58 protein-coding genes (1 of these 58 only partly in view) are annotated in these 55,821 nt (G+C 66.1%); 28 read left to right on the forward strand and 30 right to left on the reverse strand.

The genetic code is table 11. The features are described from left to right. The 4 genes from A5791_RS21730 to A5791_RS21745 form a co-directional block, all read left to right on the forward strand. Positions 1-957, forward strand: a 957-nt coding sequence (locus A5791_RS21730; protein WP_082967066.1) for an APA family fibronectin-binding glycoprotein, incomplete at its 5' end; no start/stop codon positions are given. A 137-nt stretch (positions 958-1,094) separates the two neighbouring features. Beyond that, a complete protein-coding gene (locus A5791_RS21735) occupies positions 1,095-1,373 on the forward strand; it encodes a GlsB/YeaQ/YmgE family stress response membrane protein (protein WP_067241436.1) in 279 nt (92 codons plus the stop codon). Between the two features lie 119 nt (positions 1,374-1,492). Continuing rightward, on the forward strand, positions 1,493-1,792 hold the full coding sequence (locus tag A5791_RS21740) for a GlsB/YeaQ/YmgE family stress response membrane protein (RefSeq protein WP_067241282.1): 300 nt from the start codon (positions 1,493-1,495) through the stop codon (positions 1,790-1,792). Between the two features lie 73 nt (positions 1,793-1,865). Continuing rightward, positions 1,866-2,894 carry a zinc-binding alcohol dehydrogenase family protein gene (locus tag A5791_RS21745; protein ID WP_067241284.1) on the forward strand — a complete coding sequence of 343 codons (1,029 nt, stop codon included), beginning with the start codon at positions 1,866-1,868 and terminating at the stop codon, positions 2,892-2,894. 12 nt (positions 2,895-2,906) lie between these two features. On the opposite strand, the gene A5791_RS21750 is transcribed toward A5791_RS21745, so the two are convergent. The 4 genes from A5791_RS21750 to A5791_RS21765 all read right to left on the reverse strand — a co-directional run bounded on the left by A5791_RS21750 (position 2,907) and on the right by A5791_RS21765 (position 7,886). Next, the gene (locus tag A5791_RS21750; protein ID WP_067241286.1) at positions 2,907-3,668 is read right to left on the reverse strand and encodes a CPBP family intramembrane glutamic endopeptidase; all 762 of its coding nucleotides are present in this window, start codon (positions 3,666-3,668) and stop codon (positions 2,907-2,909) included. Between the two features lie 22 nt (positions 3,669-3,690). Further along, on the reverse strand, positions 3,691-4,356 hold the full coding sequence (locus tag A5791_RS21755; protein WP_067241438.1) for an MOSC domain-containing protein: 666 nt from the start codon (positions 4,354-4,356) through the stop codon (positions 3,691-3,693). A gap of 242 nt (positions 4,357-4,598) precedes the next feature. Further along, positions 4,599-6,992 (reverse strand): phosphoketolase, encoded by a 2,394-nt coding sequence (locus A5791_RS21760; RefSeq protein ID WP_067241288.1) that lies wholly within the window; start codon positions 6,990-6,992, stop codon positions 4,599-4,601. Between the two features lie 45 nt (positions 6,993-7,037). After that, on the reverse strand, positions 7,038-7,886 hold the full coding sequence (locus tag A5791_RS21765) for an SDR family oxidoreductase (protein WP_067241291.1): 849 nt from the start codon (positions 7,884-7,886) through the stop codon (positions 7,038-7,040). Between the two features lie 193 nt (positions 7,887-8,079). Here A5791_RS21765 and A5791_RS21770 point away from each other — a divergent pair, with 193 nt between their 5' ends. Together A5791_RS21770 and A5791_RS21775 are read left to right on the forward strand one after the other, a co-directional pair. Continuing rightward, positions 8,080-9,561 (forward strand): acetyl-CoA acetyltransferase, encoded by a 1,482-nt coding sequence (locus tag A5791_RS21770; protein ID WP_067241293.1) that lies wholly within the window; start codon positions 8,080-8,082, stop codon positions 9,559-9,561. Positions 9,562-9,703: 142 nt separating this feature from the next. After that, a complete protein-coding gene (locus tag A5791_RS21775; RefSeq protein ID WP_067241296.1) occupies positions 9,704-11,809 on the forward strand; it encodes an NAD-dependent epimerase/dehydratase family protein in 2,106 nt (701 codons plus the stop codon). Between the two features lie 3 nt (positions 11,810-11,812). Here the strand turns inward: A5791_RS21775 and A5791_RS21780 are convergent, their stop codons facing one another. From A5791_RS21780 to A5791_RS21805, 6 genes are all read right to left on the reverse strand, one after another. Then, the gene (locus A5791_RS21780) at positions 11,813-13,045 is read right to left on the reverse strand and encodes an NAD(P)/FAD-dependent oxidoreductase (protein WP_067241298.1); all 1,233 of its coding nucleotides are present in this window, start codon (positions 13,043-13,045) and stop codon (positions 11,813-11,815) included. A gap of 49 nt (positions 13,046-13,094) precedes the next feature. Next, the gene (locus A5791_RS21785) at positions 13,095-13,820 is read right to left on the reverse strand and encodes a DUF72 domain-containing protein (RefSeq protein WP_067241300.1); all 726 of its coding nucleotides are present in this window, start codon (positions 13,818-13,820) and stop codon (positions 13,095-13,097) included. Between the two features lie 245 nt (positions 13,821-14,065). Beyond that, entirely contained in the window at positions 14,066-14,398 is a 333-nt protein-coding gene (locus A5791_RS21790) for a TfoX/Sxy family protein (RefSeq protein ID WP_067241303.1), read from the reverse strand. Next, positions 14,398-14,811 carry a nitroreductase family deazaflavin-dependent oxidoreductase gene (locus A5791_RS21795; protein ID WP_369828118.1) on the reverse strand — a complete coding sequence of 138 codons (414 nt, stop codon included), beginning with the start codon at positions 14,809-14,811 and terminating at the stop codon, positions 14,398-14,400. The genes A5791_RS21790 and A5791_RS21795 overlap by 1 nt, the downstream gene beginning before the upstream one ends. Continuing rightward, entirely contained in the window at positions 14,804-17,137 is a 2,334-nt protein-coding gene (gene lon, locus A5791_RS21800; protein ID WP_067241307.1) for an endopeptidase La, read from the reverse strand. The genes A5791_RS21795 and lon overlap by 8 nt, the downstream gene beginning before the upstream one ends. Positions 17,138-17,300: 163 nt before the next feature. Next, positions 17,301-17,849, reverse strand: coding sequence for an ABATE domain-containing protein (locus A5791_RS21805; RefSeq protein WP_067241440.1), 549 nt, complete (start codon positions 17,847-17,849; stop codon positions 17,301-17,303). A 310-nt stretch (positions 17,850-18,159) separates the two neighbouring features. Here A5791_RS21805 and A5791_RS21810 point away from each other — a divergent pair, with 310 nt between their 5' ends. After that, the gene (locus A5791_RS21810; RefSeq protein ID WP_197504754.1) at positions 18,160-18,882 is read left to right on the forward strand and encodes a hypothetical protein; all 723 of its coding nucleotides are present in this window, start codon (positions 18,160-18,162) and stop codon (positions 18,880-18,882) included. Between the two features lie 38 nt (positions 18,883-18,920). Here A5791_RS21810 and A5791_RS21815 read toward each other — a convergent pair whose 3' ends face one another. Beyond that, entirely contained in the window at positions 18,921-20,141 is a 1,221-nt protein-coding gene (locus A5791_RS21815) for an alpha-hydroxy acid oxidase (RefSeq protein ID WP_067241441.1), read from the reverse strand. Positions 20,142-20,160: 19 nt separating this feature from the next. Here A5791_RS21815 and A5791_RS21820 point away from each other — a divergent pair, with 19 nt between their 5' ends. Next, on the forward strand, positions 20,161-20,598 hold the full coding sequence (locus A5791_RS21820; RefSeq protein ID WP_067241312.1) for a DUF1810 domain-containing protein: 438 nt from the start codon (positions 20,161-20,163) through the stop codon (positions 20,596-20,598). 4 nt (positions 20,599-20,602) lie between these two features. Here A5791_RS21820 and A5791_RS21825 read toward each other — a convergent pair whose 3' ends face one another. Then, the gene (locus A5791_RS21825) at positions 20,603-21,907 is read right to left on the reverse strand and encodes an alpha-amylase family protein (RefSeq protein WP_067241314.1); all 1,305 of its coding nucleotides are present in this window, start codon (positions 21,905-21,907) and stop codon (positions 20,603-20,605) included. Positions 21,908-21,947: 40 nt separating this feature from the next. Between A5791_RS21825 and A5791_RS21830 the strand changes: the two genes are divergently transcribed. From A5791_RS21830 to A5791_RS21840, 3 genes are read left to right on the forward strand one after another with little or no spacing between them, the layout of a single operon-like run. Further along, positions 21,948-22,649 carry a hypothetical protein gene (locus tag A5791_RS21830; RefSeq protein WP_067241316.1) on the forward strand — a complete coding sequence of 234 codons (702 nt, stop codon included), beginning with the start codon at positions 21,948-21,950 and terminating at the stop codon, positions 22,647-22,649. Positions 22,650-22,658: 9 nt separating this feature from the next. Then, positions 22,659-23,102: a PPOX class F420-dependent oxidoreductase gene (locus A5791_RS21835; RefSeq protein WP_067241318.1), complete on the forward strand. Its 444-nt coding sequence runs from the start codon at positions 22,659-22,661 to the stop codon at positions 23,100-23,102. A 39-nt stretch (positions 23,103-23,141) separates the two neighbouring features. Next, entirely contained in the window at positions 23,142-23,894 is a 753-nt protein-coding gene (locus tag A5791_RS21840) for an enoyl-CoA hydratase/isomerase family protein (RefSeq protein WP_067241320.1), read from the forward strand. 10 nt (positions 23,895-23,904) lie between these two features. Here the strand turns inward: A5791_RS21840 and A5791_RS21845 are convergent, their stop codons facing one another. Beyond that, positions 23,905-24,084 carry a bacterioferritin-associated ferredoxin gene (locus A5791_RS21845; protein WP_067241322.1) on the reverse strand — a complete coding sequence of 60 codons (180 nt, stop codon included), beginning with the start codon at positions 24,082-24,084 and terminating at the stop codon, positions 23,905-23,907. Between the two features lie 276 nt (positions 24,085-24,360). On the opposite strand from A5791_RS21845, the gene bfrA reads away from it, so the two are divergent. The 7 genes from bfrA (at position 24,361) to A5791_RS21880 (ending at position 31,309) form a co-directional block, all read left to right on the forward strand. Then, entirely contained in the window at positions 24,361-24,840 is a 480-nt protein-coding gene (gene bfrA / locus A5791_RS21850) for a bacterioferritin BfrA (RefSeq protein ID WP_067241443.1), read from the forward strand. A 73-nt stretch (positions 24,841-24,913) separates the two neighbouring features. Beyond that, complete coding sequence (locus A5791_RS21855) at positions 24,914-27,043, forward strand: MDR family MFS transporter (protein ID WP_067241324.1); 2,130 nt, start codon at positions 24,914-24,916, stop codon at positions 27,041-27,043. Further along, a complete protein-coding gene (locus A5791_RS21860; protein WP_067241326.1) occupies positions 27,018-27,512 on the forward strand; it encodes a carboxymuconolactone decarboxylase family protein in 495 nt (164 codons plus the stop codon). Before A5791_RS21855 ends, A5791_RS21860 begins: the two co-directional genes overlap by 26 nt. A gap of 40 nt (positions 27,513-27,552) precedes the next feature. Further along, positions 27,553-28,917, forward strand: a complete 1,365-nt coding sequence (locus A5791_RS21865) for a glutamine synthetase family protein (protein ID WP_067241328.1) — start codon at positions 27,553-27,555, stop codon at positions 28,915-28,917. Beyond that, complete coding sequence (locus tag A5791_RS21870) at positions 28,914-30,011, forward strand: amidohydrolase family protein (protein WP_231995981.1); 1,098 nt, start codon at positions 28,914-28,916, stop codon at positions 30,009-30,011. The genes A5791_RS21865 and A5791_RS21870 overlap by 4 nt, the downstream gene beginning before the upstream one ends. 30 nt (positions 30,012-30,041) lie before the next feature. Further along, positions 30,042-30,875 (forward strand): lysophospholipid acyltransferase family protein, encoded by an 834-nt coding sequence (locus tag A5791_RS21875; protein ID WP_067241446.1) that lies wholly within the window; start codon positions 30,042-30,044, stop codon positions 30,873-30,875. Then, positions 30,875-31,309: an SRPBCC family protein gene (locus tag A5791_RS21880; RefSeq protein ID WP_067241333.1), complete on the forward strand. Its 435-nt coding sequence runs from the start codon at positions 30,875-30,877 to the stop codon at positions 31,307-31,309. Before A5791_RS21875 ends, A5791_RS21880 begins: the two co-directional genes overlap by 1 nt. Before the next feature lie 102 nt (positions 31,310-31,411). Here A5791_RS21880 and A5791_RS21885 read toward each other — a convergent pair whose 3' ends face one another. The 7 genes from A5791_RS21885 to rpfC form a co-directional block, all read right to left on the reverse strand. Further along, positions 31,412-32,797 (reverse strand): phenylacetate--CoA ligase family protein, encoded by a 1,386-nt coding sequence (locus tag A5791_RS21885; RefSeq protein WP_156661541.1) that lies wholly within the window; start codon positions 32,795-32,797, stop codon positions 31,412-31,414. Between the two features lie 25 nt (positions 32,798-32,822). Then, positions 32,823-33,284, reverse strand: a complete 462-nt coding sequence (locus A5791_RS21890; protein ID WP_067241338.1) for a limonene-1,2-epoxide hydrolase family protein — start codon at positions 33,282-33,284, stop codon at positions 32,823-32,825. A gap of 204 nt (positions 33,285-33,488) precedes the next feature. Further along, a complete protein-coding gene (locus A5791_RS21895; protein WP_067241341.1) occupies positions 33,489-34,814 on the reverse strand; it encodes a cytochrome P450 in 1,326 nt (441 codons plus the stop codon). Positions 34,815-34,886: 72 nt separating this feature from the next. Then, on the reverse strand, positions 34,887-35,309 hold the full coding sequence (locus A5791_RS21900) for a lipoprotein LpqH (protein ID WP_067241343.1): 423 nt from the start codon (positions 35,307-35,309) through the stop codon (positions 34,887-34,889). 42 nt (positions 35,310-35,351) lie between these two features. Next, positions 35,352-36,191, reverse strand: coding sequence for an SDR family oxidoreductase (locus tag A5791_RS21905; RefSeq protein ID WP_067241345.1), 840 nt, complete (start codon positions 36,189-36,191; stop codon positions 35,352-35,354). A gap of 37 nt (positions 36,192-36,228) precedes the next feature. After that, positions 36,229-36,702, reverse strand: a complete 474-nt coding sequence (locus A5791_RS21910) for an SRPBCC family protein (RefSeq protein WP_197504756.1) — start codon at positions 36,700-36,702, stop codon at positions 36,229-36,231. Between the two features lie 45 nt (positions 36,703-36,747). Continuing rightward, complete coding sequence (gene rpfC, locus A5791_RS21915) at positions 36,748-37,161, reverse strand: resuscitation-promoting factor RpfC (RefSeq protein ID WP_067241349.1); 414 nt, start codon at positions 37,159-37,161, stop codon at positions 36,748-36,750. A 287-nt stretch (positions 37,162-37,448) separates the two neighbouring features. Here rpfC and A5791_RS21920 point away from each other — a divergent pair, with 287 nt between their 5' ends. Then, positions 37,449-38,033: a hypothetical protein gene (locus tag A5791_RS21920; RefSeq protein WP_067241351.1), complete on the forward strand. Its 585-nt coding sequence runs from the start codon at positions 37,449-37,451 to the stop codon at positions 38,031-38,033. Between the two features lie 101 nt (positions 38,034-38,134). Here A5791_RS21920 and ag85B read toward each other — a convergent pair whose 3' ends face one another. After that, positions 38,135-39,115 carry a diacylglycerol acyltransferase/mycolyltransferase Ag85B gene (gene ag85B, locus A5791_RS21925; RefSeq protein ID WP_067241353.1) on the reverse strand — a complete coding sequence of 327 codons (981 nt, stop codon included), beginning with the start codon at positions 39,113-39,115 and terminating at the stop codon, positions 38,135-38,137. 588 nt (positions 39,116-39,703) lie between these two features. On the opposite strand from ag85B, the gene A5791_RS21930 reads away from it, so the two are divergent. Continuing rightward, positions 39,704-40,801, forward strand: coding sequence for a hypothetical protein (locus A5791_RS21930; RefSeq protein WP_067241448.1), 1,098 nt, complete (start codon positions 39,704-39,706; stop codon positions 40,799-40,801). 44 nt (positions 40,802-40,845) lie between these two features. On the opposite strand, the gene A5791_RS21935 is transcribed toward A5791_RS21930, so the two are convergent. Genes A5791_RS21935 through A5791_RS21945 form a run of 3 tightly spaced genes read right to left on the reverse strand, consistent with a single transcriptional unit; the run spans position 40,846 to position 43,701 of the window. Beyond that, on the reverse strand, positions 40,846-41,397 hold the full coding sequence (locus tag A5791_RS21935; RefSeq protein ID WP_067241356.1) for a YceI family protein: 552 nt from the start codon (positions 41,395-41,397) through the stop codon (positions 40,846-40,848). Further along, complete coding sequence (locus A5791_RS21940) at positions 41,394-42,407, reverse strand: alcohol dehydrogenase catalytic domain-containing protein (protein WP_067241358.1); 1,014 nt, start codon at positions 42,405-42,407, stop codon at positions 41,394-41,396. The genes A5791_RS21935 and A5791_RS21940 overlap by 4 nt, the downstream gene beginning before the upstream one ends. Before the next feature lie 19 nt (positions 42,408-42,426). Further along, entirely contained in the window at positions 42,427-43,701 is a 1,275-nt protein-coding gene (locus A5791_RS21945) for a cytochrome P450 (RefSeq protein WP_067241360.1), read from the reverse strand. 347 nt (positions 43,702-44,048) lie between these two features. Here A5791_RS21945 and A5791_RS21950 point away from each other — a divergent pair, with 347 nt between their 5' ends. Genes A5791_RS21950 through A5791_RS21960 form a run of 3 tightly spaced genes read left to right on the forward strand, consistent with a single transcriptional unit; the run spans position 44,049 to position 45,017 of the window. Further along, entirely contained in the window at positions 44,049-44,456 is a 408-nt protein-coding gene (locus A5791_RS21950; protein WP_067241362.1) for a hypothetical protein, read from the forward strand. Next, positions 44,453-44,740: a hypothetical protein gene (locus A5791_RS21955; RefSeq protein WP_067241364.1), complete on the forward strand. Its 288-nt coding sequence runs from the start codon at positions 44,453-44,455 to the stop codon at positions 44,738-44,740. Before A5791_RS21950 ends, A5791_RS21955 begins: the two co-directional genes overlap by 4 nt. Positions 44,741-44,786: 46 nt before the next feature. Continuing rightward, positions 44,787-45,017, forward strand: coding sequence for a hypothetical protein (locus A5791_RS21960; protein WP_067241366.1), 231 nt, complete (start codon positions 44,787-44,789; stop codon positions 45,015-45,017). 36 nt (positions 45,018-45,053) lie between these two features. Here A5791_RS21960 and A5791_RS21965 read toward each other — a convergent pair whose 3' ends face one another. Then, a complete protein-coding gene (locus A5791_RS21965; RefSeq protein WP_067241368.1) occupies positions 45,054-46,184 on the reverse strand; it encodes a nitronate monooxygenase in 1,131 nt (376 codons plus the stop codon). Positions 46,185-46,298: 114 nt separating this feature from the next. Continuing rightward, positions 46,299-46,763: a hypothetical protein gene (locus A5791_RS21970; protein WP_067241450.1), complete on the reverse strand. Its 465-nt coding sequence runs from the start codon at positions 46,761-46,763 to the stop codon at positions 46,299-46,301. 122 nt (positions 46,764-46,885) lie between these two features. On the opposite strand from A5791_RS21970, the gene A5791_RS21975 reads away from it, so the two are divergent. From A5791_RS21975 to A5791_RS21990, 4 genes are all read left to right on the forward strand, one after another. Next, positions 46,886-47,947: an NAD(P)-dependent oxidoreductase gene (locus A5791_RS21975; RefSeq protein WP_067241369.1), complete on the forward strand. Its 1,062-nt coding sequence runs from the start codon at positions 46,886-46,888 to the stop codon at positions 47,945-47,947. Between the two features lie 103 nt (positions 47,948-48,050). Then, positions 48,051-49,424 (forward strand): HNH endonuclease signature motif containing protein, encoded by a 1,374-nt coding sequence (locus A5791_RS21980; RefSeq protein WP_067241372.1) that lies wholly within the window; start codon positions 48,051-48,053, stop codon positions 49,422-49,424. Between the two features lie 104 nt (positions 49,425-49,528). After that, a complete protein-coding gene (locus A5791_RS21985) occupies positions 49,529-51,469 on the forward strand; it encodes an NAD(P)/FAD-dependent oxidoreductase (protein WP_067241374.1) in 1,941 nt (646 codons plus the stop codon). 10 nt (positions 51,470-51,479) lie between these two features. After that, the gene (locus tag A5791_RS21990) at positions 51,480-52,505 is read left to right on the forward strand and encodes an alcohol dehydrogenase family protein (RefSeq protein ID WP_067241377.1); all 1,026 of its coding nucleotides are present in this window, start codon (positions 51,480-51,482) and stop codon (positions 52,503-52,505) included. A 13-nt stretch (positions 52,506-52,518) separates the two neighbouring features. On the opposite strand, the gene A5791_RS21995 is transcribed toward A5791_RS21990, so the two are convergent. Together A5791_RS21995 and dtd are read right to left on the reverse strand one after the other, a co-directional pair. Then, positions 52,519-53,427: a class I SAM-dependent methyltransferase gene (locus A5791_RS21995; protein WP_067241379.1), complete on the reverse strand. Its 909-nt coding sequence runs from the start codon at positions 53,425-53,427 to the stop codon at positions 52,519-52,521. Between the two features lie 51 nt (positions 53,428-53,478). Beyond that, a complete protein-coding gene (gene dtd, locus A5791_RS22000; RefSeq protein ID WP_067241382.1) occupies positions 53,479-53,910 on the reverse strand; it encodes a D-aminoacyl-tRNA deacylase in 432 nt (143 codons plus the stop codon). Between the two features lie 57 nt (positions 53,911-53,967). Here dtd and A5791_RS22005 point away from each other — a divergent pair, with 57 nt between their 5' ends. Further along, positions 53,968-54,264 carry an MTH1187 family thiamine-binding protein gene (locus tag A5791_RS22005; protein ID WP_067241384.1) on the forward strand — a complete coding sequence of 99 codons (297 nt, stop codon included), beginning with the start codon at positions 53,968-53,970 and terminating at the stop codon, positions 54,262-54,264. A 76-nt stretch (positions 54,265-54,340) separates the two neighbouring features. Here A5791_RS22005 and A5791_RS22010 read toward each other — a convergent pair whose 3' ends face one another. Then, a complete protein-coding gene (locus tag A5791_RS22010; RefSeq protein ID WP_067241452.1) occupies positions 54,341-54,832 on the reverse strand; it encodes a macro domain-containing protein in 492 nt (163 codons plus the stop codon). A gap of 43 nt (positions 54,833-54,875) precedes the next feature. Next, positions 54,876-55,821, reverse strand: partial view of an adenylate/guanylate cyclase domain-containing protein gene (locus A5791_RS22015; RefSeq protein WP_067241387.1) — the 3' portion only. The gene runs 440 nt beyond the window's last position; 946 of the gene's 1,386 nt are visible here — the last part of the coding sequence; the start codon falls outside the window, past its right edge — the gene reads right to left on this strand; it ends in the stop codon at positions 54,876-54,878.

A 55,821-nucleotide genomic window follows, 5' to 3' on the forward strand; every position in this document is an offset into this window, starting at 1 on the left:
CCCCCCGGGAATCCCGCTACGCCGCCGGCGCCGGAGGGACAGCCCGCCCCGACCGAGCCCAACCCGGTCGACCCGAACGCCGGTCGCATCGACAACGCCGTCGGCGGCTTCAGCTTCGTCCTGCCGCCGGGCTGGGTCGAGTCCGACGCCTCCCACCTCGACTACGGTTCGGCGTTGCTGAGCAAGACCACTGGGCAGCCGCCGTCGGCCGGGCAGCCGCCACCGGTGGCCAATGACACCCGCATCGTGCTGGGCCGGCTGGATCAAAAGCTGTACGCCAGCGCCGAAGCCACCAATCCCAAGGCCGCCGTCCGGTTGGGCTCCGACATGGGTGAGTTCTTCATGCCGTACCCCGGCACGAGAATCAACCAGGAAACCGTTCCGCTCAACGCCAACGGCGTGACCGGCAGCGCGTCCTACTACGAGGTCAAGTTTTCCGACCCGGCCAAGCCGAACGGCCAGATCTGGACCGGCGTGATCGGTTCGCCGGCAGCCAACACCGCCAATGCCGGCCCGCCGCAACGATGGTTCGTGGTGTGGCTCGGGACCGCGAATGACCCGGTGGACAAAAATGCGGCCAAGGCGTTGACGGAGTCGATCCGGCCACTTGGCGCGCCGCCGGCCGCGGGAGCACCTCCTGCCGGCGGGACGCCGCCTGCGGCTGGGGCACCTCCCGCGGGCGCGCCACCAGCTGGGGCTCCTCCGGCGGGGGCACCTCCCGCGGGTGCACCACCGGCGGGGGCACCACCGGCTGGGGCACCTCCCGCGGGTGCACCGCCAGCCGGGGCACCACCGGCGGGGGCACCTCCCGCGGGTGCACCGCCAGCCGGGGCACCTCCCGCTGAATCGGGGCCGCCCGCGGGTGCACCGGCGTCGCCGTCGCAGCCACCCGCCGGGGCTCCAGCCGGCGAAGTCAGCCCTACCCCCGCACCCGCTCAGCGGACACTCCCGGCCTGACCCGGACTCTCCAGCCAATGGCGCGCGGCCATGCCGCGGCGTCGGGGCGCCGATCGTTTGCGCAGATCGGATTGACTTGACCTGCAGCGGGTATACCCTCGGTGTCTTTTCCACTAGTCAATCCGAAGGAGCTCGTCGTGGTCTGGCACGTCATTTGGATGATCATCCTGGGTCTTATCGTCGGCCTGATCGCACGAGCCATCGTGCCCGGCAGGCAATCGATGGGTTGGATCGCAACGGCGTTGCTCGGCATTGTTGGGGGTTATGTCGGCGGCACGCTGGGAAGCGTCGTCTTCCCACCGCATAAGTTCACCATCACCCCTCCGATCAATCACTCGTTCTGGGGCGCGCTGGTCGGCGCGGTGATCCTGTTACTCATCTACAAGGCCGTCACTTCCCGCACCAGAACCTTGTAGGCCATCTTCGGGCTCCGGATCACCGGGGCCGCGCGACACAATTTCGGTAGACCAGCTATACCCATATCCCAGTCCAGCAACTGGGCTGGGCTTTGCCCGCGATCGCAAGGAGACCGCTCATGGACCTCATGGCAGCTACCGAATATCTGGCCCGCTCGACGACCACGACCAGCGTCGGCGTGATCGGCTACATCATCATCGGCGGGTTGGCGGGGTGGATCGCCGGCAAGATCGTCAAGGGCGGCGGATCCGGCATCTTGATGAACATCGTGATCGGTGTCGTCGGCGCGTTGCTTGGCGGATTCCTGCTGAGCTTCGCGTTCGATACCGCCTCCGGGGGTTGGTTCTTCACCTTTCTCACCGCGCTGCTGGGCTCGATCATCCTGCTCTCGATCGTCGGCCTGGTGCGCCGGCGTTAGCTGAACTCGTTGCCGCCGTGGCAGGTTCAGGGCGGATCGACGGAAATGGCCACACATCGCGCATGATGATGTGATGGCGGCACAGGTGACCACTACGACGATGAGCGCGTGGCAGGTGCGTCGGCCCGGTCCGATGGACAGCCATCCGCTCGAACGCGTAACCGCTCGACTACCGCGTCCCGCACGGTCCGAACTGCTGGTGGCGGTTCGCGCGTGCGGGGTGTGCCGCACCGACCTGCACGTCACCGAGGGCGATCTGCCGGTGCACCGTGAGCGGGTGACCCCCGGCCACGAGGTGGTGGGCGAGGTCGTCGAGGTGGGCGCTGACGCCGGCGACGAGTTCAGCGTGGGGGACCGGGTGGGCATTGCCTGGCTGCGCCATACCTGCGGGGTGTGCAAGTACTGCCGCCGGGGTGACGAAAACCTGTGCCCCGAGTCGCGCTACACGGGCTGGGACGCTGACGGCGGATACGCCGAATTCGCGACGGTCCCAGCATCTTTCGCCCACCACCTACCGAGCGGCTACACCGACAGCGAGCTGGCGCCGCTATTGTGCGCCGGCATCATCGGATACCGCTCGTTGCTACGCGCCGAACTGCCACCCGGCGGCCGGCTGGGTCTCTACGGTTTCGGCGGCAGCGCTCACATCACCGCACAGGTCGCGTTGGCGCAGGGCGCCGAGGTACACGTGATGACCCGGGGAGCAGCCGCCCGCGAACTGGCGCTGAACCTGGGCGCCGCGTCGGCCCAAGGCGCCACCGACCCGCCGCCGGTGCCGCTGGACGCCGCGATCCTGTTTGCTCCGGTCGGAAATCTGGTGTTGCCCGCAATGCAGGCGCTCGACCGCGGCGGCACCTTGGCGATCGCGGGGATTCACCTGTCCGATATTCCAGCCCTCAATTACCAACGTCATTTGTTTCAGGAACGTCAGGTCCGGTCGGTCACGTCCAACACCCGGGCGGATGCACGCGCGTTTCTCGACTTCGCCGCACAGCATCGCATTGAAGTCACCACGCCGGAATACCCACTCGGACAAGCGGATCAGGCGCTGACCGACCTAAGCTCCGGCCGGATCGCCGGCGCGGCGGTTTTGCTCGTGTGACCGTCGGCCGGCTCAGGTAGAGAGGTGCCAGACCAGCGCAGCGGCGAGGGCGCCCATTCCGTTGAGCGACCAATGCAGCGCGATCGGCGCAATCAGGCTGCCGCTGCGCCGACGCAGCCAGCTGAAGACGAACCCGGCCGCCCCGGTGGCCAACACCGCCAGCGTCACCCCGGCCAGCATTCCCATGATGCCGCCGCCGAACAGCCGACTAAAGCCGACGTTGCCGCTCGTCAGACCCAAGGACGTCGCGACATGCCACAGACCGAACAGCAGCGACCCCATCAATGCCACGCCACGAAATCCCCAGGCCCGGTTCAGTGCGCCGTGCAGCACACCACGAAAGGCCAGCTCCTCGGGGATCACCGTTTGCAGCGGAATAATCACCATCGACGCGATCACGGCGCCGGAGAATCCCCAGAGCTGAGCGTAGTGGTGGTTCATGAACATCGGCCGGGTCGTCGGCAACAGCACACCAACCACGATCACCGAGAGCACGACGGCCACCGCAGCCAGCGCGTAGCCCAGCCCTGATCTCCAGTGCTCGCGTCCCAACCCGAGTTCGGCCCACCCCAGCCCGCGCCAGCGGACCAGGGCCACCAAGCCGAGGGCGGCGGCCGGGACGGTAGCGATGCTCGCCCATGGTGTGGTGAAGTGCGCGATCAGGTTTGTCAGCACCAGCACCCCCACGACGACGGCAATGTCGACGTGCAGCCAGAACCGGTTCAACACCGCATCGGACTGCGCAGGAGCTTGTTCCAGGACGTGGTCAGGCATTGTCGTGAGTTTACCCGCGGGTTCAGCCTTGGTTCGGCGCAAGGCGGCGGCGTGCGTAGGCCGTTAGCTCCGCGGACAGCGCGTCGGCCCGCAACAGCTGCGGAAGCAGCTCCGGCTCCGTCATTCGCGCGCGGAACACCAGCCCGATGGTCACGTCATGGTCGGGCCGGTGAACGATGGTGATCTCGTCGCCGGCGCGCACCGTTCCGGGCTCGATCACTCTTAGGTAGGCGCCGGGTTTGCCGGCCTGGGTGAAGGTCTTGATCCAGTGGTTCAGCTTCAGGAATGCGACGAATGTCCGGCACGGCGTCCTGGGTGCGGAGACTTCGAGCAGCAGGCCGTCGGCGCCGACGCGCCACCGTTCCCCGATCCGTGCGCCGGTCACGTCGACGCCCATCGTGGTCAGGTTCTCGCCGAAGTTTCCGTGGGCAAGTGTGCGCTGAAGTTTGGTTTCCCAGACGTCCAGATCTTCGCGCGCGTATGCGTAGACGGCTTGGTCGTCGCCGCCGTGGTATTTCGGATTGCCGATGGTGTCGCCGACGAGTCCGCTGCCCAGACCACCGTGCATGGGACCGGGATCGCGGACCATGACCGGTTCGGTTACCGGCAGTTTGTATATGCCGGTGACCTTCGACATGGCGCGCGGGTCCGGGTTTTCCCGGGCCTGAGCCACGTTGACCGACACCACTTTTGCGACCGTCACTCGTTCCGCTCGCTCGTCTCCCAGGTCCGATGGGTCGTCTCGCTCCCGTCACTCACTTGTGCCGATGTTCGTCTCGCTCCCGTCACTTCGTTCCGCTCGCTCAACTTCACGGTTCGTTCCGCTCGCTCGACTCCCAGGTCCGATGGGTCGTCTCGCTCCCGTCACTCACTTTCGTTCGTTCCGCTCGCTCGACTCCCAGGTCCGATGGGTCGTCTCGCTCCCGTCACTCACTTTCGTTCGTTCCGCTCGCTCGACTCCCAGGTCCAGCCCGCGATTTGCGGGTCGTCTTCACCGTGCTCACGTGTGTAACGACGTGCCGCCAGCCGAGCGTCAGCCATCCTTTGACGCAGCACGGCGGCCTGGCTGCCCAGGCCCTCCACTCGGTCGATGACGTCCATCACCAGATGGAATCGGTCGAGGTCGTTCAGCATCACCATGTCGAACGGCGTCGTGGTGGTGCCGCGCTCCTTGAATCCGCGGACATGGATGTGCGGATGGTTGCTGCGGCGATATGTGAGCCGGTGAATCAGCCAAGGGTAGCCGTGGTAGGCGAAGATCACCGGCTTGTCGCTGGTGAACAGCGCATCGAATTCCCTGTCCGGCAACCCATGTGGATGTTCGGATTGAGGTTGCAGACGCATCAGGTCGACGACGTTGATCACCCGCACCTGCAGTTCGGGCAGTTCGTGTCGCAGGATGTCGGCGGCCGCGAGGGTCTCCAGCGTCGGAATGTCACCGGCGCAGGCCAGCACCACGTCGGGCTCGCCGGCAGCGGTGCTCGCCCACTGCCAGATGCCCAGCCCGCGGGTGCAGTGCGCGATCGCCTCGTCCATCGACAGGTAGGCCAAAGCGGGTTGCTTGCCGGCGACGATCACGTTCACGTAATCGCGGCTGCGCAGGCAGTGGTCCGCGACCGACAGCAACGTATTGCCGTCCGGCGGCAGGTAAACCCGTACCACCTCGGCGCGCTTGTTGGCGACCAGATCGATGAAGCCGGGATCCTGATGAGACGCGCCGTTATGGTCCTGACGCCATACATGCGAGCTCAACAGGTAGTTCAGCGACGCGATCGGCCGCCGCCAGGGCAACTCGAGACTGGTCGACAGCCATTTCGCGTGCTGATTGAACATCGAGTCGACGATGTGCACGAACGCCTCGTAGCAGTTGAACAGGCCGTGGCGGCCAGTCAGCAGATAGCCCTCCAGCCAGCCCTGGCACAGGTGCTCGGACAACACCTCCATCACCCGGCCGTCGGCGGACAGATGGTCGTCTTCGGGACCGATCTCGGAGAGCCAGACCCTGCCCGTCGACTCGAAAACCGCCGACAGGCGGTTAGAGGCGGTCTCGTCGGGACCCATCAGCCGGAAGTTGTCCGGGTTGCGGCCGATCACATCCCGCAGGAACGCCCCCAGCACGCGGGTGGCCTCATGGGTCGTCACGGCAGGCGCAGTCACCTCCACCGCGTACTCGCGGAAGTCCGGAAGGTCCAGGTCGCGCAGCAACAGGCCGCCGTTGGCATGCGGATTCGCACTCATCCGCCGATCACCGCTCGGTGCGGCCGCCTTCAGTTCGGGACGCAGCGCGCCGCTCTCGTCGAACAACTCCTCCGGACGGTAACCGCGCAGCCATTCTTCCAGTTGCGCACGGTGCGTTGGGTTTTGGTGCGTTTCCGCCAGCGGCACCTGGTGAGAGCGCCAGGTTCCCTCCACCTGATGGCCGTCCACCACTTTCGGCCCCGTCCAGCCCTTCGGTGTACGCAGCACGATCATCGGCCACACCGGCCGTTCGGTCTGGCCAGAGTCGCGCGCGTCATGCTGAATCGACGCAATCTCGTCGAACGCGTCGTCCAACGCGGCGGCGAGCTGCTGATGCACCGAGGCCGGCTCGTCGCCGGCGACCACGATCGGCCGATAACCGTAGCCGCGCAGCAGCGCTTCGAGCTCGGCCTGCGGGATTCGGGCCAGCACAGTCGGATTGGCGATCTTGTATCCGTTGAGGTGCAGGATCGGCAGCACCGCGCCGTCGACGGCCGGGTTGAGGAACTTGTTCGAATGCCAGCCGGCGGCCAGCGGGCCCGTCTCGGCCTCGCCGTCACCGACCACACAGGCGACCACCAGATCGGGATTGTCGAACGCCGCGCCGTAGGCATGCACCAACGCGTAACCGAGTTCGCCGCCCTCGTGGATGGACCCCGGTGTCTGGGCGGCCACGTGGCTCGGAATGCCGCCGGGGAAGGAGAACTGACGGAACAGCCGCCGCATGCCGTCGGTGTTCTCGCCGATACCGGTGTAGACCTCGCTGTATGTGCCTTCGAGGTAGGCGTTTGCGACCAGCCCCGGGCCGCCGTGACCGGGCCCGGTGACATAAATGACGTTGGCGTCGCGGTTGCGGATGATCCGGTTCAGGTGCGCATAGACGAGGTTGAGCCCAGGCGTGGTGCCCCAGTGCCCCAGCAGCCTCGGTTTGACGTGCTCAGCCGTTAGCGGCTCGGCGAGCAGCGGGTTGTCCAGCAGGTAGATCTGGCCGACCGAGAGATAGTTGGCCGCACGCCAATACGCGTCGATGAGGGCGAGTTCGTCGTCGGGAAGGACGGTGGGAGTGGTCGCGCTGTCTGGGCTCATCTGCCCGATTGTTCCGTTCGTCGGTAAACACCCTGCCAGCGGTGCTCACTCCTCGCCGCGAGCCCGGGCTTCGTAGGCCTTGCGCTGCTCGACATCGACGTCGTCGGTGAAGACATGCTCGCCGCCAAGGATGCGGTTCAATCCTTCGCGGAACACCCGCGGCATGAAGTACTGCGACGCGACCATCGCGCCGGCCGCCCTGGTAACCCGCACCCGCGGCTTGGGGCGCGCGATGAGCCCGATGATCGCGTCCGCGATGTCGCCCGGCTCCGCGTTCTTGAACCCCCGAGCGCCGTGCGTGCCCGAGATGAGCTCGGTGTTGACGAACGACGGCGACACCATCGAGAACTTGACGCCCTCCTTGCGGTACTCCAGCCGGGCCGAGTCGGTGAAAGCAACCACCGCGTGCTTGCTGGCGCAGTAGGTGGCCAGCCCGGCAGCGTAGATCTCACCGGCCAGCGAGGCGACGTTGATGACGTGGCCTCGTCCACGCGGGACCATGCGCTGCACCGCCAGCTTGCTGCCCAGGATCACGCCGAAGACGTTGATGTCCAGAATGCGGCGGGTCACGGCGTCCGGCTCGTCGATGATCCGGCCGACCGGCATGATGCCCGCGTTGTTGACCAGCACGTCGATCGGGCCGAGTTGACGCTCTGCCTGGTCCAGAAAGTCGGAGAACGAATTCCTGTCGGTGACATCGAGTTTGCCGTACACATCGAGGCCGAGCCCGGCGCCAGACTCCTTAACCGTCGCCTCGTCGATGTCGCCGATCGCAACCTTGGCGCCCAGCTTGTGCAGTGCGGTCGCGGTGGCCAATCCGATGCCACGGGCGCCGCCCGTGATCACGACCACCTTGTCGCGGACCTTGAGACCGACGGATGCGGTATCAGCCATTTTCGTCCCTTCGGGGTTTTGACGGGTGTCAACTGGCGAGTCGCCTAAGCACAGCACGCGAGGTCATGCTGCGCAATAACCGCGAGCACGAGCAGACGCAAAAGCACTCAATTTCGGCCCGAATTTGGTGATTTTGCGTCTGCTCGGCACTAAGCGTCACGGGCCGATCCGAGGGCTGCGATAGGTTCGACCCATGCCAGTTGACCCCCGCACGCCGGTACTGATCGGCTACGGCCAGGTCAACCACCGCGACCCGATCGACCCCGAGACCCGATCCGTCGAACCGCTCGACCTGATGGCCGCGGCGGCCGAGCAGGCGGGCAAACCCCACGTCCTTCGGGCTGTCGACGCCATCCGCGTGGTCAACATCCTGTCGGCGCAGTACCGGGACCCCGGCCTGTTACTCGGGGAACGGATCGGCGCCGACGGTTTCACCACCCTTTACAGCCCGGTCGGCGGCAATGTACCGCAGTCGCTGGTCAACCAGGCCTGCCTGGACATCCAGCAGGGGCGCGCCGGCGTGGTGCTGCTGGCCGGCGCCGAAACCTGGCGTACCCGCAGGGGGCTGAGGGCCAGAGGCAGCAAGCTGGTGTGGACAATTCAGGATGAATCGGTGCCGATGGCCGAAGTGGCCGGTGACGATGTACCGATGGCCGGCGACGCCGAGATCCGCATCAAGCTGGACCGCCCGGCCTATGTGTACCCGCTGTTCGAACAAGCGCTGCGAATCGCCAACGGCGAGGCGGTCGACGATCATCTGCGCCGCATCAGCGAGCTGTGGGCGCGTTTCAACGCCGTTGCCGTAGACAATCCGAACGCCTGGATCCAGAAGCCGGTGACCGCCGAAGAAATCGCGCAACCGGGCCCGCAGAACCGGATGATCAGCTGGCCCTACACCAAGTTGATGAACTCCAACAACATGGTCGACCAGGGCGCCGCGCTTATCCTGACGTCGGCCGAACAGGCACAACGCCTGCAGATCCCAACCGACCGCTGGGTTTTCCCGCAGGCGGGTACCGACGCGCACGACACCTCTGCCATCGCCGAGCGCGCCGAGCTACACCGCTCACCCGCCATCCGGATAGCCGGTGAGCGAGCTCTCGAGCTGGCCGGCCTGGCCGTCGACGACGTCGACTACGTCGACCTGTACTCGTGCTTTCCCTCTGCCGTTCAAGTCGCGGCCAACGAACTGGGCCTCAGCGTCGACGATCCGGCGCGGCCGCTGACCGTCACCGGCGGCCTGACCTTCGCAGGCGGCCCGTGGAGCAACTACGTGATGCATTCCATCGCCACCATGGCCGAGCTGCTGGTGGCCAATCCCGGGCGGCGCGGCCTGATCACGGCCAACGGCGGCTACCTGACCAAGCACAGCTTCGGCCTCTACGGGACCGAGCCACCTTCCGCTTTTCGTTGGGAGGACGTGCAATCCGCGGTGGACCGCGAACCCGTCCGGCAGGGCCTGACCGAATGGGAGGGTGCCGGCACAGTCGAAGCCTGGACCACGCCGTTCGACCGGGACGGACGTCCCGAAAAGGTTTTTCTCGCGCTCCGAACACCTGACGACGGCCGCGCACTGGCAGTGATTCCGGAATCCGCGGCCGCGGAATTGTCGGTTCGCGAGGACATCGCCGGCGCCAAGGTCACCGTCCAATCGGACGGCACGGCGACGCTATGAACGTCCGTGGCTACTCTCGATCTACCGGCTCAACCTGGTCAAAACCCGTCCGGCCAGCGTGAGCGAATTTTGACGCGACGGCAAAAGCGCCGCAAATTTTCGCGGGGTGCCTATTGTCGAGGATGTTGGGAGGTGAGTCGGGGTGCGGATCCTGCTGACCGGTGCCACCGGGGCAGTCGGCCGCCTCGTGGCACGACACCTGGTCGCGGCGGGGCACACGGTCAGCGGCATCGCGCAGCGGCCGCACGAATACTTGCCCGCACAAATCGACCTTATCCGTGCGCCACTGAGTAGCCCCATCCTGCAAAGCCTGGCCGAAGATGCCGACGCGGTGATCCATCTGGCACCTGTGGACACCACCGCGCCCGGCGGCGAAGGGATCAACGGCGTCGCGCATGTCACCCATGCGGCCGCCCGTGCCGGCGCCCGGCTGCTCTTCGTCTCCCAAGCCGCGGGACAGCCCGACCTGTACCGGCCCGCCGAGTCGCTGGTCTCCACGAGTTGGGCGCCGAGCCTGGTCGTCCGCATCGCACCTCCGGTCGGCCGCCAGCTCGACTGGATGGTGTGCCGCACGGTGGCCACCTTGCTGCGCGCCAAGGTCTCCGAGCGGCCCATGCGGGTACTGCACCTCGATGATCTCGCCCGGTTCCTGGTAGCGGCGCTGAACACCGACCGGACCGGCGTGGTCGACCTGGCTACCCCGGACACCGTCAACATGGTCACCGCCTGGCGGCTGCTGCGATCCGTCGACCCGCGTTCGCGGGTGCCTCGGGTTCGCGATTGGGCGGAGCTCTTTCCCCAGGTGGATCTGGCTGCTGTGCAAGAGGATTGGCGGTTCGAGTTCGGCTGGCACGCGGGCGAGGCCGTCGTCGACACGGCGCGAGGTCTGGTGGGGCGCAAGCTCGATGCCGCCGGCGCGATCTATCAGGCGGGTCAGCTCGGGCTTCCGGTGGAACCGTTACCGCGACTCGCGCCGCCGGAGCGGCTACAACCAGCAGTGCCGGAGAGTCTGGAGGGCGAGTTCGACGACCGCATCGATCCGCGATTCCCGGTCTTCAGCGCCACCAGCCTGGCCGAGGCGCTGCCGGGCCCACTGACCCCGATCACGCTCGACGTGCAGATGAGCGGACTGCGCGCGGCGAGCCGGGTGATGGGTCAGGTGCTCGCGCTTGGCGGCGTCGTCGGTGACGAATGGGGGAGCAGAGCCATCGCGGTGTTCGGCCATCGCCCGTATGTCGGTGTCTCGGCCAATGTCGTCGCCGCCACCCAGCTGCCCGGCTGGGACCAGCAAGCCGTCACCGCGCATGCCCTGGGCGAGCAGCAGCAGGACACCCAACTCCTGCCGTTCGGTCGCCCCCAATTGGCTGGAGGGCCGCTTGGCTCAGTAGCCAAAGCGGTCGTCACGGCACGGTCCCTGGCACTGTTGCGCCATCTACGTGCCGACACCCAGGCCTACAGCGCCGCTGCGACGGCAGAGCACCTCGATCCGCGACGGCTGGCGTCGCTGCCCGACGCCAGCCTGCAAGTGCGCATACCGCTGTTACGGGACCGGATTCACCAGGGCTGGATTCTCACCGCGCTGTGGGTCATCGACAGCGGCGTGACCGCGGCGGCGCTACAGCACACCAGCGGCGGCAGCCAGCTGTCCGGGGTGAGCACGATCATGGAAAGCGGCCGCGTGGCCGCCGAGACCGCAACCCTGGCCGAGGTGTTGAGGCCCGATCCGCAATTGCTTGCCCTGGCCCGCAGCGGCGACCTCGATGGCGCGCGTGTCTTGTTTCCGAGTGCCGCGAGCGCTCTCGATGCGGCTCTCACCCGGATCGGGCACCGCGGGCCCGGTGAAGCCGAACTAGCGCAACCGATGTTCGCCGACGACCCCGGGACGCTGCTGATGACCGCCGCCGAAGTCGCTGACCGCCCGGCCGAGCCGACGCCACCGGCAACCTTGGCGCGGCGGCTGGCCGACAACGCCCGCGGCTTGCGGGAGCTGGCCCACGACACCACTTTGCGCTTCACGCATGAGCTTCGGCTGGCCTTGCGCGAGTTGGGATCTCGGCGGGTGGCCGCCGACCTGATCGACGTCGTCGACGACGTGTACTACTTGACTTGCGACGAGGTGGTCAGCATGCCAGCCGACGCGCGGCTGCGGATCAAACGCCGGCGCGCCGAGCGGGAGCGCCTGCAGGTACAGCGCCCGCCCGATGTCATCCACGGCGGCTGGAGGCCGGTCGACGAAAAGCCGAACTAGCGATCAACCGAGCAGGTCAGCCAGCGGTGACTGCGGGTCGGCCAGCTTGCCGGCATCGACCGGAGCCTTGGACCGGATCAAGGCTTTGACGTCGTCGAGCACGTCCCAGACATTGACGTTCATTCCGGCCAGCACTCGACCGGCGCCGTCGAGCCAGAAGGCGACGAATTCACGTCCGGCGACGTCGCCGCGAAACACCACCCGATCGAAGCTGGGGGCGTGGCCGGCATATTCCATGCCGAGGTCGTACTGGTCGGTGAAGAAGTACGGCAGCTCGTCGTATTCGCCTGGCTTGCCCAGCATTCCGGCGACCGCCACCGCGGGTTGCTTGAGCGCGTTGGCCCAGTGCTCGGTGCGAATCCGCACACCGAACAGCGGGTGCTCGGCGGCGGCGATGTCGCCCACCGCATAGATGTCGGCGTCGCTGGTGCGCAGCGACGCGTCAACCGCCACACCACCGTCACTCATCGAAAGCCCCGCCTGTTCGGCGAGTTCGAGGTTCGGCTTGGCGCCCACGGCCACCAGCACGGTGTCGGCGGCGACCGTCGACCCGTCGGCCAGCTTGAGCCCGGTCGCTTTGCCCTGCCCCGTCGGGATCTCCTCGACCTGCGCCTCGAGCCGCAGGTCGACCCCGTGGTCGCGGTGCAGCGCGGCGAACACTTCGCCGACGGTTTCACCGAGCGCTGCCATCAGCGGTTGCTTGGCTGTCTCGACCACAGTGACATTGACACCGCGCTGACGGGCGGCCGCCGCCACCTCCAGCCCGATCCATCCGGCACCCACTACCGCAAGCGAACTGCCTTCGGCCAGAACAGAATTCAGGGCTGCAGCATCGCCGAACGTACGCAGATAGTGGACACCGGCGGCATCGGATCCAGGTATCGGGGCATGACGCGACGCCGACCCGGTCGCCAACAGCAGTTTGTCGTACCCGATCGTCGTGCCGCCGGGCAGGCCAACGGTATGCGCGGCGGGATCCACGGAGGAGACCCGCTGGCCCAGCCTCAAGTCGACGTCATGTTCGCGGTACCAATCGGAGTTGTGCACGGTGAAGTCGTTCAGCGACTTCTTACCGGCCAGGTACTCCTTGGACAGCGGGGGGCGTTCGTAGGGCAGGTGATCCTCTTCGCACAAGAGAACGACCTTGCCATCAAAGTCATTGTCGCGCAACGCTTCTACTGCCTTAGCGCCGGCAAGTCCGCCGCCGACGATGACGAATGTGGTCGAGCTGGCCATGGTTGCTGCTCCATTCTGTTGTCGACGCCGCCAGCCTACCCGCGGCCGATCAGCTCAAAAGTTCGCGCAGCGTAAGTGCATTGCGCACCGCGTGACCGCCCAGGTCGTTGTTGAAGTACATCCATACGTCGCGGCCGTCGTCACGCCATTGCGTGATTCGGTCGGCCCAGCGACGCAGTTGGTCGTCCGAGTAACTTCCGGCATAGATCGAGTCCTGATCCGGGCCGTGCATCCGGATGTAGACGAAGTCGGTAGTGGCCCGCGGGACGCAGACCAGTCCTGCCCCGCTCATCACCACGTAGCCGGCGGCGCGGCGTTCCAGCAGGGCATACACCGCGTCGTCATTCCACGACGGATGCCGCAGCTCAACGGCGACGCGGATCTCTGCCGGCACGGCGGCGAGGAAGGCATCGAGGCGGGCGTCGTCGCGCTGTTGCTCCGGATGCAGCTGCACCAGCAGCACTCCACGGCGATCACCCAGCACCTGCCAACAGCGTTCGAACCGCTCGATCCACGGTTCGGGCGAGGTCAGGCGACGGTAGTGGGTCAGTCCGCGATGCGCTTTGACGGACATGGTGCAGCCGCGCGGCATCTGATCACGCCACCCGGCAAACGTCGAATCCTTCGGCCAGCGGTAGAAACTCGCATTGAGCTCTACCGTGTCGAACGTCTCGAGAAATAGCGCAAAGCGCTTACCGGAAGCCAATTTCGGCGGGTAGAGCACGCCGGTCCAGTGATCGTAGGACCAACCCGACGTGCCGATCCGCACGGTCACGGAATTCTCAACCGATCACCCGCCGGCGCACGTCGTCGTCCAGCGATGCCCGCACCAGAGCGGCCGCCAGCCGGGCGTTGGCACGCCAACCCTGCCAGCTTCGTCGGGCCGGTTCATACCCCGCGGCTTACCCGCGACGCGCAACCGCAAACCTTGGGGCGTCGAGTGTGCAGTTGTCGCACGCGCCACCCCCGTTTTGCGTACAAAAAGTCCACATCCGGCATCGACGAATGCCCTCCAAACGCCTACTTGGGTGGCAACGTGCGCGCGTAGTCCGCGCCCCGGTTGACCCAACTCTGAAGCTGGCGTTTGGTTTTCACTCCGTCGTCGGCGACACGCAACCAGCCGCGCATCTGCCGACCTCCCATCTCCATGAGACCGACGTGCGCGCGGGCCAGTAGCTTGTCGGTGTCCTCCGGCGGCACCCGGACCAGCAATCCGCCCTGGCCGCTGGCGGCCACCGCCATGTTGCCGTTGATCAAAAAGGCCAGCCCGCCGAACATCCGCTTCTCTTCGACACCGCGCTGCGGCCCCAGCAGTTCGCGGATCCGGTTGGCCAGGTCTTCGTCGTAGGCCATCAGTCGAGGTCGACCCGGATGGTGAGCAGGTCGCTACCCATCAAGCGCACGACCGCACTGTTGAGGCGGGGCAGGTTCCCCAGCCGCCGCACCGGATCGTCGTCGGGCAGTAGGTGCGCGGTTCCGTTGCGCCACTTTCCGCCGATGCGCACCCGCACCGCCGGGTTGGCCTTCATGTTGCGCACGTAGTCGGAGTGCTCGCCGTGTTCGGAGACCATCCAGAACTGGTTGCCGACCACTTTTCCGCCGACCGCGGTGAGCCGCGGCTTTCCGGACTTGCGGCCGACGGTTTCAATCATCGTCACCGGCAATTGCCGGCCGATCGGATTGACCACGAGCCGTTGTACGCGATGGACCACTTGCCGTTTCAGACTCACGGGTCCATTAAACGCCGCAGGGCGCGGCTCACGCAGCGGCCGTTGTCGTTTCCGTGGCCGGTTCGAGTGCCTGGGCGACAATCTCGGCGACGTCGGACATCGGCTTGACCGTCAGGGCCTCGAGTACCTCTGCGGGAACCCCTCCAGAATCCGGGTCCAGATCCGGCTCGTTGCGCTGCGGAATGAAAACCGTTGACAAGCCGGCACGTTGGGCGGCAAGCAGCTTCTGCTTCACACCGCCGATCGGCAACACGCGACCGTTCAGCGTGACCTCACCGGTCATCCCGACATCGGAGCGCACCTGACGTCCGGTGGCCATCGACACCAACGCGGTCACCATGGTCACCCCGGCCGACGGGCCGTCCTTGGGTACCGCACCGGCCGGCACGTGTACGTGGATGCGCCGGTCCAGCGTTTTGGGGTCGACACCTAGCTCCGCAGCGTGCGAACGCACGTAGGACAAGGCGATCTGCGCCGACTCCTTCATCACGTCGCCCAGTTGCCCGGTCAGCTGCAAACCCGGTTCGCCGTCGGTGCCTCCGGCCTCGATGTAGAGCACGTCGCCGCCGAGGCCGGTGACGGCCAGGCCGGTGGCCACGCCGGGCACCGCCGTGCGTTCGGCCGACTCGGGCGTGAACCGCGGACGGCCCAGGTAGCCGACGAGGTCGGGCTCGTCGATCACCTTCGGGCCAGGCTCCTCGGCGAGCCTGGTGGTCACCTTGCGCAGCGCCTTGGCCAGCAGGCGTTCGAACTGCCGTACACCCGGCTCACGGGTGTAGTCGGCGGCGATCTTGCGCAGCGCGGCCTCGGTCACCGTGACCTCGTCGTCGCTCAGCGCCGCACGCTCGCGCTGCCGGGGCAGCAGGTAGTCGCGGGCGATGGCCACCTTGTCGTCCTCGGTGTAACCGTCGATCTGCACCAGCTCCATGCGGTCCAGCAACGCCGACGGGATGTTCTCGATCACGTTGGCGGTGGCCAGAAACACCACGTCGGACAGGTCGAGGTCCAGATCGAGGTAGTGGTCGCGGAAGGTGTGGTTCTGCGCCGGATCGAGCACCTCCAGCAGCGCCGCACTGGGATCACCGCGGTAGTCGGAGCCGACCTTGTCGATCTCATCAAGCAGCACAACGGGATTCATCGAACCCGCCTCGCCGATCGCCCGCACGATGCGGCCCGGCAGCGCCCCGACGTAGGTGCGACGGTGCCCGCGAATCTCGGCCTCGTCGCGCACGCCGCCTAGGGCGACGCGCACGAACTTACGACCCAGCGCGCGCGCCACGCTCTCACCCAGCGACGTCTTGCCGACGCCGGGCGGCCCGGCCAGCACCATCACCGCGCCGGAGCCGCGTCCGCCGACGACCTGCAGCCCCCGCTGCGCCCGGCGGGTACGGACGGCCAGGTATTCGACAATGCGGTCCTTGACGTCTTCGAGCCCGTGGTGGTCGGCGTCCAGGATCTCCCGCGCCGCCTTGAGGTCCGCCGAGTCTTCGGTGCGCACGTTCCAGGGCAGGTCCAGCACGGTGTCCAGCCAGGTCCGGATCCAGCCGCTTTCCGGGCTCTGGTCGCTGGCGCGTTCCAGCTTGCCGACCTCGCGCAGCGCTGCCTCGCGGACCTTCTCGGGCAGGTCAGCGGCCTCGACGCGGGCGCGGTAGTCGTCTGATCCGTCGGGCTCGCCCTCGCCGAGTTCCTTGCGGATGGCGGCGAGCTGTTGACGCAGCAGGAACTCCTTTTGCGTCTTCTCCATGCCGTCGCGCACGTCTTCGGCGATCTTGTCGTTGACCTCGACTTCGGCCAGATGCGAGCTGGTCCAGTCGATCAGCACCCGCAGCCGTTCGGCGACATCGGCGGTCTCCAGCAGCTGGCGCTTCTGCACATCGGTCAGGTAAGAGGCGTAGCCCGAGGTGTCCGCCAGCGCCGACGGGTCGGTCAGGCTGTTCACGTAATCGACGATCTGCCAGGCCTCGCGGCGCTGCAGCATCGCCAGCAGCAGCTTCTTGTACTCGGCCGCCAGGGCCTTGATTTCGTCGGTCAACTCCTGGTCGGCGACCTCGGTCACCTCGACCCACAACGCCGCGCCGGGTCCGGATGCGCCCGCGCCGATGTGCGCCCGGCGCTCACCGCGCACCACGGCTGCGGTGCCGCCGCCCGCGATGCGTCCGACCTGCAGAATCTTCGCGATCACGCCGTGCGAGGGGTAGCGGTCGTCCAGTCGGGGGGCGATCAGTAGTTGCCTTGCTTCGGTCGCCTGAGCGGCGTCGGTCGCGGCGCGCGCAGCGTCGTCCAGCGCGATCGGGACCACCATTCCGGGCAACACGATGGTGTCGGTCACGAACAGCACCGGCACCGATTTGGCTTCAGCCATCAATCCTCCAAAGTTTGAGTCCGATGCGCTCAACCTTGTGGGTGGCCGGTTTGTTCCCGACGGGCCTGCGAGCGGTGGGCGCATCAGGTGCCGAGCAGACGCAGAATCGCCCAAAACATGCCCGAATCATGCGATTCTGCGTCTGCTCGCGCAGGTAACTGGCCTACGTCCGGTGAGCCGCGCGCTGACGGGCGCGGAAGGCTCGCACCTTGGCACGGTTGCCGCACGTGCTCATCCCGCACCAATGCCGGTTCTTGGCTCGCGACGAGTCCAGGTAGAGCCGCGTGCATTCAGGGTGAGCACATCGTTTGACGTTCTCGAACTCGGCGTCGGCCAGCAGATCGAGCAGATCGGCCGCCAGGTGAGCAAGCAGCTGGGAGGCGCTGCCCTCACGGCTGACCGATCCGTTTCGGCGCAGCCGCGGTGTGAGGCGGGGCTGCGCCGACCACTCGTTGATCAAGGCGACGTCGGCGGGTCTCAAATCGCGCCCGTCGAGGCGGGAGATGACGGTCCGGTAAGCGGCCTCGCGCAACGCTATTGCGGCCGCCAGGTCGTTGTCTGTCACATCGATCGGCGTGTCCAGCAGCCCCGCCGCAACCGCCCAGTCCGACAGACGTTCCGGGTCCGTCAGCAGTTCCTCACGGTCGGAATCCCGGCGTTTCAGCGTGCCGGCGAAGTCCAGGCACGGCCGGCCACTCACGTAGACGAACATCACAGGTAACCACCTTGACAGGTTTCAGCAGCTACTGCAACGTTGTAACCGTATAAGCCGGTTACAAAGGGATGACTGCCACATTGCCTCCGACGCACTTCCAAGAATCCGCCAAGGATCCGTTGAGAATCCTTCAAGCCGTCGCGCGGAGGCTGGGCCGAGGCTTGAAACACCTGGCTCAGGCGCAATCTCCCAACGCCCTCGCACTGGGCATCTCGAAACAGTGTGAACGGCACGGGCATCGCCGTCGTCTTAACCGAGTAACCCACCGTCGTACTTCAGTAGCGAGAGGCGAAAGGAGCCAATCGAAATGGATCTCGGCCGCATCACTAACCCGCTGAGGTTGGCCAAGGGATCTCACCAGCCAGGATCGGGTAAGGGCTGCGCGATGAACGTGATCTCCTACATCAACGGCGATGCGCATGTCACTGACTTTCCGACGTGTTCCGCCCACCCGTTGAGCGTCCTCGTTCAGGCATGCAACGACCTGCTGGCCGGACCCGATGGCTATCTGTCGCCCGAAAACGCCGTGCTGGCTCTCGAACTCGCCTGGCAGACGGTGGGAACCGCCGATGTCGCCGGCGCCGTCGTGCACGCCTGGTTGGCCGAAATGCTGACCAACCCCACCTGGGGAGTACTCAAATTCGCCAGAATCACCGCGGTCAAAGCGATCCTCGACATCGCCGAGCTGCACCGCGCCGCAGCGTCGGGGGACATGCCATCAGTCGCCGCCTGGGACGCCGCCGATCGCGTCTCCCGCGCGATCAACACCCATCCGATCACCGCCGGCGGGTATGCGCTGCGGGCCGCATATGAGTCGACTACTGCCGCGGGAGCCGTTTGGTTGACGGCGGATCAGGTGGCGCTTTACGCCATGAACGCCTACGCGCTGGCGGCAGAAAACGCTACTTCCAGAGAGATAGTGGAGTTCACCCGCCAAGCCATCCGCTCGTGGCGCGAGCTGGCCGGACTGGACAGCACTGGTGCAAGCACCCAATCGCCGCAGGACCGCGAACTGCAATTGCAGGCGTGAGGTCTATTCGCAAGTCTGTTGGCCGCATCAGCCGGGTACTAACGGCGCAATTGCGTCACATGTTTAGCCGATAGTTCTTCGAGGCAGGTGACCCCGAGCAGCGCCATCGTCCGGGTGATGCCGCTTTGCAGGATGTCGATCGCACGCCTGACCCCGGCCTCACCGCCGGCCATCAGCCCGTACAGGTAAGCCCGGCCGACCAGCGTGCACCGTGCTCCCAACGCGACCGCCGCGACGATGTCAGCGCCCGACATGATGCCGGTATCCAGCAAAATCTCGGTGTCCTTACCCAATTCGCGCGCAACCATCGGCAACAGATGGAACGGCACCGGCGCCCGGTCGAGCTGACGGCCACCGTGATTGGACAACACGATGCCGTCGACGCCGCGCTCGACGACGGCACGGGCGTCGTCGAGCGTCTGAATCCCCTTCACCACCAGCTTTCCGGGCCACTGGTCTTTGATCCAGGCCAGGTCGTCGAAGGTAACGCTGGCGTCAAACATGGTGTTCAGGTACTCGCCGACCGTTCCTGACCAGCGGTCCAGCGAAGCGAAGGCCAGCGGCTCGGTGGTGACCAGGTCAAACCACCAGTGCGGGTGCGGCAGCGCGTCGAGAACGGTGCGCAGCGTCAACGCCGGTGGGATCGACATACCGTTGCGGACGTCGCGCCACCGCGCACCGGCGACCGGAACGTCGACGGTGACCAGCATGGTGTCAAAGCCCGCGTCCGCGGCGCGCTTGACCAACGCCATCGAGCGGTCTCGGTCACGCCACATGTAGAGCTGAAACCATTTGCGGCCCTGCGGAACCGCGGTCACCACGTCTTCGATGGCACAGGTGGCCAGCGTGGACATCGCGAACGGGATCCCGGCCGCCGCTGCCGCCCTCGCGCCGGCGATCTCACCTTCGGTGTGCATCAACCGGGTGAAGCCGGTCGGCGCGATGCTGAACGGCCACCCGACCGGCTGTCCCAGGACGTGCCACCCAGTGCACACGTTGGTGACGTCGCGCAGGATCGTCGGGTGAAATTCGATGTCTCGGAAGGCTTGTCGCGCACGCTGCAGAGACAACTCGTCTTCGGCGGCGCCGTCGGTGTAGTCGAATGCCGCTTTGGGGGTGCGCCGTTTGGCGATGCGCCGCAGATCCTCGATGGTCAGCGCGGCCTCGAGGCGGCGTTTCGTGCGGTTGAACTCGGGTTGTTTGAACTGGATGAGCGGCGCCAGGTCGTTGACCCGGGGCACTCGTCGTTTGACCGCCATGTGTGCAACCGTAATCACTATGGGACCGGCAACCGACCGCTTCGATTTGAAGCGCTTCGTCGAGGCGCAGGCTCGCGTCTACCCCAGCGTCCTCGAGGAGCTTCGTGCCGGACGGAAACGCAGTCACTGGATGTGGTTCATCTTTCCCCAGCTGGCAGGGCTCGGCAGCAGCCCGATGGCGGCGCGCTTCGGCATCTCCTCGCTCGAGGAAGCCCGGGAATACCTGCGCCATGAGCTGCTCGGGCCCCGCCTGCACGAGTGCACGCAGCTGGTCAACCGAGTGCAAGGCCGCTCTGTCAGCGAGATCTTCGGCTCGCCCGACGACCTCAAGCTGTGCTCGTCGATGACACTGTTCCTTCGGGCGACCGACGACAACCAGGACTTCGCCGAACTGCTCGAGAAGTACTACGGCGGCCAGCAGGACCCACTGACCCTGAAGCGGTTGGGCATCACCTGAGCCCTTAGGCAGGCCGCAGGATCCGCCATCCCTGTGCCTCTACGACCACCGTGTCGACAACCTCCTGCGGCGGGGCGGAAGATCCGGCGAGAACCTCGGCGTGGGCGACGCCCAGTTCCTTCAGCACCAGGCGCATCGGCTGGTCGTCGATGTTGAGCGCGACCAGCAGCGCATCCTGGCCGCCGCTTGCCCGGTAGACGTAATGCCGGTTGTCCAGCAGCAAAGCGGAGGTCGACGCCGCGTGCAGCCACGGATGCCGACGGCGCAGCCCGACGAGAAACTGGTGCAATGCCCAAACTTTGGCGCTGGCTTCATCCAATGGCATTGGGGGAGAAGCGAACTCCGGGCGCACCGCGTCATCTCCGCCGTACCGCTCTTCCTTGAGGCCTAGCAGACCGAGCTCGTCGCCGGCGTACACGCTGGGCACTCCACCGACGGTCAGCAGGATGACCAGCGCATGGGCCAGATGCTCGGGACGCTCTAGACGGCTGGCGATCCGGGTGACATCGTGGTTGCCGATGAAAGTCAGCGGCGCGAACGTGCCCAGAAACTCGTTGTGCCGCTGCAGCGCCCAGTCCAGCTCGAAGAAGTTGCCGTCGTTGAGACCGCTCCAGATAGCCTTCCACAACTCGTATTGGGTGGCCGAGTCGAACCCGGCGCCTTCGACCGCCGAGGCGTAGTCGCCGTGGATGAGTTCGCCGACGAACCATGCGTCGGGATGCTGTTCGCGTACCCGCGGCAGGACGGCTGCCCAAAATGATTGCGGCACAGCGTAAGCCGCGTCCAGTCGCCAACCATCGGCACCACGGCCGAGCCAGTGCGACATCACGTCCACGGTGTAGTCGACAACCTCGGCGTTGTCGTGGTTGAGGGTGAGCAGCCCGGAGTGCCCTTCGAAGGTATGAAAACGACCCGGACGCCCGCGAAACCAGCGCGCCGCTGCGGCACTGTGCGAGGCCTCCCGGTAGCGCGGGAAGTCCTGGCCGACGTGGTTGAACACGCCGTCGAGCAGGACCCGCAGACCGCGTCGGCGAGCCTCGGCGATCAGGTGGTCGAAGTCGGCGTCGTCGCCGAGTCGCGGATCGACGCGGTAATGGTCGGTGGTGTCGTAGCCATGGGTGCGGGAGGCGAAAATCGGCCCCAACGCAATTCCCGACGCACCCAATTCGATCGCGTGGTCGAACCAGCCGGCCAGCCGCCGCAGCCGATGTTCATTCGGTCCCGGCGGCTCAACCGCGGGAAATGCGCCGACGAAACCCAGGGGATAGACCTGCCACCAGATCGCATGCTCGATCCAGGATGTGCTCAACCGTCGGTCCCCTTCATGCCGCGAATGTAAGTTCGGCCCTATGGAGAAGGTAATCGCCGTGCTCAGGCGCGCCGACCCGGACGACGACTGGTGTGCCCGCCAGCGCGGCCCGGTTGCCGACGAGCTGTTGGGCCTGGGCGTTCTCGGGCTGTCTGTCAATGTCCGTGACGGCGCGGTCCGCCACTCGCTGATGACGCTGACGACGCTGGACCCGCCGGTGGCCGCGCTGGTGAGCCTGTGGACCCAGCAGTGCTACGGCGAACAGGTGACGGCGGCGCTGGGCCTGCTGGCCGCCGAATGCGAACACCTCAGCGCCTACCTGGTGACCGAATCGGTCCCGATGCCTGCCCCTTCTGCCGAAACCGGCTCGCGCACAACGGGTTTAGCCAACATCGCGCTGCTGCGCCGGCCCGCGGCCATGGACCTGGATACCTGGCTGGCCCGATGGCAGGGCGACCACACATCCGTGGCTATCGAGACACAGTCGATCTTCGGCTACACCCAGAACTGGGTGGTGCGGGCACTCACGCCCGAAGCACCGGGAATCGCGGGCATCGTCGAGGAGTTGTTTCCCGAGGAGGCGATCACCGACCTGAAGGCGTTTTTCGGCGCCGCCGACGATGACGACCTGCAGCACCGGCTAAGCCGGATGATCGCCAGCACAACTGCATTCGGCGCCAACGAGAACATCGACACGGTGCCCACCAGCCGCTACGTGTTCAAGACACCATTCGAAAGTTGAGGACGGCACATGACAACACTCGACGACGCGGTTTCGTTGGCGGCCACGGAAAGTGGCTTGGCGGTGGTGTCCACGGTTCGCGGCGACGGGACGGTGCAAGCGTCGCTGGTCAACGTCGGCCTGCTGCCGCACCCGCGCAGCGGTCAGCCGGTGCTGGGCTTCACCACTTACGGCAAGGTCAAGCTCGCCAATCTGCGGGCGCGGCCTCAGCTCGCCGTCACCTTCCGCAACGGCTGGCAGTGGGCGACCGTCGAGGGCCGTGCGGAGCTGGTCGGCCCGGACGATCCGCAGCCGTGGCTGGCCGACCCCGACCAGTTGCGGCTGCTGCTACGTGAGGTCTTCACCGCCGCCGGCGGCACGCACGACGACTGGCCGGAGTACGACCGGGTGATGGCCAAGGAGCGGCGCGCAGTGGTGTTGATCGAGCCGACCCGGGTGTACAGCAACGGCTGACCCCGCCGAGCAGACACAACGACGGTAGGTTGGCAACTCGTGATGCTGCAGATCGACGACCAAAACCGGGTACGCACCCTGACGCTGAACCGGCCCGAGGCGCTGAACGCCTTCAACGAAGCCCTTTACGACGCCACCGCGCAGGCGTTGCTGGACGCGGCCGAAGACCCGGACGTCGCGGTGGTACTGCTGACCGGTTCCGGGCGGGGCTTCTCCGCCGGCACCGACCTCGCCGAGATGCAGGCACGCATCACCGATCCCGATTTCACCCCGGGCAAATACGGCTTCCCTGGTCTGATCGAAGCGCTGAGCAACTTTCCCAAGCCGCTGATCTGCGCGGTGAACGGCGTCGGGGTGGGCATTGGCACCACCATCCTCGGCTACGCCGACCTGGCGTTCATGTCGTCGGCGGCACGGCTGAAATGTCCCTTCACCAGCCTCGGCGTGGCCCCCGAGGCGGCATCGTCGTATCTGCTGCCCCAGCTGGTGGGCCGGCAGAATGCCGCATGGCTGCTGATGTCCTCGGAATGGGTCGACGCGCAAGAGGCGTTGCGCATGGGCCTGGTATGGCGTGTCTGCGAGCCCGAGGAGCTAATGCCCGAAGCCCGTCGGCATGCCGAAGTGCTTGCCGCCCGGCCGATTTCGAGCCTGATGGCGGTCAAGCACACGATCGTGGAACCCGTCCGCCCGGAGATCCTGGCAGCGACCGCGCGGGAGAACGCTCACTTCGCCGAGTTGATGGGCGCACAGGCCAACGCCGCCGCTCTGGCGGATTTCAACAAGAGTCGCTAACCGACCTGATCTAGCCCGCCCGCTCGAGTTGGGCCGCCGCGGCGATGATCGCCCGCAGCGTGCGACGGCAGCGCCCGCAGTCCGCGCCCGCACCACAGGCGGCGGCAACCTCTTTCGACGTCGACGCACCACGCGCCACGCAGTCGGACACCGTCTGGTTGGTGGCCCCGACACACAGGCACACGTACATCGAATCCCCTAGGCGAAACTGCCGATTGGAACAGACCGCATATTAGTGAAGTCTATCCTAAGTAGGTTAGCGGAGTCTAACCTAAGTAACGACACGTGACCGAATCGTCGCCTGCGCATGACGCGCCGAAGGCGGATAAAAGCGCGCGCCGACGCACTGCTGCTGGACTAGATTGAGATCGGCACGCCGGTTAGCCACAGGCCGGCGAGATGGTGCTCCAGCCCAGCCCATCTGCCGCGGTTCGACATCGACAGCCCTCACAGCCTAGGAGTGGTCATGCAAGGTGATCCGGATGTTTTGCGCCTGCTGAACGAACAACTGACCAGCGAGCTCACCGCTATCAACCAATATTTCCTGCACTCCAAGATGCAGGACAACTGGGGTTTCACCGAGTTGGCGGAGCACACCCGCGCCGAGTCCTTCGACGAGATGCGGCACGCGGAGGCGATCACCGACCGCATCCTGTTGCTGGACGGCCTGCCGAACTACCAGCGGATCGGGTCGTTGCGGGTCGGCCAGACGCTGCGCGAGCAGTTCGAGGCAGACCTGGCTATCGAATACGACGTGCTGAACCGTCTCAAGCCCGGGATCATCATGTGCCGGGAGAAGCAGGACAGCACCAGCGCCACGTTGCTGGAGAAGATCGTCGCCGATGAGGAGATCCACGTCGACTATCTGGAAACACAGCTGGAGTTGATGGACAAGCTGGGCGAGGAGCTCTACTCGGCCCAGTGCGTCTCGCGGCCGCCGAGCTGACCTGCCCCCGTCAGCCGCGGTATGGGTGGCTGCCGGGTACCCGTTAGCATCGATCGCCGACGGGAAGGCAGCGATGACGGCCCCGAAATCAGCAACGGTCGCGGATGCGCAGGCCGCGGATTCCGCCCCCAGCAGCACGCTGATCAGCGCTCAGCGGCGCAACTTCATCTTCGTGGCGATCATGCTGGGCATGCTGCTGGCGGCACTGGATCAGACCATCGTCGCCACCGCGCTGCCGACCATCGTCGCCAATCTGGGCGACGCCGGACATCAATCCTGGGTGGTGACCAGCTACCTGCTGGCGTCGACAATCGTCACCGCGCTGGTCGGCAAGCTTGGCGACCAGTTCGGCCGCAAGCGGGTGTTCCAGGCCGCCGTGGTGTGCTTCATGGCCGGGTCGGTGCTGTGCGGGCTGGCGCAGTCGATGACCATGCTGGTCGGGTCGCGGGCGTTGCAGGGCATCGGCGGCGGCGCGATCACCGTGACGGCCAGCGCGTTGATCGGTGAGGTGGTCCCGCTTCGTGAGCGCGGCCGCTACCAGGGCATATTGGGTGCGGTTTTCGGTGTGACGACGGTGATCGGGCCGTTGCTGGGCGGGTACTTCACCGACTACCTCACCTGGCGGTGGGCGTTTTGGATCAATGTGCCGGTGTCGGTGTTGGTCATCATGGTGGCGGCCGCCGCGATCCCGGAGCTGACAGCGGCCACCAAGCCGGTGATCGACTACGCGGGGATCGTGTTCGTCGGGCTGGGCGCCACCGGCCTGACGCTGGCCACCAGCTGGGGCGGCACCCGCTACCCGTGGGGGTCGACGACGATCATCGGCCTGTTCGCCGGTGCCGCGGCAGCCCTGTGCATCTTCGTTTGGGTGGAAAACCGCGTGCCCGAACCGATCCTGCCGATCCGGCTGTTCGGCAGCCCCGTGTTCACGGTCTGCTGCGTGCTGGCCTTCGTGGTCGGGTTCGCCATGCTGGGGGCACTGACGTTCCTGCCCACCTACATGCAGTACGTCAACGGGGTCTCGGCCACCACGTCGGGGCTGCGCACGCTGCCGATGGTGGCCGGCATGCTGATCACCTCGACCGGCAGCGGCACCCTGGTCGGCCGGACGGGCCGCTACAAGACCTTCCCGGTGACCGGCACCGCGCTGATGGCCGTCGCGTTCTTGCTGATGTCGCGGATGGAGGCGTCGACGCCGGCCCTGGTGCAATCGCTTTACCTGCTTGTCCTGGGCGCCGGTATCGGGCTGTCCATGCAGGTGCTGGTACTGATCGTGCAGAACACGTCTAATTTCGAGGACCTCGGCGTGGCCACGTCGGGCGTGACGTTCTTCCGTACGATCGGCAGCTCGTTCGGTGCCGCCATATTCGGCACCCTGTTCGTCAACTTCCTCAACCACCGGATGGGCGCAGCGCTCGCGGCCAGCGGCGCACCCGCCGCTGCGGTCAGTTCTCCAGCGGCCCTGCACCGGCAGCCGCACAGCGTGGCCGCGCCGATCGTGGCGGCCTACTCCGAATCGCTGACCCAGGTGTTTTTGTGTGCGGCCCCGGTCGCAGCCCTGGGCTTCGTCCTCGCCCTGTTCCTGCGCGAGGTGCCGCTGCGCGACATCCACAACAGCGCAGTCGATCTTGGCGACGGATTCGGCATGCCCAACCCCGAAACACCGGAGCGGATGCTGGAGAACGCGATCGCCCGGATGTTGCGCGGCGAACCCGGGGTACGGCTGCGCAGCATCGCCATGAGACCGGACTGCCGGCTCGACGTGGCCGGGTTGTGGGGTGTCTTGCGCACCTACCGCTTCGGGCAGATCTACGGCACCGCGCGGCTCACCGACATCGCCGAACATCAGCGGCTGCCCTTCGAGGTCCTCGAACCCACCTTCGCCCGCCTGGCCGCCAGCGGGTACCTGCGACGCGACGGCGACGGGATGTGGCTGACCGGTGCGGGACGCCAGCAGGTCGACTACGTGTACTCGCTGCTGCTGGCGTGGATCGTCGACAAGCTGTCCCGGTCGCCCGGCTTCCAAGGCCGACCGGATCGGCGTGAGGTCGAAGCCGCACTACAGCGCATCGCGCATCGTGTTCTGGCCCAACGTGATTGGCATGACGAGGCGCCGACAGTGGCACTGGCCGGCAGCAGGCGCCGGCAGTCAGACGGGCCGGGCGTACCATCACGCCATGAGCCGAATCGGACAATTCGCTGACGACGACGTCTACAGCTGGGCCACCAAATCTCCCGACCTCGGCGGCGCGATCGCCAACTTCAGCCAGGTCGTGTACACCAAGAACCGGCTGCCGATGCGCACCCGCGAACTCGCCCGGGCGGTGATCGCCCATGACAACGAATGCGTCGTCTGCGTCAACACCCGCGACGCCGACGGCCCGGCCGCCGGTGTCGACGAGGAGCTCTACGAGCACGCGCCGGAATGGCGCACGTGGCCGGGATACAGCGAACAAGAGCGCCTGGCCGCCGAATTCGCCCACCGATTCGCCACCGAGCACACCAAACTGCGCGACGACGAAGACTTTTGGGCCCGGTGCAGCGAGCACTTTTCCGAAGAGCTGCTGGCCGACCTCGCTATGTCCTGCGCGCTGTGGGTCGGCATGGGGCGGATGCTGCGGACCCTCGACATCGGCCAGGCCTGCAAGCTGACCTTGCCCAGCCGCGCCTAGCGAGCGCGGCTGTCTTGGCCCGGCACGGCCACGCTGAAGAATGGCTGCCATGACGGCCGCCACACCCCTTGCCGCCGCGGCGATCGCCCAGTTGGAGGCCGAGGGAGTCGACACCGTCATCGGCACAGTGGTGAACCCTGCGGGGCTCACGCAAGCCAAGACGGTGCCGATTCGCCGGACCAACACGTTCGCCGATCCCGGCCTCGGTGCCAGCCCCTCCTGGCATGCCTTCGCCATCGACCAGACCGGCATCGCCTTCACCGAGCATGTCGGCGTCGTCGGGGATCAGCGCATCCGCATCGACTTGTCAGCCCTGCGAATGATCGGCGGCGGGCTGGCGTGGGCGCCCGGGGCGTTCTTCGAGCAGGACGGCTCACCGGTACCGTCCTGTACCCGCGGGACACTGCAGCGGGTCGAGACCGCGCTCGCCGAAGCCGGCATCGAGGCGGTGGTCGGACACGAGATCGAGTTCCTGCTGGTGGATCCCGACGGCGGGCGGCTGCCCTCGACGCTGTGGGCGCAGTACGGGCTGGCCGGGATACTCGAGCACGAGGACTTCGTCCGCGATGTCACGGCCGCGACCGCCGCAGCCGGCGTGGGTATCGAACAGTTCCATCCCGAATACGGGGCCAACCAATTCGAGATCTCGTTGTCGCCGTTAGCTCCGGTGGCCGCTGCGGACCAACTGGTGCTGGCCCGCCTCATCATCGGCCGGGCCGCCCGCCGCCATGGGCTGCGCGTCAGCCTGTCGCCGGCGCCGTTTGCCGGCAGCGTCGGATCCGGTGCGCACCAGCACTTTTCACTGAGTAACTCCGACGGTCCGCTGTTTTCGGACGGAACCGGCGTTGCCGGCATGACCCCGGCGGGGGAGAGCGCGGTGACGGGTGTGCTGCGCGGGTTGCGGGAGGCGCAGGGCATCCTGTGCGGATCGATCGTCTCGGGTTTGCGGTTGTGTCCGGGTAACTGGGCGGGCGTGTACGTGTGCTGGGGAATCGAAAACCGTGAGGCCGCAGTGCGATTCGTCAAGGGCGGCCCGGGCAGTCCGCACGGCGGCAATGTCGAGGTGAAGGTCGTCGATCCGTCGGCCAACCCATATCTCGCGTCGGCAGTGATCCTCGGATTGGCACTGGAGGGAATCAATGCCGAATCGACGCTGCCGCCGGAAACGACGATGGATCCCGCTCAGCTCTCGGATTCGGAACGCGACCGGGCCGGCATTCTCCGCCTACCCGAGTCTCAAGCTGAAGCCATTGCCGCACTTGACAATTCCCGGCTGATTCGCGGGATACTCGGTGATCCCGTCGTCGACCTGGTGGTCGCGGTGCGACGGCTGGAGCAGGAGCGTTACGCGAAACTGCGCCCTGAGCCACTGGCGGACAAGTTTCGGATGGCTTGGAGCCTGTGACCGAGCTTGCGGAACACATCGCCGCGGTCGGGCTGATCGATCAGCATGTGCACGGGTGCTGGTTGGCGTCGGGGGACCGGACGCGATTCGAGAACGCTCTCAACGAGGCGAACACGGAACCGATTACCGACTCGGGTTTCGACTCGCAACTCGGCTTCGCCGTGCGTAACCACTGCAGTCCGCTGCTGGGGCTGTCCAGACATGTTGACCCGCAAACCTATTGGGAACACCGCAGCCGACTCGACGAAATCGAACTGGCCAGCCTCTTTCTGCCGGCCGCAGGTGTGACCGACTGGCTGATCGATACCGGAATCAACACCGACGTAGCCGGCGTCAACGATGTGGGGCAGTTGTCCGGGGGCCGTGGCCACGAGCTGGTTCGTCTCGAGCAGGTGGCCGAACAGGCCGCGCGCGCACCGGGCGACTATGCGGCGGCGTTCAGCGAAATATTGCACCGGCGAGCGGCCGTTGCAGTCGGCACCAAATCGATCCTGGCCTATCGCGGGGGCTTCGACGGCGACCTGACGGAGCCGTCGGCGGCGCAGGTCGCCGAGGCCGCCGCGCGGTGGCGCGATCGCGGTGGGGTGCGGCTATCCGATCGGGTGCTGTTGCGGTTCGGCTTGCACCAGGCGCTGCGACTTGGCAAGCCGCTGCAATTCCACGTCGGCTTCGGCGACCGGGACTGCGATCTGCGCAAGGCCAATCCGCTGTACCTGCTGGACTTTCTGCGGCAGTCCGGCGATACGCCCATCGTTTTGCTGCATTGCTATCCCTACGAGCGCGAAGCCGGCTACCTGACGCAGGCCTTCAACAACGTTTATCTCGACGGCGGACTGAGCGTGAATTATCTGGGCGCCCGGGCCCCGGCGTTCATCGCCCGCCTGCTGGAGCTGGCGCCGTTCCGCAAAATCCTGTACTCGTCGGATGGTTTCGGTCCCGCGGAGTTGCACTACCTCGGTGCGCTGTTGTGGCGCAACGGTATTCACCGTGTCCTCAGCGGATTCGTGGCGGACGGCGATTGGAGTGCGGCCGACGCGATCCGGGTGGTGGACCTGATTGCCCGCGACAATGCCGCACGCGTCTACCGCGTTTGAGGCCGACCAGCTGGGGGTATGAAGGCCGTTATGGCAACCATGGGGGATGTCTTGGACTGGGCGCGCAAGCAAGTCGTGTCCCGGGTCCCCAAGGCCGACCTCGACCAGCGCGACCCCGACTACATCCGCGACCAGTTGCCGGGCACCTGGCTGCTGGCATCGCTGTATTTCCGCGCGGAGGTCGACGGTCTGGACCGGATTCCCGCCGAGGGGCCGGTGCTCCTGGTCGGCAACCACAGCGGCGGCAACGTGCCGCCTGACACGTTCGTCTTCACGCTCGCGTTCTGCTCCTACTTCGGGGTGGAGCGGCCCTTCTATCAGCTGGCCCACAACCTCGTCGTCTCCGCGCCGCCGCTGGGCTGGCTGCGCAAGTTTGGCACGGTCGCGGCCAACCATGAAAACGCCCGGCTCGCATTGGAGTCCGGGGCTGCCCTGCTGGTATATCCGGGCGGTGACTACGAGGTCTTCCGGCCGTCGTGGGAGCGGCACAAGGTCGACTTCGGCGGCCGCATGGGTTATGTGCGGCTGGCCCGAGAGGCCGGGGTGCCCATCGTGCCCGTCGCCAGCGTCGGCGGTCAGGAAAGCGCATTGTTCCTCGACCGCGGGCAGTGGCTGGCGAAACTGCTGATGGCGGACCGGTTGCTGCGGCTCAAGAGCATCCCGATCTCGCTGGCGCTGCCGTGGGGCCTGAACATCAGCGACCTGGCGGGGCACATTCCGCTGCCTTCCAAGATCGTGATCGAGGTGCAGGAACCGATCGACGTCGACGGTGACGACCAGGCAGTGCACGACAAGGTGACGGCCAGCCTGCAGGGCGCCGTCGACCGGCTGGCCGCCAAGCGCAGGTTCCCGGTGATCGGCTGATGCGCGTCGAACGCCGTTGCGTGATCAACACCGACCGCGACGCGGTCTGGAAGGTGGTCAGCGACCCGGACCGCTACCCGTCGTTCATGACCAGCCTGGAACGGTGGGAGGCCGCGAACGACCATCCGCCGGGTGTCGGCGCGCGCTACACCGTGCATTGGAAGGTCGGCTCGGTGCCGGTGGGCGGGCTGGTCGAGGTGGTCGAGTTCGACGAGAACCGCGACGTGGCCTGGGTCGGGATCACCGGCGTCAGCCTGCGGGGGCGGATCCGTTTGCGCGACGGCAGCGAGGGCCAGACCAAGGTGACGTTCCGGCTGTCGTATCAGGCGCCGGGGGGCCTTCTCGGGTATATCGCCGACCGGATCGCGGTGCGTCAGGTGGGCCGCAACGTGTCCGAGACGCTGAAATCCCTCAAGAAGCTCCTCGAGTCTTAGTGGCGATCGCCAGCGCGGCGCAGCCGCGCGCAGCGGGTCGCCACCGTCAGACCCAGTGGCGATCGCCAGCGCGGCGCAGCCGCGCGCAGCGGGTCGCCACCGTCAGACCCAGTGGCGATCCTGGTGGGCAGGTAGCGGAATGAACCGCCGCAGCTTTCCGCTGGCCTGGTGACGCTGCAGGCTGTCGACCACCGTGATTTGGATCGCCGGGTCGGGCAGTCCGTATCCGCGCAGTGCGGCGATCAGCGCCGTGCTCAAAGCTGGGACATCGGGTGTACCCACCACCAGAATCTCCGCGCCCGTCAGGGTCTGGGTGACCTGGTACTCCGTCACGCGGGCGTCGGTGCCCAGCACGTGGCGAAATACGATGGGCGGCACCAGGATTGGGCCGTACCGAAAGTCGTCGTCGCGGCGGCCGCCGACAGCGGCGATACGCGCGAATGCGCTGCCGCATGCGCACGCGCCGTCCAGCGATACCACCTGATCGCCCAGGTCGTAGCGGATGAACGGAAAAGTCCGGTTGGACAGGCCGGTGGCCAGCGTCCGTGCCGCCGGTTGGCCGGGCCCGACCGGCATTCCGCCGTCGTCGACGCGTTCCAGGATGACCTCGTCCTCGCAGACGTGCAGCCCTGGACCATGCCCGCAACCCACCGCCTGCACCCCGATTTCGGTGGAACCCCACACGTTGTGGATCGCGGGATCCCAGGCTTCGACGATGGCCTCGCGGTCCTCGTCGAGCAGCGGCTCGGAATTGGTGCTCACCCGCACCGGTCCGATGTCCAGGTCACCCGCGAGCGTGGCCCGGGCCAGACGCCCGATCACCGACGGATAGCCCACCAGGTGGGTGGGCAGCGCGGCGGCGACCGCGGCCAGCACTTCGCCGAACGGGGCGCCCGCGGCGATCACCACCGTCTGCATGCCTGCGGCGGTGGGGATGTCGAACAGTGGCGTGCTGGCGTGCGGCGGGATACCGGCCTCCAGCACGGCAAGCCGCGCCGGGCCGGAAAGCGCCGGTGCGCGTAGCTCTTCCCGCGCCTGCGTTCGCCAGGCCAGGCAAGCCGCCGAGACAAAGAACTGCCAATCCCACACATAGACACCGCGGACCCCGCTGGAGCCACCGGAGCTGAAGATCTGCTGATCGTCAGCGGTGTAGGAAAACCATTGCTGCTCAACAAGAATCCGTTCCGCACTGGCACGGTCCAGGCCGGGTGCGGTGACGATGTCATCCCACTGCTGCTGGGCTTCCTGCTTGGTCATCATCGGGAGCGACGCGAGGTCGGCGACCGTCGCCCCTGACGGGTCAAATCCGCGCAGGCGCCCCGCGTGAAAAGGCGACCGTTGCTGTGCGTAGGTCAGCAGGGCCCGCAGCCGGTGATCGCGGTGTTGCTCGATCTGCTGGCGTGACCAATCCAGACGTGCGACGTGGTCCACCAGACTGACCTGCACCGCGCCGAGATGCGCTGCGCGCCTGCGCCGGTAGGCCGACATCGCTAGGAGCGGATGGGGAAGAGCTTCAGACCAATCCTGTCGCATCGAATACCCAGCTGGTGTCGCCGTTCGCCAGGTTCTCGAAGTGGCTGGGAGGCGCGAAGCTGACGAGGCTGTTCATGTCCCAATAGTCTTTCCAGACCGTGATTTTGCCCTCCACCACTTGGTGGACGCTGACAAATCTGAGCACGCCGTGCTCGCCGGTCTCGAACGTCCATGTCTCGGAGTGCTCGTACGTCACGTCGCGGCCGTTGGACAGTAGCAGGCCGCTGTGGTTCTCATAACCGGCCAGCGGCGCGAGTCCTATCTTGAGCCGTTTCACGATGTCCTCGGGACCGCGTGCCGAAATGGCAGGGACCGGGATGTCGACATACAGACAGTCCGGCGACAGGAAGGTCTTGACCGCCGTCCAGTCCCGCTGCGAAAGCGCCTGCCACAACCCGACTACCGCCGCCGTCTCGACCGTATTCGTAGAAACCTCTGTCATAGTCGCCAATAACACCCGGCCGCAGCACAGCTGTCAACGGCTCCGGCGCACACTCCCCACAGTGACTCCGTTACAGCAGCGCTGGCCGTCGATCTGCTGCCGGCTTACTCGAACTTCTGCGCCGTGGACGCAGAGCCAATGTCCTGAGGACAAAGTGAACGCCGTGAGTGCGCACTCAATCGCCGCGTGCCGAAAGTGCTCTAGCTAAGTGGAGGCCATCGAGCGCGCAGGCCCCAGGGTGACCGGCAGCGACGACCAACCGCGCAGCACCCGGGTATCCCGCCGGCTGCCGGCGCCCGCGGACCGCACCTCGGGGAAGCGCTCGAAGAACGTGCGCAGCCCTACTTCACCTTCGGCGCGCGCCAGGGCAGCTCCCAGGCAGAAGTGCCTGCCGCCGGAGAAGGCCAGATGCCGCCCCGCGTTGGCTCGTTCGATGTCGAAGCGGTGCGGATCGGGAAATATCTCCGGATCGCGGTTGGCGGCGGCGAGGTAGATCACCACCAACTCCCCGCGCCTGACGGTCGCACCGTCCAGCTCGACGTCGTTGCGTGCCAGGCGCGCGGTGAGCTGAACCGGTGAGTCCAGCCGCAGGATCTCCTCGACGGTGTTCGGCCACAGCTCGGGATGACGGCGCAGCGTGTCCAGGTGCTCGGGCATGTCCAGCAGCATCCGAATCCCGTTGCCCAGCAGGTTCACCGTCGTTTCGAACCCGGCGGCCAGCACCAGCCCGGCGAGCGCCTGAAGTTCGATCTCGGAGAGATGCGCATCGGCCGGGCCGTTTTCGGATCGCTGAATCAGCTGGCTCATCAGGTCGTCGCCGGGATTTCGCCGCAGCTGCCGCAGGTGCTCGGCGAGCCAGAGATTGAACCCGGCGATTCCCTTCTGGACGCGCCGGTACTGCCGCCATGGCAGACCGATGTCCAGGCTCGGCGCGGCCAACTCGCCGAACTCCAGGACGCGAGGCCGGTCCGACTCGGGAACACCGAGGATGTCGCTGATGATCGCGACCGGAAGTTGCGAGCAATACCGCCCCACGATGTCGACAACCCCGGAGCCGCCGGACTCAGCGGCCAGCTGATCCAACAGCCTGGCCGCGGTGTGCTCGACGCGGTCACGCAATGCCGCGACCGCCCTGGTGGTGAACACCGCCGACACCGTCTTGCGGTAACGCGTGTGGTCGGGGGGCTCAACCGCCAGCAACGACGGTGGCCGCAGCGGATGGAGCAGCTCGTCGCGTACGCGAGCCTCCAGCCACCGTATCGGCGCAGGCAGATTCGATCCGACCATCAGCACCCGGAAGTCGTCGGAGCGCAGCAGGTCATGAGCGAGGGTATGGCCGACAGCCAGATACGTGACCCGGCCCTTCAACAGCGGCCCCTGTGGCTGGAGTTCGTCGTAAAACGACACCGGGTCGGCGACCACCGTCGGATCGGCGATCAGCCTGGCCGGCAAGTCCCCCCTGCGCGCCCCGACCGTCGCGACGCCGCGGACGAACCCGTGCAGCACAAGCCAATGCAGTCTCTGCTTCACGGGTCCTCCAGTGATCGGCCGGTCGCAGGTTCTTTCGACAGCCTAGGACCCGCGGCACCCGGGATGCGTGCCTCAGCAGTCGGCGACGATCTTGAACTCTGTCGTCACAGCCTTGTTGGGATTGTGGCTGTTGATGCCGTAAGCGCTGCCGGTGAACGTGTAGGTGCTTTTGACCAGGTCGACGTGGGTTTGGCCCACCCCGCCCTCCCACGCACTGCCATTGAACCCGTCGACGTTTCGGATCTTCACCCACTGGGGGATCGCCCTGTCACCGCTGATCAGCACCACCGCTTCGACCTGGCCGCCGCGGTCACGGATGTCGATGGTCCGGTACTGCTGGGTTTGACTGCACGCGGGAGGGCTGGCGACGTGCGTGGTCCCGTCCACGGTCAGGCGCGCGGCCTTGCGGGGCACCGTCTGGGCGTGCGCGCAGCCGGTGACGCCGGCGGTGACGACCAAAGCAACGCCTGCCACCTTGACCAACCGGTTCAGCACCAGGCACCTCCGTCCGTCGCAGCAATCCGCCAGCACGAAACTCTACTGCCGTTTCGGCATCTGTCTGGGTAGTTCTCTGGCAATCCGACTGCGAACGAACTCGGGACTGAGGCCCTTGATCCGGTCAATCCAGCGAATGCTGTTGGGCACGTACCAGTGCAGCCGTGTCGGGTGGTGGTAGGCCTGCCAGGCCACCTCCGCCACGCTGCTCGCGGGGATCAGCCGAAACATGCCCTTCTTCGGCGCGCTCGCGCGAATGTCTTGGGCCGACATCGTGGCGCCGTGGTCAGAGTGATTGGGCGTCGAGGTGAGGATGGCGGTGTCGATCAGACCGGGTAGCACGTCGGCAACCCGGACATCGTGCCGGCGCCACTCCAGACTCAGCGCTTCGGTCAATCCTTTGACCGCATGCTTGGTCGCCGAGTAGACCGCCAGGCGCGGTATCCCATAGGTGCCCGAGGACGACGACGTCGAGAACATCATGCTGCCCGGTGTCTTCTTGAGATAGGGGAGCGCGCCGTAGGCGCCGGTCAGCACGGCCTTGAAGTTGACGTCGACCACGCGCATGGCCTCGTCATACGGCACGTCCTCGAACCAGCCGCTGGCGCCGATGCCGGCGTTGTTCCACATCATGTCGAGCCCACCGTCCGCGTTGCCGGCACAGAAGTCGGCAAGTGCGGAATCGAATGCGGCCTTGTCCGTCACGTCGACCGCACGGGTCCACAGCCCGGCTTCCAGTTCTGCGTTCAGGGCTTCGAGGCCGTCCTCGCTGCGATCCACCGCACCGACGCGCCAGCCGTTGGCATGGAAGAGCTTGGCTCCCTCACGGCCCATCCCGCTGGCGGCTCCGGTGATGAAGATCGATTTGACCCGGTCCCGCATGAGGCCCTCCGTTGCTGACGAATAGCCGAGCTGGCCTTCAGGCGGCCTCGACCACTGCTTTGATGCGCTGGAGCGTTTTCGTCATATCGCGGATATTGCGCCGCCTGCGCAGAAAACCCCCAAATACCCAATACACGGCATTAAACGGTGACGGAGAAAGCCGAAATGACTCCGTCACATCGGTTCCGTCGCCGGCAGGTGCCAACCGGTAATGCCAATTGTTCACGGGTCTGCCGCCCAGTAATACCGCAAAGCCGAATTCACGACCCGGTTCGCAGGCGGTCACCTCGCATGTCGTCCAGTAGACGGGTCCTATCTCGTTTCGCCGAACATGCCCGCGGAATCGGGCCCCGAGCGACGGGCCAGTCGCGTCGCCCAACCACTCCGCCTCTATAACTTCGGGGGAGAAGCGTCCGGTGTTACGGACGTCTGCGATCAACTCCCAGATCTTGTCCGCCGGTGCCGCCATGTGAACTGTCGCCGAACCTTCCATGGCCTGATCCAAACACAGCTTCGCTCGTGGTCATAGACCTCGTCCGGACCTGGCGCCGGCCCGTCATGGGCGCGGCACGGCCGCCTGAATGATCTGGTTGATGATCGATGTCACGCCGCGTCCTGGCGTCGACCACACCGCTGTGGGGAGGCCAGATGCGGTGCCGCACTTCGGCCATGCGTCCAGCCCCTGGTCGGCCAGCACCCGGTTGGCCACCGCGATCTGCTGTTCCCTGGATGCCGTCGCCGGATTTCCGACGCCGCCGTACCTGGCCCAGGTCGCCGGCTTGAATTGCAGGCCCCCGTACATGCCGTTACCGGTGTTGGCGTGCCAGTTGCCGCCCGACTCGCACTGCGCGACGGCGTCCCAGTTGGGGGTGGGTGCGGCGTTGGCAACGCCGCTGGACAACATCATCGACGCTGCAGCCAACGCGCCGAATGCGGCAGACGTCGTGAGAAGATTGCCGATTTTTGTCATGTCAAGGATTTCGCCCGATGTGGCTGAAGCGTTACCGATCCGAATAGCTTGCGAGATGAGACATCTATCGCGTCGAGATTGGCAGGTCAGGGCACGAAATAAACGCGGACGCTCCAGGCAAATAGCGGTCTAAGAATTCAGGAAAAATCACTGAGAATTGATTAAGAGAATTCTTTCACAAGGGCCGCCGCGTTCGTATCACACGCGCAGGCCTTTCCGCAGCTGGGCGAAGACATCCCGGCGGCGCCGCTGAGTTTCGAGTTAGCCTGGCTGCTGTAGGTACCGCGATGAACAAGCGTGACGGCAGATCCAGAGAATGGCTGCGCTCGGGCCGGGCCCGGGCGCTGATCTTCGCCGCGCTCGTGGTCTCCCTGACGCTGGGTGGGGCGTTTGTCGTGGTGAGCCAGCTGAAGCCGTCGCCCGCCGAAGTTCTCGAGCATCCGGCAAATCCGGTCACAGATGATCAGAGCAGGGCTCAGGTGCTCGACGCGGCCCATCAGATCGTCGCCCTCGCCGGACTGCGGACGACATCGGCCGGTTACTTGCCGATGTCATGCAAGGGTCGCAAGGACCCGCCCTATCAGGGCGCGATCTATCTGACGTTCGCGGTGCCCACCGACGTGGCACCCGAGAAGTACTTCCCAGCTATCGCCACGACGCTGGTAAGCCACGGCTGGGTCGAGGGCCCGCAGCCCAACGGCCGCACCGACGGCAGGACGGTCTCGAAGGACGCCGTCACCGCGATCGTCTATCGCGACAGTGACGACCCGAGCCTGGGAGTCCTGCGTCTGTATGGGGAGTGCCGGAACATGAACGACCATCGCCACGACGGGTGGACCGATGTCGCCGACCAACTCACCGCGCAGCGATAGGCACGACACACGGTGGCGATCCGGTGGCGACCCGCGCCCTAAACGCCTACTGCGCCTGACGGATTGTCGTCAGGCGCAGTAGTGCGTTGTTGGGTTGCTGGTTATCCGTGAGCGCCCAGCGCGCCCTGCAGGTCACCCTTCATGGCATTGAGCTGCGCTCCCCAGTACTCCCAGCTGTGCGTGCCGTCGGCCTGGAAGTTGAAGACCGCGTTGTGGCCACCGGCCGCGTTGTAGGCGTCCTGGAACTTGATGTTGCTGCTGCGCACGAAGTTCTCCAGGAACTCCGCCGGCATGTTGGCGCCACCCAGCTCCGTGGGCTTGCCGTTACCGCAGTAGACCCACAGGCGGGTGTTGTTGGAGACCAACCTAGGGATCTGCACGGTGGGGTCGTTGCGCTGCCACGCCGGGTCGCTGGACGGACCCCACATGTCCGATGCCTTGTAGCCGCCGGCGTCACCCATGGCCAGACCGATCAGGGTCGGCCCCATCCCGCTGGAGGGGTCCATCAGGGCCGACAACGAACCGGCGTAGATGAACTGGTCGGGGTGGTACGCCGCAAGAATAAGGGCCGACGAACCGGCCATCGAGATGCCGACCGCCGCGCTACCGGTGGGCTTGACCTGCCGCTGGCTCTGCAGGTACTGCGGCAGCTCGCTGGTCAGGAAGGTCTCCCACTTGTAAGTGCTGCAGCCGGCCTTACCGCAGGCCGGGTTGTACCAGTCGCTGTAGAAGCTGGACTGGCCACCGACCGGCATGACGACCGACAAGCCCGACTGGTAGTACCACTCGAATGCGGGCGTGTTGATGTCCCAGCCGTTGTAGTCGTCCTGCGCACGCAGGCCGTCCAGCAGGTAGACGGCCGGGGAGCCGTTACCGCCGCTCTGGAACTGGACCTTGATGTTGCGGCCCATGGCCGCCGACGGCACCTGCAGGTACTCGACGGGCAGACCCGGCCGCGAGAATGCTCCCGCGGTCGCCGCTCCGCCGGCAAGACCGATCAGACCTGGCAGCGTCACAGCTGCCGCCGCACCGACCAAAAGCCGGCGCCCCCAGGCCCGGATCTTCTCGCTCACATCTGTCATACCTGCGCCCCTTATCCTTCTGTCGCCGCGCGTTCCCGGCAGAATTTACCGTGCGATTAGCCCAAATGTCGATCTGGATGCGAAGCAATCTCAGTTTTGTATCGATTACCGCCACCAATACAGCAACTGTGATATACGTGCGGCAAACGCCACCGCTGCATGCGCATGACCGTTATGGAACCACACCACCAGCCGAAATAGCGGTAGCACACGCCGACGACGGGCGAGCCGAACACCTCCGGGCGCACTGTACAAAGCTAATCTAATCAAAATGGTGGCGCCGTTTTCGACAAGTCGCCGTGGGTGCCGCAATGTGTCTGTCGGTGGCCCGAGACGGACGCAGGCGGTCAGGCCGCACAAGGCCGACAAATAATGACGCGCCAGACCATTGGCGAGAGCGGGGCGCCGCCAGTGGTTCGGCACCCGGGCGGCCGGACTTGCGTCGAGCGCGTAGGCTCTCTCGGAGCAAGCCGATGGAGACCACTGTCCCGGTCCATTCCGGCTCTCAAGGACCCACGTATCGATGGTGCGCGACGGTAGGGCTGCTTGGGGGCATCGGAGGCCCAGGGATGATTGAGGATGCAGACTTTGGACGCGGTACTTGGGCTGTCAGTGACACCGACGACCATTGGGTGGGTCCTCGCCGAGGGGCATGGCGCCGACGGCACCATCTTGGACCATCGAGAGCTGACACTCCAGGGCGGTCCGGGCGTGCGCGCGGTCGGTACCGCAGAGCAGGTGACTGAAGAGGTCTTGCGGGTGAATGCGGCCGCGGCCGCCAGCGATCACCGGCTGCGTGTCATCGGCGTGACGTGGAACGACGACGCTTCGGCTCAGGCTGCGCTGCTGTTGGAGTCATTGACGGACGCGGGTTTCGACAACGTTGTGCCGATCCGCATGCTCGAGGCCGTCGAGACACTCGCGCAGGCAATCGCGCCGGTCATCGGCTATGAACAGACCGCAGTGTGCATCCTGGAACAGGAATGGGCCACCGTCGTCATGGTCGACACCCACGACGGCCAGACCCAGACCGCCGTGAAGAATGTGCACGGCGGCTTGGACGGGCTGACTTCGTGGCTGACCGGAATGTTCGACCGCAACGCATGGCGCCCCGCCGGAGTAGTGGTCGTCGGGTCCGGCGGCGGCATCGATGCGTTCTCCTGGCAGCTCGAAAAGGCTTTGCCGGTACCGGTTTTCGGGCAAAGCATGGCCCAGGTGACGATCGCGCGAGGCGCTGCCCTGGCGGCCGCGCAAAGCACCGAGTTCACCGACGAGCAGCTGGTGGACAGCGTCAGCGTCGCCAGTGATCCGGTTGCAGCCGCCCCCGCTCGTTCGCGGCGGCTGTCCTACACCGGAGCCGCGACCGCCCTGGCCGCCGGCGCGGTGACCTTCGTGGCGTCGCTGTCACTCGCCGTAGGTTTGCAGCTGGCACCCGATCACCACGCCGGAACGTCGGGAGCGGTGGTGCGCCCGTCGACGCCACAGGTCGCCGAGGCCGTCACGCCGACAGTGCCACCGCCGCCCGAGGGCGAACCGCAAGCTTCTCGGCCCCAGCGCATTACCGCGGGCCAACCGGCCACGGAACCAGGCGCCGGTGACCCGAATGGACGGCCGCCCTCGCTAAGAGTGCTCGACCACATACCCGGTGCTTACGACGCGCCGACACAGCGCCCACCCCGGCCGTGACAACCCGTGGCGATCGCGAGCGCGGCGGGTCGCCACCATCGGACCTAGTCCTGTTTGGGATGCACCGCGGTGAAGATCACCGTTACCTCGTCGCTCACCTGCATCGAACCCAGCAGCATCGAATACGGCTTGACGCCGTAATCGGATTGGCGCACAGTGGATTCGGCGGACATTCGCCACGAGCGACCGAGATCCTCTGTGCGCAGCTCGATTACGTGCGGCCGCGACCTGCCCCGGATCTGCAATGTGCCGGTGAGGCGGTACCCGTGTTCGGTCCGGTCGACCTGGTCGGCTTCGAAGCGGATCCGCGGATAGCGGTTGGCGCCCAACGACTTCAACGCGTTCGACTTAACCAGGGCCCGCTCCGGCGCGGAGAGCGCCTTGACCCCGCCATCGCCGCGCACCACCTCGAATGAATCGACCTCGATGCTCAGCTCCACGGTGACGGGTTCGGCGTTGTGCCAGTGCACCGCGGCCTGCCAGCGCTTCACTGCGATGGTGAGACGATGCCCCATTCGCGCGGCCCGACCGGAAACGCCTGTGCATATTGACAATTCACCCTCGGATGCGTCGAGGGCCCATACAGTGTCGATCACATGGTCAAGACGGTCCGGTAGTGCGACCGTCCCTGCTCCATCGCCGCGTATCCGTCGGCAGCCTGCGCCAGGGGAAGCTCTTCGATCCATGCCCGCACGCCCGACAGTACGGCGAAATGCATTGTCTCTTCAACGTCTTTCGCCGTGCCGGAGGGATGGCCGACAATGCTCAGCCCCGGGTTTATCAACTGGACGGGGCTGATCGGCAGCGGGTCCGGAGTCACGCCGATGGTGATCAGTTCACCCCGGGGTAGTAAGCCTCCGACGGTGTCAGCCATGGCTGCGGAATTGCCCGCTGTGGCCAGCACGACCGCTGCGCCACCGAGTATTCGCAGCGCTTCGGCGACGTCACCGCTGGTGGAGTCGATGTAGTGATGGGCGCCCAGCTTCCGGGCGTCTTCGGCTTTTGCGGTCCCGCGGGCGATCGCGATGGTCTCGAAACCCATTGCCCGCGCGAACTGCACCCCGAGGTGGCCGAGGCCGCCGACGCCGAGTACCGCCACCCGGTCACCGGGTACGGCCTTGGTGTGGCGCAGCGCGTTGTAGGTCGTGACGCCCGCACAGCCCATCGGGGCGGCTTCGACGTCGGAGAGTCCGGATGGGATCCGGGCCAGCGCACTGGCCGGCACGGTGACCGATTGCGCATACCCGCCGGGGTAGTGCCAACTCGGGATCTTCCCGTTCGCGCAGTGGATGAAAATGCCTTTGCGGCAGGGGTCGCAGTGATAGCAGCATCCGCCGAACCAGCCGACTGCGACGCGATCGCCGACTGCGAATTCGTCGACGCCCGCGCCGAGTTCGGCAATATTGCCGGCGATTTCATGTCCGGGGGTCAACGGCCATGACATGCCAGGGAAGCCGCCGTTGACGAAGTGGCGGTCAGTTCCGCATACGCCGCAGGCGGTGACGGTGAGACGCGCCTCGCCCGGACCTGGCGGCGTCGTCTCTACTTCGACTAGTTCCAGGGGCGCGCCCGCGGACTGTACGTGGACAGCTTTATGCGTCGACATGCGCTTCCCCCCTGGTGTGTCAATGCGCGACAGGGCATTTAGCAGCGCCATTGGGGGCGTGATAGTCGACCTGCCAGTGCTTGATGCCATTGAGCCAGCCCGATCGTAGCCGTTCGGGCTTGCCGATCGGCTCCAGATCCGGCATGGCGTCGGCAATCGCGTTGAACATCAGGTCGATCGTCATCCGCGCCAGGTTTGCTCCGATGCAGTAGTGTGCCCCGGTGCCACCAAAACCCACGTGCGGGTTGGGATTACGCAGGATGTTGAAGGTGAACGGATCGTCGAAAACATCTTCGTCGAAATTGGCCGAGCGGTAGACCATCACCACCCGCTGTCCTTTCTTGATCTGCACGCCGGACAGCTCGTAATCCTCAAGCGCGGTGCGCTGGAACGAAGTGACCGGGGTGGCCCAGCGGACGATCTCGTCGGCGGTGGTGGGAGGACGCTCCCGCTTGTACAGCTCCCACTGGTCCGGGAAGTCGGTGAAGGCCATCATGCCCTGCGTGATGGAGTTGCGGGTGGTCTCATTGCCGGCGACCGCCAGCAGGATGACGAAGAAGCCGAACTCGTCCTCGGAGAGCTTGTGGCCGTCGATGTCGGCCTGAACCAGCTTGGTGACCAGGTCTTCCCCCGGATTCTTCGCCCGCTCGGCGGCCATCTGCATGCCGTACATGATGAGTTCGACGGAAGCGGTGATCGCGTCGTTGTCGGCGAATTCGGGGTCCTGGTCGCCGACCATCTCATTGGACCAGTGGAACAGTTTCTTGCGGTCTTCCTGCGGCACACCCATCAGCCCGGCGATGGCCTGCAACGGCAGCTCGCAGGACACCTGTTCTACGAAGTCCCCGGAACCCTCCGCTGCCGCGGTTTCGACGATGCGGCGGGCACGTTCGGCGAGGTCTTCGCGCAGGCGCTCGACAGCGCGGGGAGTGAAGGCCCGCGAAATGATCTTGCGCAGCCGGGTGTGCTGCGGCGCGTCCATATTGAGCAGAACGAACTTGCCCCTTTCGATCTGTTCGCCGACAGTGCCGTCTTTGTAGCGGGGCAGGGCGGTCTTTTGCAGGCTGGAGAACACGTCGCTGCGCAGCGATATTTCCTTGACGTCCTTATGCTTCGACACCACCCAGAAGCCGCCGTCGTCAAACCCGCCAACCCCGATCGGCTGTTCGTTCCACCAGATCGGCGCGGTTCGGCGCAGCTCAGCCAGCTCTTCTACCGGCAACCGTTCGGCGTGGATGTCTGGGTCGGTGAAGTCGAACCCGGGAGGCAAATTGGGGGTTGACTGGGATGACATGGGGACCCACTCCTCCAAGACGAAACGACACGAAGTCTTCTAGTTTTCTAGAGCCAAATAAACCACTGCGGCACCACGGTTGTGAAGGACTTCCGCCGGATCGCACGCCGAACTGCAACGTGTTCAGTGTCGACGAGTTCCGGAGATGCCGTCGATCTGCAGCCCCGAACAGGATCAACGAGCAACCAAGCAACCGAGAAAAGTCTCTCCGGGTGGTTGCGGTTCCCAGGCTGAACCTGGCCAACTCGGCGAAACGATCTTGTGGCGCTGGGCACAATCGTTATGCTTTGGTGCAGGTCACCGGCGGTACTTTGGGGGCCCGGGAACACAGACACCGAGGGTGGGACATGATTCGCGAACTACTTGCCGCCGCGGCGATCACAGGTGCCACGATCGGCATGGCGCCGTGCGCCGCCGCTGACAACGGGCGGTGGCCCGGCGATGTGCCAGGCATGAATTACGACGCATCGTTGGGTGCGCCGTGCGACAACTACGAGCGCTTCATCTTCGGACGCGGGCCCAGTGGGCAGGCCGAGGCCTGTCACTTCCCGCCGCCGAACCAGTTCCCGGCGGCCACCACCGGGTACTGGGTGATCTCCTACCCGCTGTACGGGGTCCAGCAGGCCGGCGCGAAGTGCCCGGGCTCGCAAGCCGCGGCACAATCGCCGGCCGGGCTGCCGATGCTCTGCCTGGGTGCTCAGGGATGGCAAGAAGGATGGTTCACCGGGGCAGGGTTCTTCCCGCCGGAGCCATGACCGACCGGCCAGCCGTCTCTCCGGTACCGCGCTGGCTGCGTTTCGTGATGGCATCGGATCGCGCCGGCTCAGCGTGGTACGTCGGCGTCGGCTTCTTCTTCGCACCCGTGCTGGCCCTGTTGTCGCCGTGGCCGCTGGTCACCACCGCGCTCTGGTGGATGATTGCCCTGGCCGGTTTGTGGCTGGGACTGCTGGGGATCGCGATGGTCGCCGGCCTGGCACGGGTTTTGCGATCCGGGGCCGAGATACCTGAAGATTACTGGCGCACGCTGGTCAACTACTGACGGTCTAGATTCATACCCAGGTTTCGGGCAACGATAGGAGACTCCGATGGCCATCCATCCCAGAGATGCAGTAGACGCGGTTCGGGACGTCGCTACCCACGCCGTCGAAAAAGCTTCGGACATTGTCGATAACGCGAGCCACGTGATCCGCGGCGACGTCGCCGGCGGCGTCAGCGGTATCGTCCGCGACTCGATCGACATCGCCACTTACGCGGCGGAAACGGCGATGGACGTCATCAAAGGCCGCAAGGACGAAGACGACCTGGACGTCGGCTAATTCGAGACTGATTCGAACGGTTCGGCGACGTCACCGTCAGACGCTGGCGGCGGCGTTGAGCTCGTCTAGCCTGGTCGTCGCGTCCAGGTACTCCTGCACCCAGCGTTCGATGACCGCAGACGTTTTCTCGACCTTGTTGAATTGTCCGACGACCTGTCCGACCGGGTTGAACGCTACGTCGACGGTCTCGTTCGGGTACTTGTTGGTGGCGCGTACCGCCATGCCGGAGACCATGTACTGCAGCGGCATTCCCAGGGGCTTCGGGTTGTCCGGCTGCTCCCATGCCTCGGTCCAGTCGTTGCGCAGCATCCGGGCAGGCTTGCCGGTGAACGAGCGGCTGCGGACCGTGTCGCGGCTGCTCGCCTTGGCGTACGCGGCTTGCTGAACCGGGGTGTTCGAGGCCTCCTCGACCATCAGCCACTGCGATCCGGTCCAGGCGCCCTGCGCGCCCAGCGCCAACGCCGCCGCGATCTGCTGGCCGCTGCCGATGCCGCCGGCGGCGAGGACCGGTACCGGCGCTACTTCCTTGACGACTTGCGGCCACAACACAATTGAGCCCACCTCACCGCAGTGCCCGCCGGCCTCGCCGCCCTGGGCGATGATGATGTCGACGCCCGCGTCTGCATGCTTGCGGGCCTGCGAGGGCGAACCGCACAACGCGGCGACCTTGCGTCCGGCATCGTGAATGTGCTTGATCATGTCGGCCGGCGGGGTGCCCAGCGCGTTGGCGATCATCGTCACCTTCGGGTGCTGCAGCGACACTTCGACCTGCGGGGTTGCGGTCGCCTCGGTCCACCCGAGCAGCTGCAAGGTGTCCTCGTCGGCGTTCTCGACCGGGACCCCGTGGTCCGCGAGGATCTTCTTGGCGAAGTCCAAGTGCTCCTGGGGCACCATCTTGCGTAGCGTTTCAGCCAGCTCCTCGGCCGACAGATGCGAGTCCATGCCCTCGTACTTGTTCGGGATGACGATGTCGACGCCGTACGGATGGTCACCGATGTGCTCGTCGATCCAGTTGAGTTCGACCTCGAGCTGCTCGGGCGTGAAGCCGACCGCGCCCAGCACGCCGAAGCCGCCCGCCTTGCTGACGGCGACCACGACATCGCGGCAGTGGGTGAAGGCGAAGATGGGGAACTCGATGCCGAGTTGGTCGCATAACGCGGTGTGCATGCCTACTCCTGGGGCCGTCCGCCGAATTGAAACGTGTTCTAGTTTAGTACGGCGGCGGCGGCTGTGGCCAGCCAGGTCTCGCAAGCCGAAACTACGAGCCGTCGCATGTGCCGCTCAGATCACGAGGCTCTGGGTCAGCCACAAGACCAGAAACGCAAGCATGCAGGCGGCGCAGATCAAGTGATCCCGGAAGATCGACCGCGCCAGCCGGCTCTGTTGCGACGAGTTGTCGCCGCGCTTTCCCAGCCGCACGGCGTAGGGGACCGTGTGCGTCAGGGCCAGCAGAATCGGAACGCCGGCCAGGACGGCCGAAGTGAGCAGTAGCCACCCGGGGTTGTGGCCCCCTGACGCCTGAAAGGCCAACGTGCTCAACAAGATAACCATCACTAGCGCAATCAGACGGCCCATCGGTCGCGACGTGGTAGTCGCGCGGTGGTAATAAGTCGCGATGGACGTGAGCACTGGCTCGGGTAGTTCTGCGCCGGCGTTTCGGTGCTTCCAGACCTGGACATCGAAGATCAGGTCCATCCACAAGACGGCGAGCAGGAAGCCGCTGCTTGCGGTGAGTAACGGAGCCAACGTTTCACCTCCGATTTCGGAGTCACTTGCGACACCGTATTGCACACCAAAAGCGCACTAATCCGTAGCGACTGGGCTACGGTCGCCTGAGCAGGGTGATGTTTGCCGGATCGGGGACATCCATGTCGAAGACTGTGCTGGTGACGGGTGCTTTCGGCCTGGTCGGGCCGGAGACCGTCCGGCTGTTCGCGGCCGACGGTTGGCATGTGGTTGCCACGGCTCATCGCAATGCCGACGCAGGATTTCCGGCTGGCGTCGAAACCCGATGGGCTGACCTGACGGACGCCGCTCAGGTCGACGATCTGGTCTCCGAGGTGTCACCGGCGGTGATCGTCCACTTGGCCGCTGTCATCCCTCCGTTGGTCTATCGTGACGCCAAACTCGCGCGCCGGGTGAATGTCGACGCCACCGCGATGTTGGTGCGTGCCGCCGAAGCCCAACCGAATCCACCACGATTCGTGCATGCCTCGAGTGCCGCCGTCTACGGCGGGCGTAACCCACATCGCCATGCCGAACGGCTGTCGGTGGACACGCCACCTCGGCCAACCGAGCTCTATGGAGGCCACAAACTCGAAGCCGAGGAACTTGTGCGGTCCTCGAGCCTGGACTGGGTGGTGTTGCGACTGGGCGGGGTGCTCAGCGTCGACCCGTCTGCCATGCCCTTCAACTCCGACGTCGTATATTTCAGCACTGCGCAGCCGAGGGACATCCGGGTGCACTGCATCGATACTCGGGACGTCGCAACGGCGTTGGCGGCCGCTGCGCAGGAGGATGTCGTCGGGGAGATCCTGCTGGTCGCAGGCGACGACTCGCACCTGCTCCGCCTGGGAGAAATTGGGACGGCAATGGCGGCCGCTCAAGGTCTGCCTGGTCTGATGCCGAAAGGCCGACCCGGCAATCCGGACGCCGACGACGAGGACTGGTATCTGAACGATTGGATGGATGTCAGCCGCGCGCAGCAGCTACTGAATTTCCAGCATCATTCGTGGCCCGACATGCTGGCCGAGTTGCGCGCACAGAGCGGCTGGAAGCGCTATCCGATGCGGCTCGCTGCACCCTTGGCGCGTCAGTTCACCAAACGCCAAGCGGCGTATCGCAACGTTCCTGGCCAGTACGCCGATGTGCGGGGCGCGCTTCGGACCAGGTTCGGCGAGACGGCGGTCGACATCACCAAGCCCGGATAAGGGGGCCCGGCCGCGGGGCCGATTCAGTCCACAGTTGGGTGTTTATCCACAAGCGGTGGTTTTCGCGGTGGTTGATGTCACCGGTTCGCCATAGGATTCGAACATGCTTTCGAATAGTTCTGAGGAGATCGCCGAGGCGTTCGACGCGCTGCACGCCGCCCGGGCACGGGTGAACGCCTTGTCGTTCGACGCGCTGAGCACCCCGGAACGGCTGACCTACCTCGAGCACCTCGAACACGATGCACGCCGCGCCCCGGTACCCGCGCACGCGTTGATCAACCAGCTCGGTGAGCAGGCCGACGACAAAACGCTGGGCGGGCGCCTGCCGGCGGTGCTGGCGGGGCGGCTGCGGATCAGCCGCGCCGAAGCGCGCCGGCGGGTGGCCGAAGCCGCCGAGCTGGGCCCGCGGCGCGCCCTGACCGGCGAAGCGCTACCCCCGCTGCTGACCGCCACCGCCACCGCTCAACGCGACGGGCGCATCGGAGCCGAGCACATCAAAACCATCCGCGGATTCCTGCACCGCCTACCCGGCTTCGTGGACCAGGCCACCCGCGAACACGTGCACGCCGATCTGGCCGACAAGGCCACCCAGTTCGGGCCCGAAGAGCTGGCCCAACTGGCCGCGCACGCGATGGACTGCATCCACCCCGACGGCGACTACACCGACGCCGACCGCGCCCGCCGCCGCGGCCTGACCCTGGGCCGCCAAGGCCCCGACGGCATGTCGCGGCTCAGCGGCTATTTGACCCCGGAAACCCGCGCCACCATCGAAGCCGTGTGGGCCAAACTGGCCGCCCCCGGCATGTGCAACCCCGACGACCAGGCACCCGTCATCGACGGCCCGGCCCCCGAGGAGACCGCACGGCGCGACATGCGCTCGCAAGCCCAACGCCAGCACGACGCGCTCAACGCGGCCCTGCGCGCCCTGTTGGTCAGCGGAAACCTGGGCCAGCACAACGGGTTACCCGCCACCATCGTCGTCACGGCCAGGCTCAAAGACCTCGAAGCCGCCGCCGGCACCGGACTCACCGGCGGCGGCACCCTCCTGCCGATGTCCGATGTGATCCGCCTGGCCCGCCACGCCCACCACTACTTGGCCATCTTCCATAACGGCAGGGCGTTGGCGCTGTATCACACCAGACGGCTGGCCTCCCCGGCCCAGCGAATTGTGTTGTACGCCAGGGATCGTGGCTGCACCCGACCCGGCTGCACGGTCAGCGGTTATCACTGCGAGGTCCACCACACCGAATCCTGGGCCACCACGCATCACACCGACGTCAACAAGCTCGCCTTCGCCTGCGGAGCCGACCACCCCCTAGTCGAACCCGGCGGCTACACCACCCACACCCGCCCCGACGGCCAAACCGAATGGATCCCACCCGCCCACCTCGACCACGGACAACCACGCACCAACCCCTACCACCACCCCGAACGAATGCTGCGCGCAGAAGACGACGACACATACGACACCGGGTGATAGGCCTTGATCGGGCACTGCGCCACAGGTAGCCTTGTGCTCGCAATTACGAAACGCTAAGTAGCGTAATTGCCGAACCCCAAAACACAGTGAGGATCGGCTCGATGCGCAGCCTTTATGCCGGCCTGCCCTTCACCACGCCCACACCGGAGATCGCCGCCGCGCTGCAGGACGTCAGCATCCCGACCCTGCTGCTTTCGCTGGTGCACATCACCGGCGATCCCCGCTTCATCCGCGACTTCAAGCAGATGGGCCTGTTTCTCAACGAAGTCCAGGGATTCATGTCCGAGGACGACAAGGCCCGGGCCCGCGCCGAGGCCCTTCCGGTGCTTGCGGACTACCGCGACCGTGGCTGCCCCGAGCCAGCACCGCTGAGCAGCGAGCTCATCAGAGAAATGATGGACTGGGCGGCTTGTGAGCACGTCGCCGATGACTACCTACCTATGGTCATCGAGGAGATGGACCTCGAAGGTGTCGACCCCCGCCGTCCGGCCGCCCTCTCGGCCGACACCGCGGCGCAGCTTCCTGTCGTCGTGATCGGGTGCGGCGAGTCCGGCATCTTGGCCGGAATCCGGCTCAAACAAGCCAACATCCCCTTCACCATCGTTGAGAAGAACTCCGGCCCGGGCGGAACATGGTGGGAGAACAGCTATCCCGGCGCCCGCGTCGACGTGGCAAACCACTTCTATTGCTACAGCTTCGAACCCAACAACGACTGGACGCACTTCTTCGCCGAGCAGCATGAGCTGCAGGACTATTTCACCGCGGTGATGAACAAGCACGGCTTGGTCGAGCGGGTGCGGTGGAACACCGAGGTGCTTGCGGCCGAGTGGGACGACCGCGAAGGCGTCTGGGACGTCTCCGTGCGCTCTGCCGACGGCCAGACGAGTACGCTGCGTGCGCGGGCGGTCATCACCGCGGTCGGTCAGCTGAACCGCCCGCACATACCCGAATTCGAAGGCGCGAATACCTTTCAGGGGCCGTCGTTTCACTCCGCCGCCTGGGATCATTCGGTGGACCTGGCCGGCAAGCGGGTCGCCCTCGTCGGGGCCGGAGCCAGCGGCTTCCAGATCGCGCCCGCGATCGCCGAGGACGTCTCGCACCTGACGGTGTTCCAGCGCACCGCCCAGTGGATGTTCCCGAACCCGATGTATCACGACGAAGTCGGTGACGGCGTGCGCTGGGCGATGCGCCACCTTCCGTTCTACGGCAGGTGGTACCGATTCCTGTTGCTCTGGCCCGGAGCCGACAAAGGGCTGGACGCCGCGCGAGGCGATCCGGACTATGCCGACCAGGACTACGCCGTCAGCGACATCAACGCCGCCGCGCGAATGATGTTCACCCAGTGGATCAGCAGCCAAGTGAGCGACGGCCCAGACTCAGATGACCTGTTGGCCAAGGTGATGCCCGACTATCCCGCCACGGGAAAACGGACCCTGCAGGACAACGGCAGCTGGCTGCGAACCCTGCAACGGGACAACGTCGAACTGGTGCGCACACCGATCCAGCGGATAACGTCCAGCGGCATCGTGACCGAAGACGGCGTGACACACAACGTCGACGTCATCGTGTACGCCACCGGGTTTCGGCACACCGATGTGCTATGGCCGCTGAAAGTCGTCGGCCGCAACGGAATCGACCTACGCAGCAGGTGGGGATCACGTCCGTACGCTTACCTGGGCATCACCGTCCCGGAATTTCCCAACCTCTTCCTCATCTACGGCCCCGGGACGCATCTCGCGCACGGCGGCAGCTTGATATTTCAGTCCGAACTCCAGATGCGTTACATCGACCAGTGTCTCAAGCGTCTGGCGGAGGCGAACCTGCATTCGCTGGAGCCGACCACGGAGGCCGCCACCGCGTGGCATCAACGGACCCAGACCGAGATCAAGAAGATGGTGTGGTCACACCCCGCCGTCAAACACTCGTACTTCAAGAACGCCGACGGGGAGATCCACACCGTCAGTCCCTGGCGTCTCAATGAGTACTGGGCCGCCGTGCGCGAGCCCGACTGGTCACAATTCATTGCGCGACAAAGGAAGTGAGCACGCCAACATGCGCACGGTAGTCATCGACGGGCCCGGCGCGGTTCGGGTCGAAACGCGTCCCGACCCCAAGCTTCCCGGTCCCGACGGAGTGATCGTCGCGGTCACCGCATCCGCGATCTGTGGCTCCGATCTGCACTTTTATGAAGGCGAATATCCGTTCGGCGAGCCGGTGGCGCTCGGCCATGAAGCGGTCGGCACCGTTGTCGAAGCCGGTCCGCAGGTGCGCAGTGTCCGCGTCGGCGACCTGGTCATGGTGTCGGCGGTGGCCGGCTGCGGCTCTTGCGCGGGGTGTGCCACCCGCGACCCGGTCATGTGCTCTTCGGGCGTGCAGATCTTCGGCGGCGGTGTGCTGGGCGGCGCGCAGGCCGATCTGCTCGCCGTGCCCGCCGCCGATTTCCTGGTGCTCAAAATCCCCGAGGGGATCAGCACCGAACAAGCGCTGCTTTTGACCGACAACCTCGCCACGGGCTGGAGCGCAGCCAAGCGCGCCGACCTGCCGTTCGGTGGCACGGCCGCGGTGATCGGCCTGGGGGCGGTGGGTCTGTGTGCGCTGCGCAGCGCGTTTGTGCAAGGTGCCGCAAAGGTTTTCGCTGTCGACCGGGTGGCCGGCCGGTTGGAGCGGGCCGCCAAGTGGGGGGCAACTCCGGTCAAAACCCCTGCGGCGGAGGCCATTCTGGCCGCTACGGGCGGCCGGGGCGCCGACTCGGTGATTGACGCCGTCGGTAACGATGCCTCCATGACCGATGCGCTCAACGCGGTGCGGCCGGGCGGGACAGTCTCGGTTGTCGGTGTGCACGACCTACACCCGTTCCCGTTCCCCGCGCTGGGTAGCCTGCTGCGCAGCATCACGCTGCGCATGACGCTGGCGCCCGTGCCGCGTACCTGGCCGGAGTTGATACCGCTGCTTCAGTCCGGGCGACTCGACGTCGACGGCGTCTTCACCACCACGCTGCCGCTGGATGAGGCGGCCAAGGGGTACGCGACGGCGGGGTCACGATCGGGCGACAGCGTGAAGGTACTCCTGAAGCCCTAAAGCAGGGGGAGAGTCACCGCGTTGCCGTGATGTACTGCGAGCGCATGAAACCGTCGATCTTGACGTCGACGTCCGGCGGTGTCATTCCATAGCCCGCCTGCAAATCCAATGTGTTGCGGACGGGTTCGACGTCCCATCCGTGCGCAGCCAGCCATTCCGCGGGGTCGGTCTTCGGCTCGTAGGTGAGCGCAGAGAAATCCACGTCACCGGACATATTGACGCCGGGGTGGTCGGTTTCCAAGGCGGCGAGCTGTTCGTGGTCCAAGCGTGAGCCCAACGCCCCCAACGCAATCCGACTGCCCGGTGCGCACAGTTCGCCGAACTGGGTGAACAGCGCCGTTTGCGCGTCGTCGGTCAGGTACGGCAACACTCCCTCCACCGACCAGGCGCTCGGTTGTTGCGGGTCGAATCCCGCCGCTTTCAAGACCGTTGGCCAGTCGCCGCGCAGATCGGCCGCGACCTCGTTCCTGCGGGCTTTGGGTGCGACGCCCCGCTCGCCCAGTACCCGGGCTTTGAATTCCAGCACTTTCGGCAGGTCAATTTCGAAAACCGTTGTAGCTTCCGGCCATTCAAGGCGGTAAGCCCGGGAGTCAAGGCCAGCGGCGATGATCACCGCCTGTCGGATGCCCGCGGCGCCGGCGGCTGAGAAGAAGTCGTCGAAGAACCGGGTCTGCACACCGTAGAGACGGGGGAAGGCAGTCTCGTCCTCGGAGGAGCCGGGGTTGGCAAGCACGCCCGACAAGAACCGGTCCTGCGAAGCCTCGATGAAATATTTCGCGTACTCGTCGCGCACCAGCGGTTGTTCGCTCACCGCGTGCAATGCGCGCCACCCAGCCACCAGTAGCGCGGTATAGCCCACGCCGCTGACGATGTCCCAGTTGTCATCGTCGGATCGAAGCGACCCGAATTCAGCTGGCGTCATCGGCCCTCCGTTCCTTTCCGGCTATCGCGCCAAAGTACGGCAGCAGCAACTTCAAAGCTCGAGCAGCACCGTTACGGGCCCGTCGTTGATCAGTTCGACCCGCATGTGGGCGCCGAACACGCCGGTCTCCACCTCGGCACCCAGTCCGCGCAACGCCTCTGCGAATGCCGTCACCAGCGGCTCGGCGACGGCCGCCGGGGCGGCGGCGTTCCAGGACGGCCGGCGACCTTTCGCGGTGTCCGCGTAGAGCGTGAACTGGCTGATCACCAGAATCGGTGCGTTGACGGTGGCCGCGGACTCGTCGTCGGCGAGAATCCTTAGCTGCCAAAGCTTTTCGGCAAGTCGACGGGCCTTGTCGGTATCGTCGCTGTGCGTGACACCGACGAATGCCAGCAGGCCCTGACCGTCGGGCTCGATGGCGCCGACCACCTCGCCCTCGACCGACACCGACGCCGAGGAGACTCGTTGCACCAGAACCCGCATGGGGCTCGATGCTGCCAGGCCGGCTTTGAAGTCTCTCGTTCCGGGTACGCTCGTTGGATGTCTGTGCTGGTCGCGTTCTCCGTCACGCCGATGGGCGTGGGCGAAGGCGTCGGGGAGATCGTCGCCGAAGCGGTTCGGGTGGTTCGCGATTCGGGCCTGCCGAACAAGACGGATTCGATGTTCACGGTGATCGAAGGTGACACCTGGGACGAGGTGATGGCGGTGGTGCAGCGCGCCGTGGAGGCGGTCGCCGCTCGCGCACCCCGAGTCAGCACGGTGATCAAGGCGGACTGGCGCGCCGGGGCCGTCGACGCGATGACGCACAAGGTGGAATCCGTCGAGCGCCATCTGTAGCGGCTTCAGTGGCGCGAGCAGACGCAAAAGCCCCCGACACGCCGAGGATTTGGGAGCTTTTGCGCCTGCTCGCCACCTACTGCACGGCCGTCCGGAAGGCTTGCTCGGCCTCGTCGCCGTGCACGGCGAACACGACCCGCTCCAGCGAACTTGCCTGGTGCTGCCGTACGGCGCCGACCATCAGCCGCGCCGCCTCCTCGAGCGGGAACCCGCCGACGCCGGTGCCGAAGGCAACCAGCGCCAGGGACCGGCAACCGAGATCGTCGGCCTTGCGCAGGGTGGCCGCGGTGGCGCTGCTGATGATCTCCGCCGAGGTCGGGCCGCCGAGTTCCATCGTCGCCGCGTGGATCACGTACCGGGCCGGCATATTGCCCGCGGTGGTCTCGACCGCCTTGCCCAACCCGATGGGCGCCTTCTCGTTCGATTCGCGCTGCACCTCGGGACCGCCGGCGCGAGCGATCGCCGCAGCCACACCGCCGCCGTGCCGTAACTGGGTATTGGCCGCATTGGCGATCGCGTCGACCTCGAGTTTGGTCACGTCAGCCTGCAATACCTCTAACTCGATCATCGGCACATTGTCGCGCAGGACGGCCACCCGGGGGCAGCCGCGGCTAGGGCGTGACGGCGGCCTGATCGCGCACCAGGACATACAACCGCCAGCGACCCGGGACCCCTTTGAGTTCGTGCTCACCACGGTCGGCGAACGTCCGCCGAGACCCGGTGACGATGTCGCGGACAGTCGAGGACACCAACACTTCGCCGGGTGCCGCCAGCGCCGCTACCCGCGCGCCGATGTGCACCGCTACGCCAGCGACGTCATCCCTTAGCGCGCCGCGCACTTCGACCTCGCCGGCGTGAATGCCCACCCGCACCTCAATGCCCAAAACCCGGACAGCGTCGACGATTTCGTCGGCGCAGGCGATCGCGGCGCTGGGGCTGACGAACGTTGCCACGAACCCGTCGCCGGCTGTGTTGACTTCACGACCGCCGAAGCGCTGCAACGCATGACGGATGATGGCATCGTGATTGTCCAGCAGGTCGCGCCAACGATCGTCGCCCAGCAAGGCGGCCCGCTCGGTCGAGCCGACGATGTCGGTGAACACGATCGTCGCCAGCACCCGCTCTGCATCCGAGCCGCCGCGCGCGCCGGTGATGAACTCCTCGATTTCATCGAGCATCGGCGCGGTATCACCAACCCAGTACAGGACATCGGCGCCCGGCAACTCGACCAACCGTGACCCAGCGATGTGTTCGGCGAGATACCGGCCGTGCCCGATCGGAATGAACCTCGAACCGATGCGATGCAACACCAGCGTCGGCGCGCTTATGCGCCCCAGCACCTCTCGCACGTCACTGCGGGTGACTACCTCCGACACCGCGCGGGCCATGGTCGGCGGCCCGGCACGGTTGCCCGCCATATCCCACCAGGTTCGAAACGCATCGTCGCCGGCGACGCTTGGAGCGACGACCCGCAGCACGTCGAAGCCGTGCTCCACAGCATCGGGATCAAGGGCTACGGTGCTGAAGGGGCGCGTGCTATCCACCTGGGCTCCTACC

The organism is Mycobacterium sp. 852002-51163_SCH5372311 (assembly GCF_001667115.1).
In the GTDB taxonomy this organism is placed as follows: Bacteria; Actinomycetota; Actinomycetes; order Mycobacteriales; family Mycobacteriaceae; genus Mycobacterium.

What these genes read in the sequence shown, in the direction of transcription:
- A5791_RS21860 (WP_067241326.1), top strand. Translation starts at nt 27,018, where the DNA reads ATGAGCCGAATCGGACAATTCGCTGACGACGACGTCTACAGCTGGGCC.
- A5791_RS21890 (WP_067241338.1), bottom strand. Translation starts at nt 33,284, where the DNA reads ATGACAGAGGTTTCTACGAATACGGTCGAGACGGCGGCGGTAGTCGGG.
- A5791_RS21985 (WP_067241374.1), top strand. Translation starts at nt 49,529, where the DNA reads ATGCGCAGCCTTTATGCCGGCCTGCCCTTCACCACGCCCACACCGGAG.
- A5791_RS21745 (WP_067241284.1), top strand. Translation starts at nt 1,866, where the DNA reads ATGGCGGCACAGGTGACCACTACGACGATGAGCGCGTGGCAGGTGCGT.
- A5791_RS21980 (WP_067241372.1), top strand. Translation starts at nt 48,051, where the DNA reads ATGCTTTCGAATAGTTCTGAGGAGATCGCCGAGGCGTTCGACGCGCTG.
- A5791_RS21740 (WP_067241282.1), top strand. Translation starts at nt 1,493, where the DNA reads ATGGACCTCATGGCAGCTACCGAATATCTGGCCCGCTCGACGACCACG.
- A5791_RS21955 (WP_067241364.1), top strand. Translation starts at nt 44,453, where the DNA reads ATGACCGACCGGCCAGCCGTCTCTCCGGTACCGCGCTGGCTGCGTTTC.
- A5791_RS22010 (WP_067241452.1), bottom strand. Translation starts at nt 54,832, where the DNA reads ATGATCGAGTTAGAGGTATTGCAGGCTGACGTGACCAAACTCGAGGTC.
- bfrA (WP_067241443.1), top strand. Translation starts at nt 24,361, where the DNA reads ATGCAAGGTGATCCGGATGTTTTGCGCCTGCTGAACGAACAACTGACC.
- A5791_RS21995 (WP_067241379.1), bottom strand. Translation starts at nt 53,427, where the DNA reads ATGACGCCAGCTGAATTCGGGTCGCTTCGATCCGACGATGACAACTGG.
- A5791_RS21835 (WP_067241318.1), top strand. Translation starts at nt 22,659, where the DNA reads ATGACAACACTCGACGACGCGGTTTCGTTGGCGGCCACGGAAAGTGGC.
- A5791_RS21965 (WP_067241368.1), bottom strand. Translation starts at nt 46,184, where the DNA reads ATGCACACCGCGTTATGCGACCAACTCGGCATCGAGTTCCCCATCTTC.
- A5791_RS21760 (WP_067241288.1), bottom strand. Translation starts at nt 6,992, where the DNA reads ATGAGCCCAGACAGCGCGACCACTCCCACCGTCCTTCCCGACGACGAA.
- ag85B (WP_067241353.1), bottom strand. Translation starts at nt 39,115, where the DNA reads ATGACAGATGTGAGCGAGAAGATCCGGGCCTGGGGGCGCCGGCTTTTG.
- A5791_RS21975 (WP_067241369.1), top strand. Translation starts at nt 46,886, where the DNA reads ATGTCGAAGACTGTGCTGGTGACGGGTGCTTTCGGCCTGGTCGGGCCG.
- A5791_RS21865 (WP_067241328.1), top strand. Translation starts at nt 27,553, where the DNA reads ATGGCTGCCATGACGGCCGCCACACCCCTTGCCGCCGCGGCGATCGCC.
- A5791_RS21885 (WP_156661541.1), bottom strand. Translation starts at nt 32,797, where the DNA reads ATGTCGGCCTACCGGCGCAGGCGCGCAGCGCATCTCGGCGCGGTGCAG.
- A5791_RS21940 (WP_067241358.1), bottom strand. Translation starts at nt 42,407, where the DNA reads ATGTCGACGCATAAAGCTGTCCACGTACAGTCCGCGGGCGCGCCCCTG.
- A5791_RS21820 (WP_067241312.1), top strand. Translation starts at nt 20,161, where the DNA reads ATGGGACCGGCAACCGACCGCTTCGATTTGAAGCGCTTCGTCGAGGCG.
- A5791_RS21845 (WP_067241322.1), bottom strand. Translation starts at nt 24,084, where the DNA reads ATGTACGTGTGCCTGTGTGTCGGGGCCACCAACCAGACGGTGTCCGAC.
- A5791_RS21880 (WP_067241333.1), top strand. Translation starts at nt 30,875, where the DNA reads ATGCGCGTCGAACGCCGTTGCGTGATCAACACCGACCGCGACGCGGTC.
- A5791_RS21750 (WP_067241286.1), bottom strand. Translation starts at nt 3,668, where the DNA reads ATGCCTGACCACGTCCTGGAACAAGCTCCTGCGCAGTCCGATGCGGTG.
- rpfC (WP_067241349.1), bottom strand. Translation starts at nt 37,161, where the DNA reads ATGACAAAAATCGGCAATCTTCTCACGACGTCTGCCGCATTCGGCGCG.
- A5791_RS21990 (WP_067241377.1), top strand. Translation starts at nt 51,480, where the DNA reads ATGCGCACGGTAGTCATCGACGGGCCCGGCGCGGTTCGGGTCGAAACG.
- A5791_RS21945 (WP_067241360.1), bottom strand. Translation starts at nt 43,701, where the DNA reads ATGTCATCCCAGTCAACCCCCAATTTGCCTCCCGGGTTCGACTTCACC.
- A5791_RS21765 (WP_067241291.1), bottom strand. Translation starts at nt 7,886, where the DNA reads ATGGCTGATACCGCATCCGTCGGTCTCAAGGTCCGCGACAAGGTGGTC.
- A5791_RS22005 (WP_067241384.1), top strand. Translation starts at nt 53,968, where the DNA reads ATGTCTGTGCTGGTCGCGTTCTCCGTCACGCCGATGGGCGTGGGCGAA.
- lon (WP_067241307.1), bottom strand. Translation starts at nt 17,137, where the DNA reads ATGGCTGAAGCCAAATCGGTGCCGGTGCTGTTCGTGACCGACACCATC.
- A5791_RS21770 (WP_067241293.1), top strand. Translation starts at nt 8,080, where the DNA reads ATGCCAGTTGACCCCCGCACGCCGGTACTGATCGGCTACGGCCAGGTC.
- A5791_RS21950 (WP_067241362.1), top strand. Translation starts at nt 44,049, where the DNA reads ATGATTCGCGAACTACTTGCCGCCGCGGCGATCACAGGTGCCACGATC.
- A5791_RS21805 (WP_067241440.1), bottom strand. Translation starts at nt 17,849, where the DNA reads ATGTTCGTCTACGTGAGTGGCCGGCCGTGCCTGGACTTCGCCGGCACG.
- A5791_RS21780 (WP_067241298.1), bottom strand. Translation starts at nt 13,045, where the DNA reads ATGGCCAGCTCGACCACATTCGTCATCGTCGGCGGCGGACTTGCCGGC.
- A5791_RS21815 (WP_067241441.1), bottom strand. Translation starts at nt 20,141, where the DNA reads ATGGCGGTCAAACGACGAGTGCCCCGGGTCAACGACCTGGCGCCGCTC.
- A5791_RS21960 (WP_067241366.1), top strand. Translation starts at nt 44,787, where the DNA reads ATGGCCATCCATCCCAGAGATGCAGTAGACGCGGTTCGGGACGTCGCT.
- A5791_RS21920 (WP_067241351.1), top strand. Translation starts at nt 37,449, where the DNA reads ATGAACAAGCGTGACGGCAGATCCAGAGAATGGCTGCGCTCGGGCCGG.
- A5791_RS21855 (WP_067241324.1), top strand. Translation starts at nt 24,914, where the DNA reads ATGACGGCCCCGAAATCAGCAACGGTCGCGGATGCGCAGGCCGCGGAT.
- A5791_RS21905 (WP_067241345.1), bottom strand. Translation starts at nt 36,191, where the DNA reads ATGCGGGACCGGGTCAAATCGATCTTCATCACCGGAGCCGCCAGCGGG.
- A5791_RS21810 (WP_197504754.1), top strand. Translation starts at nt 18,160, where the DNA reads ATGGATCTCGGCCGCATCACTAACCCGCTGAGGTTGGCCAAGGGATCT.
- dtd (WP_067241382.1), bottom strand. Translation starts at nt 53,910, where the DNA reads ATGCGGGTTCTGGTGCAACGAGTCTCCTCGGCGTCGGTGTCGGTCGAG.
- A5791_RS21875 (WP_067241446.1), top strand. Translation starts at nt 30,042, where the DNA reads ATGGCAACCATGGGGGATGTCTTGGACTGGGCGCGCAAGCAAGTCGTG.
- A5791_RS21790 (WP_067241303.1), bottom strand. Translation starts at nt 14,398, where the DNA reads ATGGCCTACGACGAAGACCTGGCCAACCGGATCCGCGAACTGCTGGGG.
- A5791_RS21830 (WP_067241316.1), top strand. Translation starts at nt 21,948, where the DNA reads ATGGAGAAGGTAATCGCCGTGCTCAGGCGCGCCGACCCGGACGACGAC.